This is a genomic window from Salinibius halmophilus (assembly GCF_003577475.1).
GTDB classification, from domain to species: Bacteria; Pseudomonadota; Gammaproteobacteria; order Pseudomonadales; family Natronospirillaceae; genus Salinibius; species Salinibius halmophilus.
Genome location: NZ_QPEP01000003.1, coordinates 288,357 through 346,027, shown reverse-complemented (window position 1 = coordinate 346,027; position 57,671 = coordinate 288,357). Strand labels below are relative to the sequence as shown.

Annotated in this window: 47 protein-coding genes (2 of these 47 cut by a window edge); 23 read left to right on the top strand and 24 right to left on the bottom strand. The window is 46.5% G+C overall.

The annotated features are described in order from the left end of the window. The 7 genes from DUW71_RS04965 to DUW71_RS04935 all read right to left on the bottom strand — a co-directional run. Positions 1-625 carry the start of a hypothetical protein gene (locus DUW71_RS04965; RefSeq protein ID WP_119394128.1) on the bottom strand. 965 nt of this gene lie to the left of the window's left edge, so 625 of the gene's 1,590 nt are visible here — the first part of the coding sequence; its start codon is at positions 623-625; its stop codon lies beyond the left edge, outside the window. After that, positions 612-4,778: a hypothetical protein gene (locus DUW71_RS04960; RefSeq protein WP_119394127.1), complete on the bottom strand. Its 4,167-nt coding sequence runs from the start codon at positions 4,776-4,778 to the stop codon at positions 612-614. Before DUW71_RS04960 ends, DUW71_RS04965 begins: the two co-directional genes overlap by 14 nt. Positions 4,779-4,807: 29 nt before the next feature. Then, on the bottom strand, positions 4,808-5,344 hold the full coding sequence (locus DUW71_RS04955; protein WP_119394126.1) for a DUF4150 domain-containing protein: 537 nt from the start codon (positions 5,342-5,344) through the stop codon (positions 4,808-4,810). A gap of 17 nt (positions 5,345-5,361) precedes the next feature. Then, on the bottom strand, positions 5,362-6,408 hold the full coding sequence (locus DUW71_RS04950) for a hypothetical protein (RefSeq protein ID WP_119394125.1): 1,047 nt from the start codon (positions 6,406-6,408) through the stop codon (positions 5,362-5,364). Then, positions 6,405-7,406 (bottom strand): DUF2169 family type VI secretion system accessory protein, encoded by a 1,002-nt coding sequence (locus DUW71_RS04945; protein WP_119394124.1) that lies wholly within the window; start codon positions 7,404-7,406, stop codon positions 6,405-6,407. The genes DUW71_RS04950 and DUW71_RS04945 overlap by 4 nt, the downstream gene beginning before the upstream one ends. Next, a complete protein-coding gene (locus tag DUW71_RS04940) occupies positions 7,406-8,410 on the bottom strand; it encodes a hypothetical protein (RefSeq protein ID WP_119394123.1) in 1,005 nt (334 codons plus the stop codon). The genes DUW71_RS04945 and DUW71_RS04940 overlap by 1 nt, the downstream gene beginning before the upstream one ends. Before the next feature lie 169 nt (positions 8,411-8,579). After that, positions 8,580-9,212: an acyltransferase gene (locus tag DUW71_RS04935; RefSeq protein WP_119394151.1), complete on the bottom strand. Its 633-nt coding sequence runs from the start codon at positions 9,210-9,212 to the stop codon at positions 8,580-8,582. A gap of 129 nt (positions 9,213-9,341) precedes the next feature. Here DUW71_RS04935 and DUW71_RS04930 point away from each other — a divergent pair, with 129 nt between their 5' ends. Then, the gene (locus DUW71_RS04930; protein WP_233546028.1) at positions 9,342-9,956 is read left to right on the top strand and encodes a GTP cyclohydrolase II; all 615 of its coding nucleotides are present in this window, start codon (positions 9,342-9,344) and stop codon (positions 9,954-9,956) included. Positions 9,957-10,516: 560 nt separating this feature from the next. Here the strand turns inward: DUW71_RS04930 and DUW71_RS04925 are convergent. Further along, on the bottom strand, positions 10,517-11,770 hold the full coding sequence (locus tag DUW71_RS04925; RefSeq protein WP_158583879.1) for an MFS transporter: 1,254 nt from the start codon (positions 11,768-11,770) through the stop codon (positions 10,517-10,519). A 126-nt stretch (positions 11,771-11,896) separates the two neighbouring features. Between DUW71_RS04925 and htpG the strand changes: the two genes are divergently transcribed. Both htpG and DUW71_RS04915 read left to right on the top strand, forming a co-directional pair. Then, positions 11,897-13,786 carry a molecular chaperone HtpG gene (gene htpG / locus DUW71_RS04920; protein WP_119394120.1) on the top strand — a complete coding sequence of 630 codons (1,890 nt, stop codon included), beginning with the start codon at positions 11,897-11,899 and terminating at the stop codon, positions 13,784-13,786. 135 nt (positions 13,787-13,921) lie between these two features. Further along, positions 13,922-14,473: a YfaZ family outer membrane protein gene (locus tag DUW71_RS04915; RefSeq protein ID WP_119394119.1), complete on the top strand. Its 552-nt coding sequence runs from the start codon at positions 13,922-13,924 to the stop codon at positions 14,471-14,473. 179 nt (positions 14,474-14,652) lie between these two features. On the opposite strand, the gene DUW71_RS04910 is transcribed toward DUW71_RS04915, so the two are convergent. From DUW71_RS04910 to DUW71_RS04895, 4 genes are all read right to left on the bottom strand, one after another. Further along, on the bottom strand, positions 14,653-15,171 hold the full coding sequence (locus DUW71_RS04910; RefSeq protein WP_119394118.1) for a lytic transglycosylase domain-containing protein: 519 nt from the start codon (positions 15,169-15,171) through the stop codon (positions 14,653-14,655). Then, positions 15,140-16,306: a cupin domain-containing protein gene (locus DUW71_RS04905; RefSeq protein WP_119394117.1), complete on the bottom strand. Its 1,167-nt coding sequence runs from the start codon at positions 16,304-16,306 to the stop codon at positions 15,140-15,142. Before DUW71_RS04905 ends, DUW71_RS04910 begins: the two co-directional genes overlap by 32 nt. A gap of 81 nt (positions 16,307-16,387) precedes the next feature. Continuing rightward, a complete protein-coding gene (locus DUW71_RS04900; RefSeq protein WP_119394116.1) occupies positions 16,388-18,112 on the bottom strand; it encodes a PAS domain-containing sensor histidine kinase in 1,725 nt (574 codons plus the stop codon). Then, on the bottom strand, positions 18,099-18,488 hold the full coding sequence (locus DUW71_RS04895; RefSeq protein WP_119394150.1) for a response regulator: 390 nt from the start codon (positions 18,486-18,488) through the stop codon (positions 18,099-18,101). Before DUW71_RS04895 ends, DUW71_RS04900 begins: the two co-directional genes overlap by 14 nt. A gap of 184 nt (positions 18,489-18,672) precedes the next feature. Between DUW71_RS04895 and DUW71_RS04890 the strand changes: the two genes are divergently transcribed. Beyond that, positions 18,673-20,439 carry an SLC13 family permease gene (locus DUW71_RS04890; protein ID WP_119394115.1) on the top strand — a complete coding sequence of 589 codons (1,767 nt, stop codon included), beginning with the start codon at positions 18,673-18,675 and terminating at the stop codon, positions 20,437-20,439. 209 nt (positions 20,440-20,648) lie between these two features. Here the strand turns inward: DUW71_RS04890 and xseA are convergent, their stop codons facing one another. After that, the gene (xseA, locus tag DUW71_RS04885) at positions 20,649-22,046 is read right to left on the bottom strand and encodes an exodeoxyribonuclease VII large subunit (protein ID WP_158583878.1); all 1,398 of its coding nucleotides are present in this window, start codon (positions 22,044-22,046) and stop codon (positions 20,649-20,651) included. 83 nt (positions 22,047-22,129) lie between these two features. Between xseA and guaB the strand changes: the two genes are divergently transcribed. The 4 genes from guaB to DUW71_RS04865 all read left to right on the top strand — a co-directional run bounded on the left by guaB (position 22,130) and on the right by DUW71_RS04865 (position 27,146). Next, positions 22,130-23,599, top strand: coding sequence for an IMP dehydrogenase (guaB, locus tag DUW71_RS04880; protein WP_119394113.1), 1,470 nt, complete (start codon positions 22,130-22,132; stop codon positions 23,597-23,599). Positions 23,600-23,694: 95 nt separating this feature from the next. Next, on the top strand, positions 23,695-25,266 hold the full coding sequence (gene guaA / locus DUW71_RS04875) for a glutamine-hydrolyzing GMP synthase (protein WP_119394112.1): 1,572 nt from the start codon (positions 23,695-23,697) through the stop codon (positions 25,264-25,266). Between the two features lie 513 nt (positions 25,267-25,779). Then, the gene (locus DUW71_RS04870; RefSeq protein ID WP_119394111.1) at positions 25,780-26,091 is read left to right on the top strand and encodes a hypothetical protein; all 312 of its coding nucleotides are present in this window, start codon (positions 25,780-25,782) and stop codon (positions 26,089-26,091) included. A 98-nt stretch (positions 26,092-26,189) separates the two neighbouring features. Next, positions 26,190-27,146 (top strand): transposase, encoded by a 957-nt coding sequence (locus DUW71_RS04865; protein ID WP_119394110.1) that lies wholly within the window; start codon positions 26,190-26,192, stop codon positions 27,144-27,146. A 20-nt stretch (positions 27,147-27,166) separates the two neighbouring features. Here DUW71_RS04865 and lipA read toward each other — a convergent pair whose 3' ends face one another. Continuing rightward, a complete protein-coding gene (gene lipA, locus DUW71_RS04860; protein WP_119394109.1) occupies positions 27,167-28,198 on the bottom strand; it encodes a lipoyl synthase in 1,032 nt (343 codons plus the stop codon). A gap of 320 nt (positions 28,199-28,518) precedes the next feature. Here lipA and DUW71_RS04850 point away from each other — a divergent pair, with 320 nt between their 5' ends. The 4 genes from DUW71_RS04850 (at position 28,519) to rhlB (ending at position 31,800) form a co-directional block, all read left to right on the top strand. After that, positions 28,519-29,058 carry a hypothetical protein gene (locus tag DUW71_RS04850; protein WP_119394107.1) on the top strand — a complete coding sequence of 180 codons (540 nt, stop codon included), beginning with the start codon at positions 28,519-28,521 and terminating at the stop codon, positions 29,056-29,058. A 267-nt stretch (positions 29,059-29,325) separates the two neighbouring features. Beyond that, positions 29,326-29,559 (top strand): sulfurtransferase TusA, encoded by a 234-nt coding sequence (gene tusA / locus DUW71_RS04845; RefSeq protein WP_119394106.1) that lies wholly within the window; start codon positions 29,326-29,328, stop codon positions 29,557-29,559. Beyond that, positions 29,556-30,092: an elongation factor P hydroxylase gene (locus tag DUW71_RS04840; RefSeq protein WP_119394105.1), complete on the top strand. Its 537-nt coding sequence runs from the start codon at positions 29,556-29,558 to the stop codon at positions 30,090-30,092. The genes tusA and DUW71_RS04840 overlap by 4 nt, the downstream gene beginning before the upstream one ends. 508 nt (positions 30,093-30,600) lie before the next feature. Then, positions 30,601-31,800: an ATP-dependent RNA helicase RhlB gene (gene rhlB / locus DUW71_RS04835; protein WP_407690489.1), complete on the top strand. Its 1,200-nt coding sequence runs from the start codon at positions 30,601-30,603 to the stop codon at positions 31,798-31,800. Between the two features lie 252 nt (positions 31,801-32,052). On the opposite strand, the gene DUW71_RS04830 is transcribed toward rhlB, so the two are convergent. The 3 genes from DUW71_RS04830 to DUW71_RS04820 form a co-directional block, all read right to left on the bottom strand. Next, on the bottom strand, positions 32,053-33,474 hold the full coding sequence (locus tag DUW71_RS04830; RefSeq protein WP_119394103.1) for a 1-acyl-sn-glycerol-3-phosphate acyltransferase: 1,422 nt from the start codon (positions 33,472-33,474) through the stop codon (positions 32,053-32,055). 126 nt (positions 33,475-33,600) lie between these two features. Then, positions 33,601-34,293 (bottom strand): NAD-dependent deacylase, encoded by a 693-nt coding sequence (locus DUW71_RS04825; RefSeq protein WP_119394102.1) that lies wholly within the window; start codon positions 34,291-34,293, stop codon positions 33,601-33,603. 146 nt (positions 34,294-34,439) lie between these two features. Then, positions 34,440-35,048 carry a 3'-5' exonuclease gene (locus DUW71_RS04820; protein ID WP_119394101.1) on the bottom strand — a complete coding sequence of 203 codons (609 nt, stop codon included), beginning with the start codon at positions 35,046-35,048 and terminating at the stop codon, positions 34,440-34,442. Positions 35,049-35,193: 145 nt separating this feature from the next. On the opposite strand from DUW71_RS04820, the gene DUW71_RS04815 reads away from it, so the two are divergent. The 4 genes from DUW71_RS04815 to DUW71_RS04800 all read left to right on the top strand — a co-directional run bounded on the left by DUW71_RS04815 (position 35,194) and on the right by DUW71_RS04800 (position 38,047). Further along, a complete protein-coding gene (locus DUW71_RS04815) occupies positions 35,194-36,090 on the top strand; it encodes a hypothetical protein (protein WP_119394100.1) in 897 nt (298 codons plus the stop codon). A 10-nt stretch (positions 36,091-36,100) separates the two neighbouring features. Continuing rightward, on the top strand, positions 36,101-37,033 hold the full coding sequence (locus tag DUW71_RS04810; protein ID WP_119394099.1) for a hypothetical protein: 933 nt from the start codon (positions 36,101-36,103) through the stop codon (positions 37,031-37,033). A gap of 15 nt (positions 37,034-37,048) precedes the next feature. Next, entirely contained in the window at positions 37,049-37,693 is a 645-nt protein-coding gene (locus DUW71_RS04805) for a thiol:disulfide interchange protein DsbA/DsbL (protein WP_119394098.1), read from the top strand. A 132-nt stretch (positions 37,694-37,825) separates the two neighbouring features. Then, entirely contained in the window at positions 37,826-38,047 is a 222-nt protein-coding gene (locus DUW71_RS04800) for a hypothetical protein (protein WP_119394097.1), read from the top strand. Between the two features lie 251 nt (positions 38,048-38,298). Here DUW71_RS04800 and DUW71_RS04795 read toward each other — a convergent pair whose 3' ends face one another. Both DUW71_RS04795 and DUW71_RS04790 read right to left on the bottom strand, forming a co-directional pair. Beyond that, positions 38,299-39,888, bottom strand: coding sequence for a methyl-accepting chemotaxis protein (locus DUW71_RS04795; protein WP_119394096.1), 1,590 nt, complete (start codon positions 39,886-39,888; stop codon positions 38,299-38,301). A gap of 122 nt (positions 39,889-40,010) precedes the next feature. Further along, positions 40,011-40,634 (bottom strand): hypothetical protein, encoded by a 624-nt coding sequence (locus DUW71_RS04790; RefSeq protein ID WP_119394095.1) that lies wholly within the window; start codon positions 40,632-40,634, stop codon positions 40,011-40,013. Positions 40,635-40,950: 316 nt separating this feature from the next. Here DUW71_RS04790 and DUW71_RS04785 point away from each other — a divergent pair, with 316 nt between their 5' ends. Then, positions 40,951-41,547 (top strand): hypothetical protein, encoded by a 597-nt coding sequence (locus DUW71_RS04785; RefSeq protein ID WP_119394094.1) that lies wholly within the window; start codon positions 40,951-40,953, stop codon positions 41,545-41,547. Between the two features lie 31 nt (positions 41,548-41,578). Here the strand turns inward: DUW71_RS04785 and DUW71_RS04780 are convergent, their stop codons facing one another. After that, on the bottom strand, positions 41,579-41,779 hold the full coding sequence (locus tag DUW71_RS04780) for a hypothetical protein (RefSeq protein WP_119394093.1): 201 nt from the start codon (positions 41,777-41,779) through the stop codon (positions 41,579-41,581). Between the two features lie 391 nt (positions 41,780-42,170). Between DUW71_RS04780 and dptF the strand changes: the two genes are divergently transcribed. From dptF to DUW71_RS04750, 6 genes are all read left to right on the top strand, one after another. Further along, the gene (gene dptF, locus DUW71_RS04775; RefSeq protein WP_119394092.1) at positions 42,171-43,796 is read left to right on the top strand and encodes a DNA phosphorothioation-dependent restriction protein DptF; all 1,626 of its coding nucleotides are present in this window, start codon (positions 42,171-42,173) and stop codon (positions 43,794-43,796) included. Beyond that, entirely contained in the window at positions 43,793-45,160 is a 1,368-nt protein-coding gene (dptG, locus tag DUW71_RS04770) for a DNA phosphorothioation-dependent restriction protein DptG (RefSeq protein ID WP_119394091.1), read from the top strand. Before dptF ends, dptG begins: the two co-directional genes overlap by 4 nt. Continuing rightward, positions 45,141-50,228, top strand: coding sequence for a DNA phosphorothioation-dependent restriction protein DptH (dptH, locus tag DUW71_RS04765; protein ID WP_119394090.1), 5,088 nt, complete (start codon positions 45,141-45,143; stop codon positions 50,226-50,228). The genes dptG and dptH overlap by 20 nt, the downstream gene beginning before the upstream one ends. Further along, complete coding sequence (locus tag DUW71_RS04760) at positions 50,218-50,895, top strand: phosphorothioated DNA-binding restriction endonuclease (protein WP_199671150.1); 678 nt, start codon at positions 50,218-50,220, stop codon at positions 50,893-50,895. The genes dptH and DUW71_RS04760 overlap by 11 nt, the downstream gene beginning before the upstream one ends. A 213-nt stretch (positions 50,896-51,108) precedes the next feature. Further along, complete coding sequence (locus DUW71_RS04755; RefSeq protein WP_119394089.1) at positions 51,109-52,206, top strand: hypothetical protein; 1,098 nt, start codon at positions 51,109-51,111, stop codon at positions 52,204-52,206. Further along, on the top strand, positions 52,199-53,152 hold the full coding sequence (locus tag DUW71_RS04750; RefSeq protein ID WP_119394088.1) for a hypothetical protein: 954 nt from the start codon (positions 52,199-52,201) through the stop codon (positions 53,150-53,152). Before DUW71_RS04755 ends, DUW71_RS04750 begins: the two co-directional genes overlap by 8 nt. Before the next feature lie 33 nt (positions 53,153-53,185). On the opposite strand, the gene DUW71_RS18045 is transcribed toward DUW71_RS04750, so the two are convergent. The 4 genes in view from DUW71_RS18045 to dndB are tightly spaced (at most 14 nt apart) and all read right to left on the bottom strand, a layout consistent with a single transcriptional unit that may run on beyond the window. After that, a complete protein-coding gene (locus DUW71_RS18045; RefSeq protein ID WP_407690488.1) occupies positions 53,186-53,491 on the bottom strand; it encodes a DndE family protein in 306 nt (101 codons plus the stop codon). Between the two features lie 14 nt (positions 53,492-53,505). Beyond that, positions 53,506-55,446, bottom strand: coding sequence for a DNA sulfur modification protein DndD (gene dndD / locus DUW71_RS04740; RefSeq protein ID WP_119394086.1), 1,941 nt, complete (start codon positions 55,444-55,446; stop codon positions 53,506-53,508). After that, the gene (dndC, locus tag DUW71_RS04735; RefSeq protein ID WP_119394085.1) at positions 55,443-57,017 is read right to left on the bottom strand and encodes a DNA phosphorothioation system sulfurtransferase DndC; all 1,575 of its coding nucleotides are present in this window, start codon (positions 57,015-57,017) and stop codon (positions 55,443-55,445) included. Before dndC ends, dndD begins: the two co-directional genes overlap by 4 nt. Then, on the bottom strand, positions 57,014-57,671 hold the 3' portion of the coding sequence (dndB, locus tag DUW71_RS04730; protein WP_119394084.1) for a DNA sulfur modification protein DndB. It continues 425 nt past the right edge of the window; the window shows 658 of its 1,083 coding nt (coding positions 426-1,083); its start codon lies off the right edge, out of view; its stop codon occupies positions 57,014-57,016. Before dndB ends, dndC begins: the two co-directional genes overlap by 4 nt.

Here is a 57,671-nt window from a genome sequence, read left to right as displayed (position 1 = left end):
CTCGCCGATGGAACATAATGCCAGTTTTGACTGGCAAGAAAGAAAATGAAAATAGCGAAGCGAATAATAAGGGTAGAGTTACTAGTGGGCTTAAAGGATGCATTAACAGCCCAAGAATAAAGTCCAGCGGCTCAAAAATAACTGGTATTAAAAGTGGAATGCTAAGGCCAATAATGAAAAAACCTGCTATAGGCCTATTCGCAGAATGGGCATTTTCAACCCACAAATGTTCACCATCACTAACGCCTATTTCTTGCGGGCCGCTATATAGCCGATTTGGTATTATGATATGTTTTGCTGGGTACTTATTATAAAAACTTGGATCAAAGGACAGTTCAGAGCTAATATTCCGTAGCTTAGGTGGAAGATAGCGAAAACCGGCTGCTACGATCGCAAAGCCCCAAACTCGAAGAAAGTCGTAAATTATGAATAAGGGCATCATCAACAACAAAAGGAGCCAGTTGTATTGCCCTGCTAGTGCTTGCTTTAGTCTGACAATAGAGTATAGCCTTTCACTCAATGAATCATCAATTTCCTTTGCCGGACCAACAAATACTTCCTGGTAGATAGACTTTAATCTTCCTGAGGGGGTGTCAGAAAACTTTGGTCGTTTACGTATAGTCATATTCTTCCTCGGATGCATACCACCAGACTTGATTAAACTTAGCGAACTTTTGTCCAGCATATTCAATTACATTAGACGTAGGACTATAGTTATTAGGCACTTTAGTTGGTGCTGTCGGTAGTTGGTTTGAGAGCCCTAACGCATTAAAGGATTGCTCGTCGTCACTTTCCAGAGATTCGCTACGGCAAACTAATCGAATTTCAAAAGTATCAAATGAGTCATTTAGCTGTAGTTTTGCACCCTCATTTAACTTTTTGAACAATAAGTTAGACAGGTATAATTTCGACTGTTGTCCCTGTTCTAGTGTAAATAGAGGGTTTAACTCTTCACTATTTATTCCAAAGCAACCACCGCTATTAATTACGCCATCGTCTATTAATGTTCGCCATTCTTCTTGTGCATCTTGCATATAAAAATCTTTGGCTCTAACCAATACTCGGTAACAATATGATGCTATAGTAGTGTTTGCTGAACTTGGTAGGTAGATGTAGAGACCCGATGCCGCCGACTTCATAGTTAACTGCGGAGCACTCGTGAAGCTCACAAAATTTTGTAGAGCGACTTCTGGCTCTTCATAGTGCTGGTATTCATCGTTTGGATTTACAGTTGTCGTTGTGACTGAACCTGTATAGTAACTGTAGGAAGTGTATGTTTGTGGTGCTAGCCTATGGTGGAGTACACCAAAGGGAGTATGGGCTAAAATCTTTTCTTCATCACTTAGGGCAAACAATGCTGCCACTGCTGAAGCAATTGCAAATCCGATGGCCAATATACCTAGAACCAATGCTAGTGGCCCAGTTGCTAGTATAGCTACTACTGAAAGAGCACCTGCAATCATGCATGTGAGGCCTGATACTAGCATTGCTGAATCGTTGCTTTTCGTAGCGTCAAAGTAGTCAAATGCACCCTGTACAAAAGTTGCGACACCACCAAGAATGCCTAAGCCTTTGCTAACACTTTTAATAGCAAGTTTGGTGTTAGGGGCGAGATTTTGAAACCTCGTTAAGAGAGGGGCCCCCGTCGCTTTCCACGATCGTAACCCGAGTTCAAATACTGCGATTGCGCTGTCAAATAAATCGGCAAGTGCTGCGATAAACTCTACAGTAGCCCTAACTGACCTTAGTTCAACAAGGCTTTTATACTTATCAATCGCAAAGGTTATATTGAAAATAAACATGCCAGTGTTTGCAGCAAAAGCAACTCGCCTGAAAGGTACTGACGGTTCAATGTCTTGAACTAATGCTGGGTAGCGAGTAGATTCAATTTGGTCTAGCTGTTTATTTATTAGCTCTTGTTGAGCTAATAGGCTGCTATCTACTGTTGCATCGAGCTGATCTTGAACTCTCTTTAGTTCAGTGTATTTCAGGTTTTGTTGCTGTCGTGCAATTTCTAAAGATTTGTGAGCACCTTTTACTTCTTGACGAAGAGCATTTAGTTTATTTCTTGCTTCGACAATTTGATCCAGCTGCTCTTGTGGAAGATCTACTTCTACCTTGTTGAAGTATAAAGACAGTTTTTTGCTTTGAAGCTCGCTCGTAATGTCTTGCTCGCCTAAGTCAGCAATGACTGCTCCATACTCGTTTAGCAATCGTTGCATGTTTGAGCGGTTACTCTTCCAGCTACTTAGTGGAACGGAAAGGGTAATTCCTGAACTCGTTTTAAATCTGAATTTTGGGCCTTCAGCGCTCAGTAACTCATTGAGGCTATTGATATCTGTCTGAAGTCGCTTATGAAAATTGCTTAGATTTGCTGGCGCGAGCGTTGCTGGAAAGTCACCATCTAGAATTTGTACAACTGAGACTTCTACCTGCATTGTCTGGCTGCCGTAGAGCATATTTTGAAAGCGAGCAAGTTTTTTATTGGCACCCACCAAATCATCACCAAGCGGTTCTACGCCTATATTTGTATTTGACGCAGCTTGTCTAGCGGCACGGGAGCGCATCTGTCTAGTTGCTGCCGCTTGCTCATGACCATAGAGCTCAACACGTGTTCTTTGATGTTTTAACTCAGACTCTTGGATGTTCAGGGTTGATAGCTCACGCTCAGCTTCAAGTTTATATGCACGAGTCTGTTTAATTTGAGCCTGAATCGTTGACTGTCTCGCTTCCTCGACCGCGTCTACCACGTCAAGGCGTGCTCTTCTTAACTCGTTGTTATGCTTCGAAATCCTATTTTCATAGTCGGATATTGTTTGTTGAACTTTTGCTTTTTCTACCTCAACTTTAGCAATTTCGTCATCTAACTTTATACGTTCATCGATTAGATCAGCTTCTTGCTGCTGTTGAGCCATTACCGCTTCATCAAAGTCATTTGGCGGGCGGTGTATATCCTCATTTTTGTCGTAGAAAAGGGGACTATCTTCCTGTAAGTAACGGTCAATACTGTTATCTTTTTTGTAATCGTGAAGCAGTACAAAAATGAGGGGGATCTTACACAGCTGTTTTGCTAAACCCCTATTGAAGCTATCTGAATCTTCTGAGGTAGTCTGGTCTTCTGAGTCTATTGGATTTTTAACAGCAGGCACCATTCTAATAAGCTCTGCAATTCCTTCTACTTCATCTAGTCCCATGGCCTCAGCGGCTTCAATTGTAAGTGGCTCTGCTAGCTTTTGGTTAAACTGCTGTACTAAATTAGGCGCAAGGTTTGCAATATCGAAGGTATATTTGTAAACAGGGTGTTTGAAAGGGGAGCTGCCTATTATCTTTTTGACTAAATCGGGTAACGGATTGGCGACTTGTAGGCTTCGAATTTTCGCATAGTCCATCGCACAGCCACTTGTGATATCGGCCACGTCATGCATGACGCCTTCGAACATATTTGCTAAATGTGCAACTCCCTGAAATCTCAAACTAGGGTCTTCATCTGAACCTAAGTGTGCAAAATCACTGAACCTTGCCACGAAGCTTGGATGGTCTACTACGTCAACGAATTTAGTTTGCAGGTTAGATATTTTTTCTGCTTCATTTTCAAAGAATGTTGCTCTCAATATGGAGCGAATTTGATGGTCATGAACTTGTTCACGGCATTTTTTGAGGTCTTCAAATCGGTCTTTGATTGCGCCATGCTTTTCTTCGAGCCGTTTATACTCTTCACGTAATTCATGCTGGATTCTAAGACCAGCACCAGCACCATACAGTTTTTCATACTCATCATAGTGCTCACGGTAATAAGCCTGAACTTCTTCCCTGCCTATGAAGCTGTCATTGCCACTATCCTGATCAAAGAACCTTTTAACTTGCATTGGTTGCTGATCAATAGAGTGGTCTAAGCCATAAAAGTAGCGTTGATTAATTTCGATCGCTAGCTTGGTTTTTGCAAAATGGTCAGCAGCACTTGCACCTTGAGAGCTTTGAATTTCCTGAAAATTAACTAAACGGTTTTTTTCATTTCGAACATGCGCTACTTTTAATGCCAATTTTTCGCTTATGTGATAACCATACCCCAACCAATCTGGCAGGGTATAAACGGCAACTTCGTCAGGTACTTCGGCATTAAAATACGGCTGCATCGCCGCCGTACTGATTTTTAGCGTTTCATCTTCATCAAGCGAGTCACAAACATCTAACTGACATAGCCGGTCTTCGACTAGCTGGGAATCTGTGATGCCAGAAACTTGCGGGTTTTCTAGGTTGCGCGGGTCGTCTGGGCACATGCCACCAAGTAGGTTGATATGTCGCCAGCTCCACTGCTCTTCACTAAACGCCGCTTTTATTTCAAATTCTTCGCCATCATTGGAGGCCGGTACAATAATGCAGTCGCGAGATAAACACGTTGCAGGGCGCTCATTATTACCTTTGTGCACCGCAAGGTTTACATCAACGTAGCGGCCATCTTCCACTCGCAGCTCGCGCCACAAATAGCCGCCTTTAAATAGGTACAGCCAGCCAGAACGTACAGGAAGACACATGGTTGAGCGTTGGCCTAGCTTTTCTTTGCCTGCAAGCAAATTGTCGAGATCATGCGTTAGCTGAATTTTTATTGGCCTAACTACCAAAGGCCACTCGTCTGGCGCATCGGTTACTAACACCGGCTCCATTTCTGCTAGAGGCACACGGTACTGCTCTCCGTTTGCCAGTGCTTGGTCGGTGATCGATAAATGCAGGTAGCGGCTGCCGTCGTCGGCGGTGCTGATGGTAAATTCGCGCTTGCTCATGGTGTCCTTGCCTCTGTTCTTCCGTTTTATTATTCGGTTTCTTCCGCTGTTACATCAAGGTTGGGTTTTACTTCTACATCACCCATCACCGAATAACCTGCTACGTATGGCCCTTCTTCGGCTTCTACTTCGTCTTCGCTCATGGCTGGCATGGCAATAGGTGGCATGCCTGGTGGTTGCATTAGTGGCATTGGCGGGGTGTTCATTTTGTTCGACACCATGGTATCGAAGGCGCGTGTTGCGGGTGTGCCTTCAATCATCACGTTGAAGCTTGCGCTAATAAAAGATGCCTCAGCGCCTTGCTGGCCCGATGCAACGCCTTTATGGCTGCCTGGCTCGTCGCCCACGCTTTTGCTGAATACCGACTTTTGGTGGCAAGCTGGATTGCCGTTAATTAACACACTGTCGGCGGTTTTATCGGCGTCGCGGCTTTGAGCAACGTTGGGGTAGGGAATTGGGATCGAGCCATAGGGAATAGGCGTCATGCATACGTCAATTGTGTTGAGTATGCCGTTCGAACCCGCATGAACAGCTGTTAGTGCATTGATTAAAACATTTCCAGACATGGTCTATTCCTTTAGATCTATGATTCTTTAATTGGCTCAATTAGTAAACGCGTCGCCTGCTGTTGGTATATAATGCCACTGAATTTTGGCAATGGTACAGCTAGGGTCGAGCTTTGATTCAACAAACATAATAGCAGTGGCAGGGCAGCGCTTCCAAGTTCCCCAAAAGTAGAGTGTAAACTGGTGAACTGGGTCGCAGATGTCGTTTCAGCTGCATTAATAGGTAATGTTCTATTGTCTACATTGGCCACATCGTTGGCGGTGTTTTCAGTGTTTTGCTGCTGTTGTTTAACTTGCATTTGTTGTTGGCGCTGTACAACTCGGTACTGCTCATTTTGTGCGCCACGGCTTTGATTAAAATTTGTTAACCAATGGCTGTTTGGCTGACTTTCTGAGTGAGCAGCTGTGTGCTCAACTAGATGCTCAGCCAGGGCTACTTTCTGCACTCGGCTGAGTGTTTGCCAGCTATTTTCGGTTAGCCTGGTGACCTTTCGCTGGGCTTGTTGTTGCCAGCTAAATTCGATGGCCACTAAGGCCTCGCCGCAAATCTTGCCTTCTTGGTTATTAAAGTGGAATAAGTCGGCGCGCAGGTTATGGCGCTCGCTATCTAAAAACTCACTGTGTAGTGTTATCCATAACTGGCGCTTGTCGTTAGGCTGGGCATCTGGCTGGTCGCTCAGTGGTTTTGCTTGTTGAAGAAAGTCGTCAACTGAGCTGGTTTGCAAGGCAATCGTATAGCCGTGCTGTTGCAGTTGTTCTGCCGCCAGCGGGTGGTCGGTTAACAGGTATACAACTGTGTTGTCTTGCGCGGCAAAGCGCTCAGTGCTTAGCCAGGCTCCTAGCATTATATCTAGGCGCTCAAGTTTATCGTGCATGCCTTGAACATAGGGCGCGGCGTAAACTGGTGTTGGCTCGGGCGTATTTTTTGCTGTTTTCCGTTCTGCCTGTTCGGTAATCGCAGTTTGTCCAGCCATCAAACTTGCCAGTAGCACGGCGGGGTCATCGCCCAATGCGCTTTCTATTCGGCAGCTTTCAATTTTGCTGTGGGTAACAATTAAACTCATGCTTGTTCTAGCCAAAACTGTACAGGTGGAGTGCGATCAAAATCCCACGGCACGCTAGCGCGCCAAAGTAGGTTAAGCGTTTTTTCTTCACTATCCAGCATCATGGTGTCACATTGCAGATTTAGTGGTTTGGGCTTAGCATCGGAAATAGATTGCACTGCCGCTGTTAACTGAAGCGAGGGAAACTCTATGTCCATCATCGGCTGGTCAGCACTCATATGCTGCAGGCGAACATAGCTAGCTGTTTTTGGTAATTCAGTAAAGCGTTGGTCGAGCGGCGCGCAGTTAAACATATCTTGCTCGATACCCGCAGGATAGGGGCATTCACCTGCTTGAGCGGCATCGCTATCTAGTTTTGCAAACGCTTCTTGTCGTGGTGCCCACATTGGTGCGATTGGGCCAAAGCCCGCTGGTGCGCGTTGATCGCGGCGGCTTTTAATCAGTGGCTTTTGCTCAATAGCTGGCAGTTGCTCATCGTCTGGATTAAAGCCAAGGCCGGCTGGGTTTTGCTCAAACTGAATGAGTCGCTTTTTACGGTCTTGGTATTGGCCACCGTATGCAAGGGCGTAGCTTAGTGGTACTGGGTCTTTTATGAGTTGGGGTTCACTTATGCTGCGCCCCATTAAGCCGGATACCCACTTACGCTCGCCAAATACGGCGAGTTTTTTTTGCCAGAGTTCAGTCTTTTCTTGGTCAAGTAATGCTGCTTGTACAATCAAACCCTTGGCTGGCCCTGGTGGGTGGGCTTTGCCACTGATTAGCAGCTCGAACCCTTGTTTACTAACGGCGATCTCCGACGCTTTGACTACTGGTTGGTTAGCGTCATCTTCTTGATACTCGTCGGCCAAAACAAGTTCAGGCTCGGGAACAACGCTTAATTTGCCTTCGTCATCCCATTTGTAGCTAGCTTTTACCACCAATGTCATCACTTGTTGGCCAGTCAGTGACCAACCTGGAAAAGCAGCAGCGGTAAAGTCGGTATGGTTATTAACTTGCATTAGCTAAGGTGCTCCAACCATTGTTGCTGCCAGAGTTGATTGGCATTTCCCAGTTTGTTCCCCGTGTGTGCAAATACATTCCATGCAGGTGCCAGGCTTGGGTGATGATAGTCAGTTAAATAAGCTTTTAGCGCGGTTTTTCGCCACTCCCTGTGGTTGTACTGCTGCGGGTTTAGCTTTGCTAGATATTGTTTTGCAGCGTTTTTACTTGGCATGCTGTCTTTACTTGTCACGTTATCGCCCTGTAGGCGTGGCACCTGGGGTAGTTTTTGTTGGGTCATAATGAGCCAGTTTTGGTAAAGAGGTGCTGCGACACGAGGGTGTTCAAAACCCTCAATCCACTGCTCAATAAACTCTGGCTGGAAAAGCAAAATATCATTTATTGCAATCAGCTCTGGTGGGTACTCGGCCAACAGGTTAAACATGGTTGGGCGCGCAGCAATATCGCCGTGTAAACATAAGTAAGTAAAGTGCTCAGGTGTGACTTGCTCAATGAGTTGCTCAGACAACTCGCCTGCAGTTAGGCAATATTGATACGCCGCAGGCATGTTTGCTATCTGGTTTTCTAGGCGCAGAGGCGCTTTTCCGCCTTGGAAGAGCTGTTCTAACTGCTCTGCTGGCCAGGTTACTTGGTCGAGTAGTATTGCAATAAACGGCTGGTTGTCTAGCTCGCCGAGCCAGTTCAATAGCGACTCGGGCGCTTGCTTGGGAAACGCTAACGCTATGGCTAACGCTACATCTTCAGGCGCTTCGTCAACTAGGTCATGCACGGTGTTCTGTGTGGCTTCAATATTTTGCACATCAATATATGCTTTGGTTCCAGCACACTGAGCGTCTATTTTTATTCGTGCATGAGCAAGCGCATATAATGCTGCGGCAAGCTGTTGCTCGAGTGCAAGCAAGCGCTGTCGGCGAACGGGTTGCCTTAGCAGCTTTTTCCGCCTAGCCCAAAGCTCGCTAGCCGTGATAGCGAAGGATTCGAGAGCTTCTGTTGTGGTGGTCATTTACCCTAAGTCCTATTTGCCCAATTCCATTTGCAAGTACTTGATTGTAACGAAAATATGCCTTGGGGCATATAGTGCCAAAAATAGGTTTCTTGGGTGCATGCGTAAGCATGCCGTAGCTTTGTTGTACAGAGCATACTGCTAGTGCCAGAGGGCTATTTGATTAGTGTTATTCCCCCCGGTAGTGCCCAGGTTTGTCGAGCCTATCGCCAATTACGCGCGCTGGCGAGCCAGCAACAATTTTGTACTCGCCAACCGAGCGGGTAACGGTTGCGTTCATGGCAGCCACACTGTGGTTGCCCATGTGAGTGCCATCGGTAATACCAACGCCCGCGCCTAGCCATACATCTTCGCCAATGTGGATTCCTTCGCTGGTGACCGGCTGTTCGTTGATTAGGCTATTTGCGGCTGTGCCATGATTAAATGCAAATAGCTTGCATTGTGCGGCAATGCGAGTGTTTTGCCCGATGTAAATGCCTTTTTTTCCACCATCCATATGGCAGTTAGGGTTGATGCCGACGTTTTTACCAATGTGAATAGGGCCGTGCAAAAAGCAATCGGCGCCAATGACAGCACCATCCTCAATGATAATGGTGCGCCCTGGTTCGGCGAACAAATTTGCCTTCGGAGAGATAAATACCTCGCCACGAATGTCGATGGTTTCTAGGTTGCAAAGCGTTTCTTGCCAGGCTTTTTGGTGTGCTTTTATGGCGTTTTTGATCTTGGGTTTGAGCAGATGGTAGCGCCATGGCATGTAATTAATACGCTCAAGATGTTGTTCAAAATAGGGCAAATCATGCATTTTTAAAAATCCAGCTAGAATTACATGGCGTAAATTGGATGAAGCCAACGCAAGAGAGCGAGCAGCATGGAACATATTCTGGTATCTTCCGCCAATTCTACAGAAAATTCTTCTCAAGAGAGTGCGGATTTGAATGCAAAGCAAACGACCGACTGTGCAGTACGAGCGCGTGTAAAACTGGGCGTTGGTCAAAACAGTAAATACCCAGCCGAAATGGTGAGCTTTAGCGGCCTCAAAGACGGTAAAGAGCATGTCGCCATTATCTTCAAAGGGGCAGACGCCAACGCCAAACCATTGGTACGTGTTCACTCAGAGTGCCTAACAGGCGACGTATTCCATTCGTCGCGATGCGACTGTGGCGAACAGCTTGAAGAAGCCATCGAAACCATGGCCGAGCAGGGCGGTATTATTTTGTATATGCGCCAAGAAGGCCGTGGTATTGGACTGTACAACAAGCTTGATGCCTATGTATTGCAGTCGGAAGGCATGGATACATTCGCCGCCAACAACCATTTAGGGTTCGACGACGATTTGCGCACCTACGGCGATGCGGCGCTGATGCTCGATGCTTTAAATGTTGAGCAGATTACCTTGCTAACCAACAATCCGAAAAAACCGGAATCGCTTCGTGAGCATGGTATCGACGTTGTGGGTACACAGCGCACCGGTGTTCACAAGAAAGAAGGCAACGTCGCGTATTTAGAAGCGAAACGCCGTATTGGAAAGCATCACATCGACATGTAACCAAGCAATGTTTTGAGAGCCCTGCCTAACGGTGGGGCTTTTTTATTTGTGCGTTGCCGTTAATAATGCTTTGGTTTTTAAAGTTATTACCAATATTTGATGAAATTTGGCGAAAAAGACGTGACAGCTGCAAATCTCTTTTGTATGGTTAAGTTAGCCGCAGTGGTAGGTGGAACGGGAAAGCAGCCGGAATCATCCAGCCTCTGGTGGGATGCGCCGGCAGTGTTACTAATGCTGCCTGCCACGCGGCTGATACCCTAAATGGGATGTTTATTAGAACGTTAGTTACCATCGTCTAAGTCGGTAAAGTCGCCAACGCGAGTTACCGACTTTTTTTGTGCCCGAGTTTTATCCAAGGTTTACAAGGACACCCACCGATGTTCGTTACCAAGGACACCCACCGATGTTCTGGGCACCCACGCCTAACTGGGACACCCACTAGTGCAGGCCGTAAATAAACTCAACTGGCGCTTGAGCGATGGCTGTCCCTATAGAAGTTCATGAACGATGGGTGTCCCGAATATCTATGGGTGTCCCAATAAAAGCTATTCAAGCAGTTTCTAAGCAGCTTTGTGATTTTCAAGAGCTTGGCTTTTTAGACGCCATAGTAGGAAACCACCGATCGCGAACAGTGCAATCACTACCCACAAGGCTTGGCGGCCACCTACAATATCGAAGGCAACGCCAAATCCAACCGCCAAAATAGAGGCAGCCCGAACAAAGAAACCCCACAAGCCAAAGCTAGAACCGGCTTCAGACTCTGGTGCAACCAGGCCAACTACGCCGCGGCTGGCGCTTTGAATAGAACCCATGCCAGAGCCTGCCATTAACGCTACAAAAATGAACATTGTATTCGGCGCCATGCCAAACAAAGCCGCCAAATTTTCTAAAAAGTACATGCTCAGCACACACACTAGCCACAATCCGATACTTAACAAGATAGTGCGCTTTGCGCCGAGCGCGCGCTCGATAAAACCAAAGGCCAATGCACCAAAAAATGCCGACAGCTGTGTGGCCAAGAACACACTAATTAAATCTTGCTGGCTCATGCCCAGCACCGAGCTAGTGTAAATGCCAATGAATTTGATGATGGCCTGCATGCCAGCCATGTAAAAAGTAAACGCAATAAAAAACTGGGTGAGAAGTTTGTGGTCTTGCACCATGGTGAAGAGCGTCATGCCCGGGTTTGGGTTTGGTGTACGACGATCTTTAACCAGTAAAAATGTTGGCAATGAGAACACCATGAAGAACACGGCCATCACAATCATCGCGCTTTGGTTTTGCGCAACATACTCTGGTGTGCCCGCAGCAGCCGATACCCAAAGCAGTACAACAATTACCATGCTCAGTAATCCGCCTAGGTAACCTACGCCCCAAGCAATACCAGATACTAACCCCATGTTCTTTTTGCTGGCTAAGTCCGACAGAAATGAAGCATTGATCGACTCACCCAGCATCCAGGTTGCATTACTAACGAAAATAATCGCGATACCAAGCCAAATTTGCCCCGGCGAAACCAGTGCTAACAGTGCCGTGAATAGTGAGCAAATGGCGGTAGAAGTGAAGAGCAGTTTCTTTTTAGAAAAGCCACGGTCAATTAAGCGGCCAATGTAAGGAGACAACACCATAGACAATACAGTGGAGCCCAGAATGGCAATGGACCAGTATGTCCCCTGTGCTTGGCTAGCACCAGGAACAATGTAGTCCACGAAAAACGCCGAGTAGACAAAAGAAATAACAACTGTGGTATAGGCCGAGTTGGCGACGTCATACATCGACCAGCCAAAAATCTCGCGCTTGCTTCCCGGATTCATAAACAACTCCCTCAAAATCTGGCTCAATAATGCCATCGGATGAAAAACAAACAAAGGAATACTTGAAAACTTGTGTGGGTGTCCGCATATCTGTAGCCGATGTAACTAAGCTGAGATGACAAAACCATGACAACCACAGCAAAAGAAACGCATAGTTTTCAAACCGAAGTTAAACAACTGCTCAATTTGATGATTCACTCTTTGTACTCGAACAAAGAGATTTTCCTTCGTGAGTTGATCTCTAACGCCTCGGACGCGGCGGATAAACTGCGCTTTTTAGCATTAGAGAATGATGCGCTGTATGAAGGAGATGGTGACCTAAAGGTTGAGCTCAGTATCAACAAAGATCAGCGCAAGATCATCATTGAAGACAACGGCATTGGTATGACGCGCGACGACGTGGTGGCAAACCTAGGCACCATTGCAAAGTCGGGCACGGCGGAATTTATCAAGCAGCTTGGCGATAGCCAAGACAATAGCCAACTTATTGGTCAGTTTGGTGTTGGCTTCTATTCTTCGTTTATTGTTGCGGAGCAAGTAGACGTATTTACCCGCAAAGCAGGCGACGAACAAGGCACGCACTGGTCTTCAAAAGGTGAGGGTGAGTACGACCTAGAAGAGATTGAAAAAGCAAAACGTGGCACGCGCATTGAGCTAACGTTGCGCGAAGGTGAGGACGAGTTTTTAAGCGAATGGCGTTTACGCGAGCTGGTTCGCAAATACTCAGACCATGTTGGCATCCCGGTTATGCTAGAAACCGAAAAGCCAGGTGAGAGTGAAGACGACGCCACCGTTATTGAATGGGAAAAAGTTAACGACGGCCAAGCGCTTTGGACAAAGTCGAAGAACGAAATTTCTGATGACGAGTATAAGTCGTTCTACCACAGCCTAGGCCACGATTTTGCCGACCCGCTAACCTGGGTACACAACCGAGTTGAAGGTCGCCAAGACTATACTTCGCTACTTTACGTGCCAGGCAGCGCACCAATGGATTTATACCAGCGCGAAGGTGCGCGCGGTTTAAAACTGTACGTGCAGCGTGTGTTTATTATGGATCGCGCCGAAGAGTTTTTGCCAATGTACCTACGCTTTATTAAAGGTGTGGTAGATAGCAAAGACTTGTCACTAAACGTATCGCGCGAAATCTTGCAGCAAGACCAGCAAGTAACAGCCATGAAAAAAGCGCTAACCAAACGCGCGCTTGGCATGATCAGCACCTTGTCTAAAGACGAGGAACAATACAAAACCTTCTGGAAAGAATTTGGTGAAGTATTGAAGGAAGGTATTGGCGAAGACATGAGCAACCAAGAGAAAATTGCTGGTTTGCTTCGCTTTGCTACGTCGAAGAACAGCCACTTCGACTACACCGAAACATTAGACGGCTACATTGAGCGTATGCCAGAAGGGCAAGAGCATATTTATTACGTTATTGCCGACAGTGTGAAAGCCGCTTCAGCAAGCCCGCATATTGAAGTGCTGAAGAAAAAAGGCTACGAAGTTATCTTGCTTGGTGACCGCATCGATGAGTGGATGATGTCTTACTTGTCTGAATATAAAGACAAGAAGTTCAAAAACGCTGGCAAAGGCGACTTGAATCTAGACGAGCCACAAACTGACGAAGAGAAAAAAGCCGAGGAAGAAGCTGATAAAGCAGCCGAGCCTTTGCTAGAAAAACTTAAGAAAATTCTTGAGTCAGACGTTAGCGCTGTTAAACGTTCGCATCGCTTAACCGACTCACCAGCTTGTTTGGTTCGTGGTGAACACGAGCTTGGTGAGCAAATGCGTAAGATCATGGAAGCGGCAGGGCAGGCCATGCCAGACACCAAGCCAACTTTGGAAGTAAATGTGGACCACCCACTGCTGAAGAAAATTGGTGAAGCGTCGTCGGATGAGCGAGCTGAAGCCCTAACCCGATTGATCTATGACCAAGCGCGTATTGCCGAAGGTATTGAGTTGTCGGACCCAGCTGGCTATGTTAAAACGCTGAACAGCTTGCTTGCCGAGCTGCCTGCCTAAATAAAGGTTCTACGTTGGCGAATATGCCAAGACCTGAACCATTGCCAAAGCCTCACAAGTGTGGGGCTTTGTTATATCCAACAATGCTATACAATGTGACCAAGTTCATTAAATGGTGTTTGGGAGAACCCAAAAATGCGTAAATTTATGATTGCCGGCTGCTTGAGCCTAGCTTCAATGGCGAACGCTGGTGGCGCTGTCGACTTCTCTATCTCGCTTGAGTCAGTGCGAATTGAGCATGAAGCCGCTCGTGTTGGTACTGGAGCGTTAATCTCATTAGGTGGCGCTTACAACCAAAACCAAGGCTGGTTGTTGAACGCTGGGTTCCATGCTGTTGATAGCAAAGCAGCAGCAAACCCTCTGATTGCTGGCTTAGGTGGTAAAGCTTACTGGTTCGACGCCAAAGATGGCGGCTCAGGTGGTGCACTTGCGCCAGGTTTCTTTGTTCGCTACCAGCCCAACTTCGCCAGAGGATTTGGCGTTGAGGCCATTGTGCATTACGCCCCACCAATTTTAACCTTTTCACAATACGACCACTTTGGTGATTTTCACTTGCGCGCAAACTATCGCGTACTGCCACAAGCACGTGCATTCATTGGCGCCAATTACACAGCGGGATTAGAAGCAGAGCAAGACCCGGTATCAATTAATGACGGTGTGTATCTTGGTTTTAGAGTGAACTACTAGGGTCGACTTTATCGGGACACCCATCGATGTTGTTCAATACTGCCATAAGCAGGACGCCCATCGATGATGTTATGGCTACACAACCGGGACACCCATCATTATTATCCGGGGCATCCATACCAATGCAGTTCGGATAAAGCTGTATTGGTGGGTGTCCCAGTAGCCGTTTCAGGCACTAGTTATGGCTGGTAAAGCGCTAGCACTTTTTCGATGTAATTACGGGTTTCGGGGAAGTTAGGTACGCTGGCGCTGGCGTCAACGGCGGGTTCGCCTGCGTTATATGCGGCCAAGGCCAGGCGAAGGTCGCCATACTTGCGCATCAGTTCAGAAAAAAAACGGCTGCCTGCATACACGTTTTGTTCAATGTCGAAGGGGTCGTCCACGGCAAATGCATTTGCTGTAGCGGGCATTAATTGCATTAAACCCATTGCGCCTTTAGACGATACCGCCTGCGGGTTAAATGCCGATTCCACTTCAATAATTGCTCGTATTAAGCTTGGATCGAGCTCATAGCGATGGGCGGCTCGTCGAATGGTTAAATCAACTAGGTCAAGGGCTGGCGTTTGATCTTGTGCCTGAGCCAGTGCGTGAGTAAGCACCACTGGCCCGCGGTCAGTTTGATAAACGAATAATTCAGTCGCGAATGTACTCGTTGCTAACAGTAAGCTAATCGTAATCGCCGTCTTGCCAATCATCATCCACAAACACCAATGCCCCAGTGCTAAACATATCGGCAAGCAATTGTTGGGCTTTAGGGGTTTGTGCCAAGGTTAACAGCTGCTCACTTTGTAGATCTTGATGGCTGTCAGCAATGTAGTTAGCTAGTGTTTTGGTATCTGTATCGAGTAGGTACTCTTTACTATCAACAAACAAATAGCTTTGATAAGTTGCAAAACGCGAAGCAGGGTGGCGTTCAGGATGGCTGTCCTGCAACATTTCGGCAATCTCAGACCAGGCAATTTCGGCACCCAGTTCACCATGATCAGCGTACTTGGGTTCTGTCATATAACGGCCTAGCCAGCGAGCCATTAACGTTGGGTCGTCGATGTGGCGTTGCATGATACCTTTGACAATTTGAACTGATTTTTCGTCAATCATGCCCGCGTGCTCCGGCACCTCGCGCTCTGGGTCGCCATACCTATGGTGGTCGGGTAATAGTTCGGTGAGCATTGCGCCAAACTCGCAGGCAATGTCGGCGTCGCTTGGTGCTCGAAAGCCAACAGAAAGTGTCATGCATTCATCATCGAGCGCTACACCATTGTGTGCCACGCCTGGCGGTAAATACAGCATGTCACCTGGGTTGAGTACCCATTCTTCCTGAGCGGTAAACTCTTTTAAAATTTTAACTGGGGTGTTGGGTAAAATTTCGTCCGTTTCATCGCAAACTCGATCGATTTGCCAACGCCTTTGACCGGCACCTTGAATAAGAAACACATCATAGTAGTCTGAATGTGGCCCCACTGAACCGCCAGTTGTGGCGTAACTAATCATAATGTCGTCTAGTCGCCAGCGCGGGATAAAGTCGAAGTCCTTTAATAGCTCTTTTACCTCTGGCACCCAATGGTCTACCGCCTGTACCAATAGCGTCCATTTGTTCTTTGGTAGCTCGGCAAAGTCATTGTCACCAAAGGGGCCATGCTTGAGTTCCCATTGCTCGCTACCTCGTTCAATAACGATTCTGCTTTCAACGTCAGGCTCAACGGATAGCCCCGCAAGTTCTTCTTTGTCGACAGGGTTCTGAAAATTAGGGTAGGCATTGCGAATAAGTACTGGCTTTTTGTGCCAATATTCTTTTAAAAAAACTTCAACGGATAAATCGCCCAAAACCGACATGGGGCACCTCTTGGTTAAATAATTGACCTGTATTGTAGTGCTTATTAAGCTATTAACCCAAGCAAGGAAATACTGAGCTATTCAGGATAGCGGGTTTAGCGGCAACTCAATGGTAAACACCGTCGGCTGTTGCGCGTTAGTCAAACTTAGCGACCCGTTGTGAGCTTCACTGATTGCTTTAGCAATGCTTAGGCCCAAGCCAGTGCCTTCAAAATTGCGTTTAGCATCGCTTTCGGCTTGGGTAAAGTGGTCGAAAAGGTAGGGAACAAACGCTTCCGGTACACCTACCCCGGAGTCTGTTACTATTAACTGCCACTGGCGATTTGCCAATAATTGTGCGCGTATTTCTATTTCGCTGTGTGGAGCTGAAAACTTAATAGCATTGCTAATTAGTTGCCCGAGCGCTTTTTGTAAGTTGGTAGCGTCGAACCATGCTGTAAAGCCGGTAGGTAAATCGCAAAAAGTTTTAATGCTCAAGTTTTGCCGCTCGGCTTGTGGCAGCCAGGTTTCAATGCATTGGAGCAAAAACGGTTCAACCTGATGCTCGGTTACAACAAGCTCCGACGGCTTAAAAAGGAGCTTTTCCATATCAAGTAGATCGCTAACAATAGACTGCAGTTTGTGTACATTAGCTAGCGCAATGTTGCACAGCTGATCAACATCTTGTTTGCCTTTAATCATGGTCGGCAGTAACCCTACCGCGCCTTGTATGCCAGTTAGCGGTGTTTTTAGCTCGTGGCTTACCGAAGCAATAAAGTCACTCTTTAACTGCGCAATGCGCTCTTGCTCACTTAAGTCGTATATCAATACCCATACTTCGTTTTGTTTGATGTTTGCACTTGTAGTAATTTGAGCGGGCTTTTCGTCATCGGCAATTTTGAGTACTTGCTTGAAAGATTCATGTGTGCCAGTCCACAAATGATCTGGCAACTGCTTGAGTAGCTGTGGTTCCGGGTTCAAATAACCATTTTGCATTTGGCTGTTGACCTCTAGCCACACCATACTCTTGGTATCCACCAGCCCAATTGCAAAAGGCGCCTCGCTGAAAAAATGGCGGAGTCGCTCTTCGCTTTGTTTAATTTGAGCACGTTGCAAGTAGGATTGCGTAATATCTTGAAAGGTGCCAAATACCCCAATAACTTTGCCATCGTGCATTTCGGCTCGGCCTACTGCCCGCACCCAGATGGGCTTCTTGTCGATTGTTAGAAACGGCAGCTCTAAGTCGTATGGCGTGCCTGACTCCATTAATTTTGCTACGGCTGGGTCTATGATTGGCCTTGCTTCAGGGGCGTAGAAGTTCAGCGCGGTAGCAATGCTTGGGGTAAATGTTTTTGGGTCTGTGCCGTGAATTTTGTGGGTAATGTCTGACCATTTGATGGTATTGTTATTGAGGTTCACTTCCCAGTACCCAATACCATGCGATTGCTCTATTTCATATTGTAAATCGGCTTGGCGCTTGCTATCGGTTACGTCTCTAACGCATGCATAAATAAGTTGTTCTTCAATAACGGCTACCGAGTTCCATTCTAGCCAGCGGTAGCTGCCGTCTTGGTGCTGATAGCGGTTAGTGAACTTGATGACCTTGTCGCCCTCGGCGAGCCCGGCAGCAGCCTTTAAAGTTGGCTCAATATCATCGGGGTGAAGGAACTCAATATAAGGTCGGCTTTTTAGCGTATCGACCGGCCAGCCCAGGTGCTCACTCCACGCTTGGTTGAGTGAGATAAGGAAACCATCAAAGTTAGCCACACATAACATATCGATGGAAAGCTCGAATAAGCGGCTATGTAGCTGGCTAGTGACTGGCATAGCGGTTAAACACTTCTTGCAACTGAGCGGCGAGCTTTAAGGGATCAAAGGGTTTTTCGATTACTTCTACCGCGCCAACTTGGCGGTAATGTGCTAGTGCATCGGGTTGGGTTTTGGCAGTAACAAATACCGCTGGCTGAGTAGAAAAGTTGGGCAACTCTCGCAATGCCAGAAGCGTTTCTGGACCACTCATGTTAGGCATCATTACATCTAATACCAGTAACTGAGGTTTAAATGCGGGGGCCTGCGCAAGGGCCGCGGCACCAGAAGAGCACATGAGCACTTCGTAGCCACCAATAGACTCAAGCGCGAGCTTGGCGATCACCTGAATGTCGGGGGCGTCTTCTACATAGAGTATTCGAGTTAGCGCAGTCATCATGAACTCAACATGCTATTTAACAAAAGAATAGTTCAAAGCTGGCGCCATACAAGTGACACCTAAAAATGCGATGCTTTATCTTTGCTTATTTCCGTTTATCATAAAGCTCTAAGAAATAGTGCTTTTACGTGTATAAGAACTTAGGTTAAGGTTCACACACTTCGTCGTTTAGGAAAGTTTTATGTCTTGGCACGCGTGGTTTGCGATTGCCGTTGTGGCAGTGACTTTGAGCACTCTCATTTTTACCCGATTCGCCACTCATTTGGTTATGCTAGCCGCAATGACAGCATTGTTGTTGGCAGGGGTTATTGATGCTCAAAGCGCGTTAGCAGGGTTTGCTAATCCAGGTTTAGTGACCGTTGCCGCCATGTTTGTGGTGGCTGCAGGGGTGCACGGCTCTGGTGGTATCGACATTTTGGTTAATCATGTTTTAGGTAAGCCTCGAAGCCTAGCTTCGGCGATTTTGCGTATTGCTGTGCCAGTTTCATTGTTAAGTGGTTTTTTGAATAACACGCCGGTTGTGGCAACGATGATTCCAGCCGTTAAACGATGGGGCGCGCGCATTCAGCAACCTGTGTCAAAACTTTATATACCCCTCAGTTATGCGGCAATTTTGGGTGGTACGCTCACCATGATTGGTACGAGCACTAACCTGGTAGTGAATGGTCAGGTTCAGCAGATTACCGGTGGTGAAGGGTTTGGGTTGTTCGACATTACCGCTATTGGCATTCCAGTGCTGATTGCTGGTATTGGGTTAATGTGGTGGTTTTTCCCTAAGTGGTTACCGCGTAACGATGTTGAGCACGTGTTTGCCAACAAGCGTGAGTTTACGCTTGAGGTTAGTGTTACCCCTAACGGGCCACTAGAAGGCAAAAGCATCAAAGCAGCGGGTTTGCGCGCTTTGGAACGCGTGTTTCTGGTCGAGATTGGCCGCGGTAATAATATTATTTCGGCGGTGCCTCCTACCATGGAACTGCGTGGCGGTGACCGCTTAGTATTTGCTGGTGAAACGGATGCTGTATCAGACTTATTGCACATAAACGGCTTGGAGCCTTCGGTCACCGATAGCACACCGATTATCGATCGCAACGACCCAGACCGACGCTTAGTGGAAGTAGTGGTTTCGCAACATTGCTCGGCTATTGGCGAGGCCATCCGTGACTCAAAATTCCGTGAGCGCTATGGTGCCGTAGTGCTAGCTGTAGCGCGAAATGGCCAGCGCGTGCAGGGTAATTTGTCGAATATTACCTTAACGGCTGGTGATACCCTGTTGCTCGAAGCTCGCTCGGCGTTCGTGTCTCGCCAGCGCTATAACCGCGATTTTTTGTTGGTAAACGATCTAGAGGCTGAGCCGCCAAGGTATGGTAGAGCATACTTGGCCTGGGGGTTGTTACTTGCGGTAGTGGTTGCCGCCGCAACCGGGGCGTTGAGTATGCTACAAGCGAGTCTGGTTGGCGCCATTGGTATGGTTGTAACCGGATGCTGCTCGGTATCGCAAGCCGAAAAGAGTCTAGATTTACCAGTATTACTTACTATTGCTGCTTCATTCGCTCTCGGTGCCGCGCTGAAAGAAACTGGCGTTGCCGAAGTATTAGCAGAAGTGTTAGTTGGCTGGGGTAGGGGAGACGCTTGGCTTCTGCTCATTCTTACCTACTTAATGGTGGTGCTACTCACAGAAGTTATCACTAACAATGCCGCGGCTTTGCTGGCGTTACCAATAGTCATGCACACAACGCAGCTACTTGGTGTGCCATTCGAGCCCTATGTTATGGCAATCATGATCGCCGCCTCGGCAAGCTTTATCACCCCGTTGGGCTATCAAACTAACTTAATGGTGTACGGCCCCGGCGGCTACCGCTTCGCCGATTTTATAAAAGTAGGCATTCCAATGTCGCTGTTAGTAGGGTGTGTCGCCATCGTCACAATTGGCTTGGTGTACTCGCTGTAGTCGGGACACCCATGGTTAATCAGGACACCCATGGTTAATCAGGACACCCATGGTTAATCCAATTATAAAACATGACTCTGTGATCCTAGATAGTGTCTAGTGGGTGTCCTACGTATCCTCCCGATTGGTTTCAATACTATGGGTTTCTCAATTATATATCGATGGGTGTCCTGGTTAAGTTAACGATGGGTGTCCCAGTAAATCGCAAATCAGTCAGCCGTCGTTTGCACTTGCCCATCTTTGAATCGCACAATTAGCTTGTCGCCTGTTTTGACCTTGGTTGCACTTTCGATGGCTTTGTTTTGGGCGTCGGTAGTAATGGTGTATCCGCGCTCCAAAGTGGCTAGCGGGCTGAGGGCATTTAGCGCTCTCACTTGTTCTACAAATAAACTCTGTTTGCCTTTTAATTGCTGATTTACGGCGTAGTCCAATGCCTCACAGCTGTGGGATAGTTCCTTCTGTAGGTTTGCATGGAGGTTGGCGATGATTTGTGGGTTAAGCCTGCTTTGTAAACTAGCAAGGGCTTGGCTCTCGGACTTTACCGCTACATTGATAGCCTTGCTCATCCTTGTGGTTAAATTATCCAAGCGCTCCTCGGCGTTTTTTACTCGGTCTTTCGGGTGTCGAAGCCGATTGCTTAAGCCTAATAGCCCTTGCTCGGCTTGTTTGATCTGCCAGCCCATAGATCTATCCAAGGCAAGGCTTGCTACATCTAACTGTTGCTGTTTTTGTTGGAACTGTCGGTCGTATTGGCTTTTTAAGCGCTTAGCCAAGTCTACTAGGTTTCTGCGCCATACTGTTTGGTCGGTGCTCACTAGCTCGGCTGCCGCTGTTGGCGTAGGGGCGCGCATATCAGCTACGAAGTCAGCAATGGTTACATCTGTTTCATGTCCAACCGCACTCACCAAAGGGTGCTGGCAGTCAAACATTGCTCGTGCAACAGGTTCGGTATTGAACGCCCAAAGGTCTTCTAGGCTGCCGCCACCACGGCCAATAATAATGGCTTCAACTTCTGTATCGCTGCTGGCTGCTTTTAAAGCATTTACTATTTCAGCAACAGCAGCTTCACCCTGAACGGCAACTGGCCAAACTTTTACCTTAATTAGTGGGTTGCGCCGCTCAAGCGTTGTGCAAATATCGTGAATTACTGCACCAGTGGCCGAGGTGATCACGCCAATGCAATGCTTGGCTTTCGGTATGGGGGCTTTGTGTGCGCTATCGAATAAGCCCTCAGTTAGTAACTTGGCTTTTAACTCATCAAATGCGCGCTGTAGAGCGCCCAAACCAGCATTTTCAATGTGCTGCACAACAAGCTGATATTCACCGCGGGCCTCGTATAGGCTAGCTTGCGCGGTTGCCACAACTTTATCGCCATCTTTTAGCTCTGCTGGGCTGCGTAACCTATACTGGCGAAACATAGCACAACGAACTTGGGCGTTATCGTCTTTCAAACTGAAATAGGCATGGCCGGAGCGTGGGATGGAAAGGTTGGAAATTTCACCTTCAACGCGTACCGTACCCACCACATCATCCAGCAGAATACGCACTTGCTGATTCAGCTGGCTAACACTTAGGACGGTTTGATTGACATCTTTATTTTCATTCATGCGCCATTGGCCGTTCATTTGTTGCGATTGTAGCGGTATAATGCCGCGCTAAATTTTATCTCACCAACCGGTAGGACTCACATATGCTGCGAATTCGTGAAGAAGCACTTACGTTTGATGACGTATTATTGGTCCCGGGTTACTCTGAGGTACTTCCTAATGAAGTGTCGCTGAAAACCCGCCTAACACGCAACATCGAACTTAACATCCCGCTGGTTTCTGCTGCAATGGATACGGTAACCGAAGCACGCTTAGCCATCGCGATGGCGCAGGAAGGTGGTTTGGGTATTATCCACAAGAGCATGACCATTGAAGATCAAGCTCGTGAAGTTCGCACCGTTAAAAAGTATGAAAGCGGCGTTGTACGCGACCCTATTACTATTGATAAGACAGCCACCATCCGCGAGTTAATCAAGCTAACGCGCGAGAATAACATTTCAGGTGTGCCTGTAATGGATGGTGGCAACCTTGTGGGTATTGTTACCTCTCGTGATATTCGCTTTGAAACACAGCTAGACCAGCCTGTTTCGGCAATTATGACTGGCAAAGACAAGCTAGTAACAGTGAAAGAAGGCGAGAGCCCAGCGCGTATTCAAGCATTAATGCACGACCACCGTATTGAGAAAGTGCTTGTGGTTGACGATGAGTTTACCTTAACAGGTCTAATTACCGTTAAGGACATCCACAAAGCCGAAGCGTTCCCGAATGCATGTAAAGACAGTCAAGGCCGTCTGCGCGTGGGCGCTGCAATTGGTACTGGCCCAGATGGTGAGCCACGTGCCAAAGCACTTGTTGAAGCTGGTGTAGACGTAATCATTGTTGACACCGCGCACGGCCACTCTCGTGGGGTAATTGATCGCGTTCGTTGGGTGAAGGAAAACTTCCCACAAGTAGACGTGATTGGTGGCAACATTGCTACCGCTGAAGCTGCCATTGCACTGGCAGATGCTGGCGCCGACGGCGTTAAAGTGGGCATTGGTCCTGGCTCTATCTGTACAACGCGTATTGTTGCGGGCGTGGGTGTCCCGCAAATTTCAGCTGTTGCCGACGTTGCCAATGCAATGAACCAGCGCGGCGTACCAGTTGTTGCTGATGGTGGCATTCGCTTCTCTGGAGATATCGCTAAGGCTCTCGTTGCTGGCGCATCAGTTATCATGGCAGGTGGTTTGTTTGCTGGTACAGATGAGTCGCCAGGTGAAGTTGAGTTGTTCCAAGGTCGCGCATACAAGAGCTACCGTGGTATGGGCTCTTTAGGCGCGATGGGTCATTCGCAAGGTTCAAGTGACCGTTACTTCCAAAGCGCCGACGCCGGTGTTGAGAAGCTAGTACCCGAGGGTATTGAAGGCCGCACAGCTGTAAAAGGCCCACTTTCAACCGTTGTGCACCAGCTAATGGGCGGTGTGCGAGCGGCAATGGGTTATACTGGCAGCGCCGACATTGAAACCATGCGCACCAAGCCGGAGTTTGTTCGCATTACCAACGCTGGTATGACGGAGTCGCATGTTCACGACGTGCAAATTACTCGTGAAGCGCCAAACTATCGTCGCGGCTAAGTAATAGATTTATAAATTTTGAAGCCAGCATCTTGCTGGCTTTTGTTCTTTCTAAAATAGGGGCATCACTGCCTTCTAGTTATGGGAAAAACCATATGCAAGACATTCATGCGCATCGCATTCTGATTTTGGACTTTGGCTCACAGTACACGCAGCTCATCGCTCGCCGTATTCGTGAGATTGGCGTGTATTCGGAAATTCACGCGTTCGATATGAGCGAAGAAGATATTCGCGCCTACAACCCAAACGGCATCATTCTTGCCGGTGGTCCGGAATCAGTACCAGAGCCAGGCTCTCCACGAGCGCCTGAATGCGTATTTGAAATGGGCATTCCAGTGCTGGGTATTTGTTACGGCATGCAAACCATGGCTGAACAGCTTGGTGGTAAGGTGCAAGGCTCAGACGTGCGCGAGTTTGGCTATGCACAAATTGAGCGTGCCGAAGATTGTACCCTACTGCACGACATTGCTGACCATGTTACAGACGGCAAAATGCTGCTGGATGTATGGATGAGCCATGGTGATAAAGTATCGGTTATGCCAGAAGGCTTTAAAGTAACTGCTACCACACCAAGCTGCCCAATTGCAGCCATGGGTAACGATGTAAAACGCTTTTATGGCGTGCAGTTCCACCCAGAAGTGACTCATACACTACAAGGCATGCGCCTGTTAGAGCGTTTCGTTCTCAACATTTGTGAGTGCGACGCCCTGTGGACACCTGCAAAAATCATTGAAGACCAAATTGCTCGTGTGCGCAGTCAGGTTGGTAACAAGAAAGTGCTACTGGGCTTATCTGGTGGGGTAGACTCTTCAGTTGTTGCCGCACTATTACATAAAGCCATTGGTGATCAGCTAACTTGCGTATTCGTAGATAACGGCCTGCTGCGCAAAAATGAAGGCGATCAGGTCATGGAAATGTTCGCCAACAACATGGGCGTTAAGGTAATCCGCGCAGACGCTGAAGACTTATTCCTTGGCAAGCTCGTAGGTGAAGCCGATCCAGAGAAAAAGCGCAAAATAATTGGCAATACCTTTATTGAAGTGTTCGATGCCGAAGCGGCGAAAATAAAGGATGTTGATTTCCTTGCTCAGGGCACTATTTACCCTGATGTTATTGAATCGGCAGCGTCAAAAACTGGCAAAGCACATGTGATTAAGTCTCACCACAATGTTGGTGGTTTGCCAGAAGATATGAAGATGGAGCTAGTTGAGCCACTTCGTGAGCTATTTAAAGACGAAGTTCGCAAGATTGGTTTAGAGCTTGGTTTGCCATATGACATGGTATACCGCCATCCATTCCCTGGCCCTGGCTTAGGTGTTCGTATTCTTGGTGAAGTTAAGAAAGAATACGCCGATATCTTGCGCGAAGCTGATGCCATATTCATTGAAGAATTACACAAAGCCGACTGGTACCACAAAACCAGCCAAGCTTTTGCTGTATTCCTGCCGGTGAAATCTGTGGGCGTAGTAGGTGACGGCCGCCGTTATGAATGGGTTATTGCACTACGTGCGGTTGAAACCATCGACTTCATGACAGCGCGCTGGGCGCACCTGCCATATGACTTGCTGGAGAAAGTAAGCAGCCGAATCATCAACGAAATCACCCAGGTATCACGCGTTACCTACGATGTATCGAGCAAACCCCCTGCAACCATTGAGTGGGAATAACCCGATAACGATAAAAACCGCGCTTAGGCGCGGTTTTTTTTGGTTCGCGTTTAATCAGGACACCCACGGTTAAACGTTTAATCGGCGTTTTATTGGGACACCCATGGGTAGATTTAACTGGGACACCCACGGTTAAATAGAGCACCTATTGTTAGCCTGAACACCTATCTATTGATCAGCAAAAAAACCTTTGAGTTCATCGTGTGCCACTAAAGGGCAAGGGTAGTTCTATTCGTCATTCAAATTAAAGGTGGGTGTCCCGCTTAACGCACAATTTAACGATGGGTGTCCCTGTTATTTCGCCAAGATTTATTGGGGTGAAAATAGCGCTTAAAATGTTGTTTTAAGTTCTAAAGTGTTTTCATTATGTAACTGAATGGCGTTCAGGTGGCAGATATTTAACCAGATAAGCCAGTTTTAGTCTTTACACGGTTTTGCAGAATGCGAATCCTGCTGCTAGTTTGTTTCACTGATGTTACAAATAAATGAACCCAAAAAAGCAGGGAGAGCACAATGGACGAAAGAGAACTTTTCGCGCGTAGGCTTGGTATTAGTTTGCCATGGCATGTTGAAGAAGTTGAGATGGTAGACGGTGTATACATCGTGTTTGTCATTTACGTAGGAACGCTAGTTTACTGCCCCACTTGCGACAAAAAAGCAGATATTCACAAAGTCGAAAAATGCAGCTGGCGTCACATAAATGAGTCTGAAGAGCCAACAATCATCCACTGTGACGTGCCCATTGCAAGATGTAAAAAGCATGGAATGATGCAAATAGAAGTGCCTTGGGCATTGTTCCACAAAGGCTTTACTGAGATTAAATAATACCTGGGGCGCTGTTTCACCCTTTACGAACTATTACAAAAAAACCGTCATAGCTGTTCAAATATACACTAATATGTAGTTGTGGATATGGAGGGCATATGACGGTTTCCCGCGAATCTCAAATCTCTTTACCGGACACTAGTGCATATCACATTTTCATGCGAAGTGTTCGCCAAACAAGCATCTGTGGCGTTGATCCTTTCACTCACCGATCCTACGAGCATAGAAAAGAATGGATAATAAGCCGCATAGAGCAGCTTGTTCGCAGCTTCTGTATAGGTGTAGCGGCCTACGCTATTATGCCGAATCACTATCACCTGGTAGTAATTGTTGATAAGAATACTGCCGAGCAGCTGACTGATAATGAGGTGGTCGCCCGATGGGGAGCCATCTACAAAGTCCCGCACGCAGTCAAAGCCTATATTGAAGGTGATGCTGCTTTCCAACACGTTGCACAACCCATTATTGCCACTTGGCGTGAGCGCCTTTTTGATATTTCTTGGTTTATGAGAAGCTTGAACGAGTACATTGCTCGCAAATGTAATGCAGAGGATGGGTGTGTTGGTCGGTTCTGGGAAGGCCGCTTTAAGTGCCAAGCTGTACTGGATGAGCGTGCTTTGCTAGCTGTTATGGCTTATGTAGACCTTAACCCTATACGAGCCAAACTTGCCACGCACATTTACGATTCTTCATACACAAGTGCGTACGAACGTTTGCACGGTGGAAGCATACCCAATCAGAATCGAGAATGTTCACCCTGGCTACTGCCCTTTGACAGTGAACACTTGCCGTTTAAGGAAGTAGCGTACATGGAGCTACTAGAGTGGACAGGCCGGCAAATTCGAACAGATAAACCTGGCTTTATCGACCCTAAGCTGCCTTGGCTTACTCAGTTATATCAGTTTACCCAAGGTGGCTGGGTGGATGTATGTCAGTCTCTTGAGCAGCGTATTCATGGTGCAATAGGTGCTGTTGCCAAGGTAGTTCAGTACAGAAAGCACTGTGGATATGTGCGAAGGCGGCCGTCGAAAGTCGCCATCGCACTATTTCCTTAACTATTGCAAACCTGGGTGCGCTATACAGCTTTAACAGGAATGAGGTTCTCGTTCACAGGAACTGATGGTAACTCAATACCAAGGTTGTTTTTCTCGAATACCTTATCGGCTCGGTAGCTAGAGCGGACCATAGGGCCAGAAGCAACCTCCATGAAGCCCATTTCTAAACCAACATCTCGGTAGTTTTGGAACTGCTCTGGCGTTACGTATCGATCAACCGGTAAATGGTTTTTTGTTGGGCGCAAATACTGACCCAGCGTCAAAATATCTACACCAATTTTGCGAAGATCGCGCATGGTTTCGAAAATTTCCTCGTCTGTTTCACCAAGCCCAACCATAATACTTGTTTTGGTTAGCACCTCAGGGTTGTGCTGTTTGGCAAAGGCGAGCACATCAAGTGTTTGCTGATAGCCCGCTCGGTTGTCGCGCACAGGGTGGGTCAAGCGCTCTACCGTTTCTACATTCTGGGCAAACACGTCTAACCCGGAGTCTACTACTAGGGCGACATGGTCCATATTGCCGGCAAAGTCAGGCGTTAACGCTTCTACTTTGACCAGTGGCGTACGCTGCTTAATGGCCGCCACACAGTTGGCATAGTGTTGTGCGCCACCATCTTCCAAGTCATCTCGGTCTACCGAGGTGATGACAATATAGCGCAGCCCCATCAATTCGACCGATTCAGCCGTGTTGGCAGGTTCATCTTGATCGAGCCAGCCTTTGGGGTTGCCCGTATCTACGGCGCAAAACTGACAGGCGCGGGTACAGACCGAGCCCATAATCATAATGGTGGCTGTCCCGTTACTCCAACACTCGCCCATGTTTGGGCAGTGTGATTCTTCACAAACAGTGCTTAGGCGATGTTCGCGAACATTCGCCTTTACCTCTTGAAAGCGCTCTCCACCCGGAATTCTAGCTCTGAGCCACTTCGGCTTTGGCCCTGATTGACCCTCTTCTACAGGTTTGTTTGCGCGCTTGCGAACGCCATTCTTAATTGCATTAAACCCGTGTTCGCTGCGGTACTTAGCGCCGCTTTCAATTTTGTTGTCAGTCATTAAAAGACCTCGAAGGCTGTAGCAGGTGCACTGCTGAAAAACATAATTGAGCCTATTATATCAGGATAATTGGCGCACAGCAGTTACGCTGCTTTCATATTGATGCGATTTCAAGACAATACGCAGGCACCATCACTAAAGTTTGCAAGCGCAAGCACACTGGTGCTTGACCGGGACACCCATCAAAGCATAAAACATCAAGGACACCCACCAATCGCCATATTTGCTGTCCAGTACTCGGTAAAGATTAAATACTTGGCATTGCTTTTGAATGCTGACGGTTATCAACTGAATTTGCGTCAAAAATAAGGCAGGTAGTCATGGTGACGTTAGATATGATCGATGCAGCGGTGAAAGTGTCGCTTGGCATATTAGTTTCGGCAATCTGTTTCTACTGGTACTGGAATGCACAGCGCAAGCGCGGCGTACATTTGGACGTTGCCAGCAGGCGGCGCTTAGAGCTATTGGAGCAGGTGTCTAGTGAGGTTGCTGAGGTTCATCACAATTATCAGCAGTTCCTCACCTTAACACTGGAGTTTGCTCGCCATGGTCGCCGTTGGCCAGCAAGCCGTAGACAGGAATTGCGTCGAAAATCTGACGAACTAGTCGCCGCGTTCAAATATTTGTCGTCTGCGGAGTCAACTTTACTGTTGCTGGGTGAGAAGAACCTTGAGCGAGCATTGCGTGGTTATGGTGCGAAAATTGTACAGCTTCGCCGCCTTGTCTCGGCAGATAAATATGAATTTGCGGCCGAGGAACTGGCGCTGATTGAAGACCTAAAGAAAGACATCGGCAAATTAAGAGATGCATTTTACGATACGCTTTCTAGCCGCTTTGGCACCTCTTTTCGGCTAGCGTAAGGGTCAATAATGAGAGATGAAACTGACACAAAGTCTTGGTACCGGAAAAAGCGAAAGCCCTGTGCAGCATGCATGGCAAGAGCTCTGCTGCTTGGGTTTGTGCTAGTGGTGGGTGTCCTGCTTTACTACATGTACTACCAATAACCGTACACTCAAGACAATTGTTCAAAAAATGCGCGTGAGTTTATTCTCATGGGTGTTACAATGGCGCCGCGCTAATGTGTTGGCGCCTTCTGTGTTTTCAGTGAGCAATATTTAGAGTCGTGAATGTCTGAAATCAGTAACGTGTTAGATACTCAAGGGCTGCGTTGCCCTGAGCCAGTGATGATGTTGCACAAAGCCGTGCGCAATGCCGAGCCAGAAAGTTTGATAAAGGTTGTAGCAACAGATCCTTCAACACAGCGAGACATCCCTAAATTCTGTCAGTTTTTGGGGCACACACTGAAAAGCCAGGAACAAAACGGTGAGTTATTTGAGTTTGTGGTGCAAGTGAAAGCATGACCACGGCAGCACAAATTATCGAAATATTTAATTCACTTTTCATTGAAAGTGAGCGCACCAAGCTAATTGGTGGTGCCAACGAACCAATATACCTTCCATACAGTCAGCAGCGTCCGGTTGCTGAGCTATACTTTCGAGCTGATTACGAGCGAAGCGCCCTGCACGAGATTGCACATTGGTGTGTTGCAGGCCCTAAACGGCGAGAGTTGGAAGATTTTGGTTATTGGTATCAGCCAGATGGGCGAGATGCGCAACAACAGCAAGCTTTTTTTCAGGTAGAAGTTGAGCCGCAAGCATTAGAGTGGTTGTTTGCCATTGCGGCTGGTATCCCTTTTAGCGTAAGCGTTGATAATTTGACTGGTGAACCACTGGATACAACACCATTTCGTTTAAACGTTCAACGTGCCGCTAACCGTCGTTTAGCGGAGGGGCTGCCACCAAGGCCTGCAAAACTAATTGCTGCATTTCATAAGCAGTGCCCGCAAAGCCAATGGGACAAAGCGAAAGATCTCGTGGCGCAGGGCTGTTTCTAAAGTTTGGAGAACATGAATGTCTGAGCAGACAAAAACGAATAACCCTGTTGAACAAGTAGAAGACGTTCAGCAAACCGAGGCAGGTAAAACCAGCCAGGACACGCAAAGTAATAGTCAGGACACCCACCAAAATTCGCCAAAAGACGGCGACACCTCACCAGCTGCCGACACCGAAAGCAGCTCTGAAGCAAACAAATCGACGCCGAGCATTGAAGAAGAACAGCCTGTCACTCAAGAAATAGAAGAAAAGACGAGCGACGAGCCTAAAAGCCAGAGCGAAACAGTAGCTGAAAAAAATGGCAACCAAGGGCAGCAGGCTGAAGCGCATCAACCTGGAGCTGAAGAGCAAAAGCTTGAAGAGGCTGCGGGTGCAGAAACAAATGCTAATAAAGAAGAAGCTGTTGAAACCAAGCCTAAATCAACTAAGCAGCGATCGCGTCGCAAGCCAAGAGCCAAGAAAGACACCAAAGCAGAAACAAAGCCAGAAACCAAAGCAGAAGAGCCTGTAGTGGTGGCTGAAAAGGATGCAGCACCAGAACCTGCCAGTAAGGTTGCATTCGCTAGCTTTAACTTACCAAAACCAATTATGAAAGCCATTGATGCAGCTGGTTTTGAGCATTGCACCGACATTCAAGCACAAACTCTACCGCATACGCTGTTAGGCAAAGACTGCATTGGTAAGGCACAAACCGGTACGGGTAAAACTGCTGCGTTTCTATTGTCGGTGCTGACCGACCTGTTAGAAAACCCGCTACCAAAACAATATAACGGTGAGCCGCGAGCCTTGGTGCTTGCACCGACTCGTGAGTTAGCACAGCAAATTGCAGCCGATGCCAACCAGCTCACTAAGTTTGCCAAGTTAAACGTAGTTACTGTAGTGGGCGGGATGGATTTTGAAAAACAAAAGCAACAGCTGATTGGCAACAAAGTTGACCTGCTGGTTGCCACTCCTGGCCGTTTAATCGACTTTGTTCAGCGCCGAAACGTCTACCTCGACCAAGTAGAAGTTTTGGTGATTGATGAAGCAGACCGTATGCTCGATATGGGCTTCATCCCAGACCTCCGTCAAATTGTTCGAGCGACGCCTCGCAAAGAAGTGCGCCAAACGCTGATGTTTTCTGCCACATTTACCGAGCAAGTCATGCGCTTAGCACGAAGCTGGACGCAAGAGCCTGTCACTGTTGAAATTGAGCCGACAATGAAAACATCGGACCGAGTTGAGCAACATGTTTATCTCACGTCGAACGATGACAAGTTCCAAATTCTAAAAAACCTACTAGAAAGTGAAGAAATTGAGCGGGCGATGGTGTTTGCCAACCGCCGTGATCTGGTGCGCCAGCTTACCGAAGACCTAAAGCGTGCGGGTATCGACTGCGCCATGCTCTCAGGTGAAGTGTCGCAAGACAAGCGTGTGAAAGTGCTCAATCGCTTTAAGTCTGGCCAAGTAAAAGTAATGGTTGCTACCGACGTAGCCGGCCGTGGCATTCACGTGGATGGCGTAAGCCACGTTGTGAACTACACACTGCCAGAAGATGCAGAAGACTACGTACACCGTATTGGCCGCACCGGCCGTGCTGGCGCCAAAGGATTGTCGGTTAGCTTTGCCTGTGAAGACGACTCGTTTTTAATTCCAGATTTGGAAAAGTACCTCGGCAAGAAAATCGAACTAGAGCGCCCTCCTGAAGAGTTACTCGCCCGAAAATCATAATAACTGAGCCCGCTGCAGCGGGCTTTTTTTTGCTTTGGGAAATTATCGGGACACCCATGAATAACCGGGACACCCGTGAATAACCAGGACACCCATCGATAACCAGGACACCCATCGATAACCAGGACACCCATCGATACCTAGGACACCAGTGTATAACTGCACCGGTGGGTGTCCCTGTAAGCACCTGTAAGCATCCAATTATCGATGGGTGTCCCGATTAATAGGTGTCCCGATTAATAACGCTCACGTTTATATCGTGTCGGCATCGCCATAGCGCTCGTGGAGCCTCGCGAGTCGGTTGACAATGGCTTGGCGCTCAGAAGCGAGTTGGCGCACTAGGGTATCATGGCGCTTGAAGAAAGTTCGAACCAGAATTTTGTCACGATAATTAGTGATTTTGCCGCGATAGTGTAGGGCAATTAATCCTGTTGGTAGAAACGTCGCCACATAAATGAAACTGTTGGTAAGGTTTCTATCGGTAAACTGCCATAACCACAAGCCGAACAGAACATAGCTTATAATGAAGGTGATCACGCCAAAGCCGAAGTAGGCGAACGTGCGAATTGCCTCGTCTTTGAATCTACGTGCCAAAAAGCGAGTAGTGAACCATGGCAGAAAATTATGCAAAGCGCCGTAGGCTGCAAACGGGGCCATAGCAAGTGTATATACAGTCATTTTTAAAAGAAGTAAGCGTTCACGAACTGGCTGCTTAAATGACTGCTGGAAGTCTACCTTTAAGTTAACCTGACGCAAATGGGCCGTATATCGTTCTACTCTATTACGCAGCAACTCAACAGCCATGGGTTCAGCAATGCTTGCGCGTGACAATGTTTGATTCAGTCGAGCCTTGCCCTCAAACACATCAGACAGCTCATCTACTGACACAGGCGTTGGCCGGAACCAAGTGGTAAACTTGCGCAAAAGCCGCTGCCAGCGAGTAGCGGGCGGGCCTGGTAACTTAGACGCCTTTGCCTCAATTGCCTCATAGTATAAAGAGCCCAGATCATTAATCAGGTGGCTAAGGCGCAAGTCTTCAATATGGTTCGCTTGCCTTCTGAGCTCCTTCTCAATGGTGCCAGTAAGTGCTGCTATCGCTTGGTCTGGCGCTTTTTTATATTCATCCTTAAACGCAGCAACTCGAACTGAGCGGCCAAATCTGAGCAATGCTGACGACATGAAGAGCTCACGGCTTTCAAAGTTAATGCCCACCGGCACAATAACAAGCCCTAAAGAAAAATCGTTTTTTGCTTCCGCTTCCAAAGCAAGGCGAGCAGTTCCAGACCTTAAATTAGCAATTTGCAGGCTTGGCGAGTTGCGCCCCTCGGGGAAAATGCCAACACATTTGCCTGCTTCTAGCCGCTCAATCACCTTGGCAAACGCTTGCGCAATGGCCGCCTCACCACGCCCGCGTTCAATAGCAATAGCGCCAAGTTGTTGATAGACCCTAGACAGTATCCGTGACCGGAAGAGTTCACTTTTTGCTAAATAGTTTACTGGGCGATCCAGCTGAGTAGATAGTAGCACCGAGTCGAGAATAGAGCTGGGGTGGTTGGCAGCAAGAATGACTGGGCCAGTAGTAGGTACTCGGTCAGCAAACTTGGCATCGATATGCAAAAAATACAGCCGAGTAATTGCCCGAAGGAGTAGGCGAATAAACCGATAAAGGCGCATGGTGCTCCAAATGGCGCGATATACAAATTAAAGTATACGCTTAGACAATGAATGGGGCCTAAATACTGGGGATAAATGATCATTGAATGCTGGGTGTCCAGCTGGTTGCTAAGACAAAAACTATATCTACTGTGCTATCCAGCGCTGTACCAAACTTGGAACAACCTTGGCGGCTTTGCCTTGCAAATATTCATAATTCGCTGGTGGTGCTTCAAGGTCTAGAGCGTTAATTACCTTTTCTGCATTCGGGTGGGCATAGCGAACTAACCCTGCCACTGGGAACACGTTTAAAGAAGTACCTACAACAAGTACTTTGCCTGCGTCACTAATGTGATCAAGCGCCGTATCAATGTGCTCAACGGCTTCGCCAAACCAAACAATGTGGGGCCGAAGCTGTCCGCCTAGCTCACAGGTGTCGCCGAGGTTGATATCCTCATAGCCAATGTTAAACACTGTCACGTCATCATAAACACTGCGAGCTTTAGTGATCTCGCCATGTACATGCAAAACATTGCTCGAGCCACCACGTTCATGTAAATCGTCGATGTTTTGAGTGATGACAACTACCTCAAAATGCGACTCGAGGCTCGCAATGGCCATATGCGCAGCATTTGGTTTGGCCTGCTGAATTTGCCGCCTGCGCTCATTGTAAAAGCGCAAAACCAGCTCATGATTTGCCGCAAACCCCTCCGGGCTCGCAACATCCTCCACTCGGTGCGACTCCCACAAACCATCCGCCGCCCGAAACGTATTAATACCACTGTCGGCACTTACCCCCGCACCAGACAAAACCACAATCTTGTTTGGATTCATCGCCATCTTCGCTCCTAGTTTTGTTGATGGTTCTATTGGGACACCCACCGATGAGTTTACTTCTAACCGGGACACCCATCATTATTAAGCAGGGCACCCATCAACATCAGCTACTGCGAATCACGCAAAAATATCGATGGGTGTCCCGCTAATTAATCAGCAACAAACGCAGCAACTGCGCGCCACACCATTAGTGCTGAGTGCGCGTCGCGGCCGGCATATAAAATTTGCTTCTCGTTTAATGGCCAGCGGCTCCAATCCGACATTTGAGCACTTTTACTTAGCTGCTTGCCAAGCAACATCGCCACGGCTGGGCGCGCACCAATAGGTTTCTCATCTTCCATAAACCTAGCCAGTTGCCGGCTAACATCCGCTTTATTCAAAACCTTCACCCCATGTTGGTTCTGAAGTTGGCGGTTGTCGTCTTTTAAACCGAAGCCCACCTTTACTACCTGCTGACTTGCTACAATAGTTAGCCCTATTTCAAATACATCAGCCAATGCAGCCGGGAAAAGGTAAGCGCGCTCGACCGTAGCAAACTGAAGTAGATGCGGGCCAACCTCAGGTTCGCCCTTCTTAAAACGCGGCTTGCTCTCGGTATCAAAGCCTACCTCATATTGCGCAATCAGCAGTGCCGCCACCTCTTTTGCCTTAGTACTACAGGTAACCACCTCTATTTGCTCAAGGCCAATATCATCGTAATCGGGAAGCTGAGCAATACTGTGTTTGAGTGGCCGGGTGAACTGGGGCTTCGCGATCATTGATGGGTGTCCTGGTTATTATTGATGGGTGTCCTGATTATTAACTGATAAAAGGTGGGTGTGGTGCAACGGCTAATATCGATGGGTGTCCTCAAAGTGCTGCCAGTCGTGGTATCTTATCACTTCCATGCAAAAGGATATCGCCATGAAGAAGTTAACCTGGTTTTTTACGCTGGCCGTTTTGCTGCAAGGTTGTGCCCAAGACCAATCCCCTACCAACGCTAGTGGTTCTGGCACCCCGCCACAAACTGAGTGCACATCACAAGCAAACTACAGCAATACACAAACTAGCAAGTTCGGCCATTACGTAGTTACCAGTGATTACCAATGCAACAACGCGAATACTATTGTTGTTCGCGAGCTGCCAGCAACCCTTGCAAAAGACTCTCAGGGAATTGACTACAACTCAGACCTGCGCATCGACCGCTTTTACACTGTGGCAAAAGCTCCCGACTTTCAATATGCAGAAGTATTTGTAGAAACAACCAATACCTCAAAAGCGCCAATCTGCCCACGCTTCGATATTGAACTATTCGGCCCCGCGGGCAAGCTTGTGGCAGATGGCTTTGCTATTGAGCCAGTGCTGGCGTCGTTCGATTACTGGTATTACGGTTGGGTTTGTGTAGGGCCAGGTGAAAGTGCGCTATTCCATGGTGGGATGGTGATAAGCGAAGAGACTGTTGAACGGGCGACGCTAACACCAAGTTTTTGGCAGGCGCCAACGCACAAGCCTGCCAACTACAAACTCACAAGCATTGCCCTTGCCGACAACACGTTAAGAGTCGACTTCAGCCTTAACCATACAACCTTTGCCCAATCCAATCACCCAAGAGTTCTGATACAAAATGCCGATGGGTACTTTGTCGCGTCGTCAATCTCGGCAAATCACGAACGAACACGGGTATATTTAAAAAGCGAAGCGCATTACTACGCAAGCTCTTCCGCGTTATCCAAATTATCGCAAGGTGATCGTATATATATTAGCCCGGACCTTATACCCATTGAGCTGCGCGGCGCGCAACCTAGCTTTGTTCAGCAATAAGGATTTCGCCATGAAAAAGTTATCATTTTCACTGCTTGCAGCCTTGCTACTTAGCGCTTGCGCCGAAACTATAAACGAGCAAACTACCAGCACAGCAAACACACAACGAAGCACTAACCAGCAGTTTGGAAGGCTAGGGCAGGTGCAAATATTGCCCAACACCACTAATGGTGCTTGCTCGCTTACGCCCCTTACGCAAACAGGCGAAAACCAATACGGCAGCTATGTGGAAGCCGGTAATGAACACTGCAGTTCAACCTCGTATACTCGCCAAGTACTAGAGTATCCCGTAACGGTGATCAACAATAATAATCGCATACAGGTTCACAAAGCCTATATCAGCTGGTTAGATGATCGTGTTTCTAGCACGTTTATCGAGTTCGAAAACATCAGCGGCGAAGTGCTTTGCCCAAATCTAAACATGCAAGCCATAGGAAATGACAGCACGGTACTGCACGATACTTATTGGTATCAAGCGGGCTTTTTAGTTGCCAGTAACGCTTATTTAGCGTTGCATAACAGCTGCCTAATGCCACAAGAAAGCGCTGTTTTGTTCGACTACAACTCTGGGTTGGATAACGATGCAACTATTAGCTACCTACAACTTGAGCTGGCCGAGAATGATGGCTATCAATTTGCCCCATCGGCATTCACATTAACATCCGTTACCGCAACTGAAAAACAAACCACAGTAGGGGTAAGCCTAAACCCAGACATGGTTGGCATTGGCATGTATTCGCAAATGCTAGTGCAAGATGCGTCAGGTTATTTTATCGACTTCGACTACATGCATCGAGATGTTGAAACGATATTTAAGGTTAACGAGGCGAGCATGCCATATAACCGCACATTAACTACATTACAGCCAGGGGATAAACTGTACATGGTGCCAGACTTGTTCCCACTAGAAAAAATAGGCCCGCTACCAAGCATAAACGAATAGACTTTAGGACACTTGATGAAACACATACTACTAACCATTGCTGCGCTATTTTTATTAGCCGCCTGCCAGCCAGTTGAAAGTGACGTGGCAGACACCAGCACAGCAGCACAAGCACAATTCGTAGAAGGCACGCACTACCAAAAAGTGAGCGACACGCGAACGGCGGAAAACGAAGTTCGTTTGTTCTTCAGTTACAACTGCGGCTTTTGCAACGCCTTCGACCCAGTGTATGAGCAAATGAGTGCCGAACTGCGAAACGAACAGGCACCCATCAACATAGAACACACACACGTTGATTTTGTCGGCAGCAACGGCGCCGACATGACCTGGGCTCGTTCAATGGGCAAAATTCTAAAAGTAGAATCGCAAACCGCACCGCTAATATTTAGTGCCATTCACAATGACAAGCGCCGCTTAACACGCGACGACGTTCGCCAAATATTTCTAAGCATTGGCGTAGATGAACAAGCGTTCGACGCCGCAGCTAACAGCTTTGTAGTACAAGGACTGCAAGCACAACAACGGCAGCAAGCGCAAGATGCGCAAATACGTGGCGTTCCCGCAGTGCGAGTGAATGGTAAATACCAAGTGATACACAGCTCAGTAGCAAGCCCACAGCAACTGGCCGAGCTAGTGCAGCACGTAGCTAACTTGGACTAATTAAGTGGGACACCCATCGATAAACCAACGTAGTGTAACCGGGACACCCATAGTTATCTGGCGTACAGACCGCATAATAGCTACCGGGACACCCATAATTAGCCGCCAGCCCATAACCCAAAAGGCCAAAGCATGAGCGAAAACTTCATTCCAACCACTTACGACGCTTGGAAGCATTGCATCACCAAAGAGTGCGAAATAGAGCTAACGCTACCCTATGTAGAAGCAAGATTGGAAGCCCTGCAAAACGACCATGACGAACACACCCGCCAGTTTGTGCAACTATACGGCGAAGGCTACCACCAAACGGTAATTGCCTGGTTTAAACAAGCCCGCCGCGAACTGAGCAATTAGAAGGCCAGGAATTCTGCGGAACATCCAGTGCGTTGCGGGACACCCATGTAATGGACTAATTAGCGATGGGTGTCCCAGCTAATTACATGAACAAAGCACCAGTGGGTGTCCCAACAACTGGGTTAATGAGCAAAGCACCGTTGAATGAACCGACTAATCCACCGACTAATCCCGCCGGTGGTTAGCACGAGCTCATCGGTCATTCCCGCGCAGGCGGGAATCTAGCGGCCAAAGGGGGGAGTGGGCTCCCCCTAGGTTGGCACACTAAACTTGTCAATCATGGCGTCTAGATCGCGAACGCGAGCCTGCAGCGCTTTGCCTGTGTCGTCGGCTAGTTTTGACGATTGCAGCGCTTGGTTGGCAATGTTGGCAACCGAAGTGATTTCGGTGTTAATTTCCTGCATAGCAGCCGACTGCTGCTCAGCGGCGGTAGCAACCGACTCCACAACGTTGCTCACCTGCTGAGTTTGCTCAACAATACTTTTTAGCGCGTCGATTGCATCGCCACTAATGGTAGTGCCTTGCTCTACAATTTGAGTGCTTTGCTGCATTCTTACAACCGCTTGCTCGGTGTCGTTTTGAATGGCACTAATAGACTCGTCTACCTCGTTTGTAGCTTGCGCGGTACGCTCCGCTAACCCTCGCACCTCATCGGCGACAACAGCAAAGCCTCGCCCTTGCTCGCCTGCGCGAGCGGCTTCAATGGCAGCGTTTAATGCCAATAAATTCGTTTGCTCGGCAATTTCAGTAATTACCTTGATCACCTCGCCAATTTTCTCACTGCGTGTGCCAAGACTGCCAATGGTTGCCGAAAGTTCACCAATAGTAGTAGATGCCTGATGAATATTGCTAACAACCTGGTTGACTGTTTCGCCCCCCTTTTTGGCCACGTTGCCTGCTTGCGAAGTGATTTGAGAGGCGTTGCTGCTTTGTTGCGCAACTTCGCTAATGGTAAGGCTCATTTGATTGGCCGCGGTGGCAATTTGCTCTGAACGCAGCGCCTGCTCTTGGGCGCCGTTGAAAACATCTTTATGAATGTTGGCGAGCTGCTCGGTGCTAATTTTTACCTCGGCACCAACTTGTTTAATTTGGCTTAGGAGCGTGACCAGTGCTTGCTGCATATGATTAATGGCTTGCGCCACAGCTTGGATTTCATCATGGTTTTTGCGCACTAACGGCGGCAGCTTAAGGTTGCCACTGGCAATTTCCGAGGCCTGCAAAGACAGCGCGGCAAGCCCAGATTTAATTGATTTCACTACCAACCAAAGCACGGTAATGGCCAAAATAACAGACACGCCAGCCAGCACTAAGGTGACCAAACTGAGCAAGCTTAACTGAGCCTTCACTTGCAACATAGCGCTTTCAGTATCGGCCCGTTCATCCAGCGAGCCGGCCTCTAACAGCGACTCAAGAGGTTCGATAAACTGGCTGTCTACCTCTTTTACCGAGTTATAATTTAGCCAAGCTGGACTTGTTGAGAAAATAACTTCGACCGATTCGATAAGCTGCTCAATCAGTGCTTCTATTTCATCGGTTTGCTCTGGCTGCTCATAGGTTTTTAAGACTGCAAGCTGTTCATAAGTGGCAGTTTTGGCGAGTTCATACTCCTCAGTAGCACTGCTAGAGGAGGTAATATGAGCCAGCAGAGCAATTTTGATTTTTTTTACCTCATCCATTAACAACAAGTAGCTAATGGTGCTTGGCACATCGTCGTCGGCAACATTGTCGGTAATGGCAGTAATTTGCCGCTCTTGCCAAACAACGTAAAGGGCCGTTGCGGCAAACATTGTGAGTAGCAAGGTAACCATCGCGATGAGGCGTTGCGAAATAGAGAGGTTCATTGGTACTCCATAATTGGTGAGCTCTACACAAGCATAGACAGCCCCAACGATGTTGTACCAATGCACGGGTGGTAGTTTTGTAAACCACCAACCCGCCAACTAAAACGTTTTACACCGCCTGCTTAGTTAACAAACTTAAACGAGATGCCCGTTTGAATGTTGTCTTGCAGGCCCGACTCGGTTAAGAACTTCTGGTAGCCAACCTGCAAAGACAAGTAAGCACTTGGGTCTGGGTGGTTATGGCCATTTAACAAGTTAATACTCAACGTAGGGCGCACAAAATAGCCACCGGTTAGGTCGAACTCCTCGTTGCTTGGGCAGTTAGAGCAGTAACCACCATCGGGCATACTGTACGAGCGCTGGCCCGACAAAAACATACGGCCAACACCCACACCCGCGTGTACCCAGCGCATATGGTTGTACTCGGCCACCGCCTCTAAAGTAAACGAATAAAAGCCTGCTTCGTTATCGATGGTGTAGGTATCCGAACCATTGCTAACCACAATAGACGACACATTAAAATCTTCTGGCGAGTAAAACCCCGCACTAGCGCGGCCGCGCAAATAGCGAGTGCCATACGAGCCGCCAAACTCCCAGCCATTACCAACTTCTTCCGCCACCTGATTCGCCGCCGCAACCTGAGGGTTGATGTTAGCAGGCGCATAGCTTGCCTCCATCGTCCAACTGCCAGCCGCAGCAAGCGTGCTCAATGCACATCCAAATGTGAACGCAACCATGCGCTTCATAGCTCCACTCCAAAACATCCATTAAAAGAGCGCGCATTGTAATGAAATGTATTCAAAAAGGAACTGAGATAACGCAACAGCCAATACAAAAAAGAGCAAGCGCACGGTAAACAACCTAGCCTGTAGTGCCTAAAAGAGTACCGAATTTATATTCAAAAAAGGTATTAAAATACGAACTATTACATATAAAAATGATAAAAATACGAATTATTATAAAGATACTAAAAAATAGATAAAAACTACCCTTGCGGTGAGTTCAAAAAGTAGTCGCCAATGGGTAATATCCGCCGGTCACAAACAAACAACAAGGACCGTAATGAAAGCATCTGCGATTACAATCACAGCCATAACACTTGCCATGGCAAGCCCTGCGCAAGCATTAGAGCACTTCGATAAATACCACAATTACGCAGCCATTGAAGTAGGGCCAATGTTTGGTGTTACCGAAGAAGGCACCTCAAGGCCGCTAGCTGTTCGTGCCTCTGGCCAAACACAGTTAAACACCAAATTCTACGGTGGTGCCTCGTTCGAGCTAGCAAGCTCCAACGACTACAGCCGAACCATTGGCCTTGGCTACGTTGGCGCGCGATTTAACCATCCGTTCGCCGAAACGAGTGACCAAGAGTTCTACCTTCGCGCGGGTGCGCAGTACGACGGCATTACACTAAACCTAGTAGACACACCAATAGACGCGAATGGCATGAGCCTATACCTCGCATTTGGTAGTAAAGATGAGTACTTCTCGTGGTTATATGCCGACCTTGGTTTTTTTATCAATTATGGCTTCATTGATGCAGCTGGTATTAGCTACAAAATGGGCGTTAACTTCACCGACAACCTTGCTGCTGAAGTGCACTTGGAAGGCACGCGCTACAAGCAAACTCTCACCCTTGGTGGAAAGTGGCATTTCTAGGTTAGCCTTAGACGCGCCACAAACGGCTGGGCTAAGCGCCCAGCTCCGCTTTCCGGCGCAGTTTGGTAAACACCTCAGGCCAAAGAATATAGTCACCATAGCGGCCGGTTTTATTCTGGCAGCCTTTACTAATTCCTTTTTCTGTGGCGTAAGCCACTTCATTGGCAAAGTACACCAGCCCAGCTTTTTCAGCTTGTAGTAAGTAGTCTTTGGTGGAAAGGCCAAGCCCCACTATTGGTTGCGCTTAGTTCTACATTGATTCCCGTATTCAAGAGCAAACTATGTTGGCTGTCCTTATGTATAGTTTTGTAAATTTTGTAATTGCAAAGTATGTCGCAAAATAGATACCATCAAGGATGATAAGAGCCTTAGTAAAAATAAGGATAAACTGTGCGCCTCCTGCAAGTTTTGAGTGTTCTCTCCAAATCTATACGTTATGCAATTCCTAGTAGAATAAGAATCAATGTGTATCGCAATAAATTCCGACCATTTTTAACGAGAATATTTGAGGCCCTGCCAGAGCGTTTTCCAAACCTGCTTAACAACAAGAACCGACGACAAGCACTAGAAAGGGAAGCAGCAGCTTCCATAGTTACAACTGCTACTAAATCAGGAATAACACTATGCGCCTAAGAGAAGTGCTTAGCGTACTTTCAAAGTCTTCAGCATTAGCGGTAACAACCCAGAACGCTGTTGCAGATGAAGAGTTTCTTCAAATCAAAAGATATCTGCATGTTAAAACAGAAATTGAAGAAGCCTTTGAAAGCACGTTGAAAGAATTGCGAGCAGATCAAGTTCTGTTTCTATGTGGTAGTAGTGGAGATGGGAAATCAGAAATCTTAACGCGTTACAGCAAAAAATATGGTGAACGGATCGATTTCCACCTAGATGCAACGCACAGCTTCGATCCAGACGAAACGGCAATTGAAGCACTAAATCGATTGTTCGATGAAAACGCTCGTAGCCAGAAGCCCCTCGTTGTCGGTATTAATATCGGTATGTTAGCCAACTTCGCCCGAGAAGGATCTGAGCATTTAAATTCAGTTAAAAGTGCGATTAATACTTTTCTTACAGGAAAGCCTCAACCGACTGACAAAATTCAGTTTTTAGATTTTGAAGCTTTTCCAAAATTTAGGTTCGATCGTGAAGAAGTATCGGCCCCATTTTTCAGCAAGCTGATTAATCAAGTTGTTGTTGAAGATAAGGGAAACCGATTCAACGACTATTTAATTGGCGAGATACAGCTCGCGAACCAAGGGGATAGGTTGCTCGTTAGCAATTTCTTGTTGCTTCGCGACGCTACTGTGCAAAAGTGTATTGTCGAGCTGTTATTAAACGCTCGCATCAAACGAGACCAATTCATCACAGCTCGAATGCTGCTGGACTTTATTTATTGCTTGCTAACCGGGCCTAACCCATTATTTGATAATTTATTTCTGGGTGGCGAAAACGAGCTGCTGCAATCTATCGCTGAGTTTGACCCTTCGGTAATACGCACGCAGGAACTCGACCAGTTTATCTTGCACCGCCAGTTAGAAATCGAAAATCACGCATTCTCGGAGTACGTTGAAGAGTGCGCTGAAAAATACAGTCTTGTATTACCAAGCAAGCTTTCTCCTGCATCGTTGTGCCGATTAATGTTCATAACGTATCGTGCGGAGCTAAACAGCCAATATCCAAAGCAATTCGAACCTGCATTTAGCCAATCGCGGGTAAGCCTATATCGCACGATTTGGAATGCGCATTGGGCTTACGATGGTGAAGCCGAGAAAAAAGCCTCCCTTAGAAGGTTTTACAGCGACCTTGTGTTTAAGGCGGTTACTAATTTTGCAAATAGAAATGCTGAGTATTTAGGTAAAGACGTATTTTTTACCTCTCAGCATGGTGATATCACGTTAGCAGCAGAGGCTGAACTCAGCGTTGACTACAAAAAAATCGCTGCCGACGCCACGGCAAAAAATCCTAGTGTTCACTCATTTAATTTACACCTGAAAGTTAACGATACTCCACTGCTACCAATTCCAATGAATGCCAATTTACTTGACCTAATGTTAAGGGTTGTTGATGGCTTCAGACCAAACAAATATGAGCAGAATAGTGTTGTGCTGCTAGACGAGTTAGTGAACGAAATCGTCGAGAAAGTTAGCAACGGCGACACTCTGAAGTTCTTTAAGAGTGGTGAAGAAATCGCAAAGCTCAAGAATGTTGATGAAGGTGAAGAGTTTAGAGTAGGCGGGTATCGCGCATGAGTGTATTGAAAGAAAACCTGACGGTTGGCAACAACACCATTAATGGCTACTTTCCTGCGAGGACCACGTTAGCGAAGGAAGGTGAGTTTGACTGGGAAATCGCAGCAGCGGGCGTTATTCGAGCACTTTATCGAAAAACGACCAGCGCACTACTAACAAAAGATTATGATGGTAAAAAAGGCTGTAAGCTAGCTTACGCCGTTGAACAATATAAACTGCTTTGCAAAAGTCAGTTTGATGCAACTCTAGATGAAGCAGAGTTTTGGCAAGTACTCGAAGGTATGTACTTCAAAAATGACGAGTACCTTAAGTTAACACCAGCTGCTTCTCTTCTAAAGCTAGTGCCGCTTGCAAAGGGCGCACCCCAGCTCCGATTATCAGACTTATTTGTGAGCATGATGGGCGGCTATTACCTGCAAGATGCCAAAGCGCCGGCTAATAACTTCATTGAACAAAAATTAGTCGATGTTTTAACGAGCACAAAGGTATTAGAAGACATTAGTGCAAAAGAAGCTATGTCGAAAGGTATCTTAGAAAAGCCTTTCTTGCCATACCTCAGCCAAGCTTTCAAAGCAGACATTGCCTTTTTGTCACTGCATCCAAACTATTTACTGGAGCAGCTCCCAAACATGCTGCGCTTGTATGCCTTTTTATATACAACGCAATTGGCACTTAATATTAGAGGCTGGGCGGCAGCGCCAAGCCCAAAGCCGTTTTATTTCATTCTAGAAAACGAGCGAGCAAGTCGCGAGCGAAAGGTATTGGTAAACGACGGTTACCAAAACGCTAAGCGCTTTTTTGAATACATCTTCCCGTACTTAGCTATCTCCGAAATGCTGCAAGATCATACGAATGCTAGTTCCGGCAGACGTATACCCCTTTGGGAGCTTGCGCAGTCACTCACCGAAGCAGACAAAGGGAGATTAAAACTGTTCGCTAAAGACTTTGAAAAAAACCGATTTGGCGAACAAGAAAGTGAACTGGAAGTGGATTCGGAAAGTGCACTTGCCACCATCTTAGAGCTCGCTCACAAACAGTTTGCAAAAGGTGAGTCGCGTCAAGCTGCAGGTGAGAAATTCCTGCGCACGACCGAAGCCGAAATCTGTTCATCGTTCGCCAAAGCGCGGGGCAACATAGGCAAAATTGCTTGCCTCAACCAAGACTACATTGCGCTAATGACTAACTTAATAATCGGAGAAAAAGACAAGCTCAGTCTTTTCGAGTTGCTGGATGGTTTCAAGGAGCGTGGTATTTGCTTCGACAAGCAAAGTGTTAAAGGTTTGATTAAGTACTACGAGCGAGTAGGTAACGTTGAAAAAATGAGTGACAGTGGAGACGCGATCAATGTCCGTAAAACCATTTGAAGAATTTGTAGTCGACCACTTTTTTGCTCACGCCAATGGAGTCATAAAACCAGGTTTCAAGTATCAGTTTAAGTCACCAGATATCACTAATAGCGTGAAGCTTCAGTTTGCGTTTATTGATCGCCATACCTGCTTTTTAGATGCAAAAGGAAAGAAGCTATTTTGCATTGAAATAAACGGCGTAAAACTGTTACCCGTATTGCATAAAGACGGTGGCAGCTCTGGCTATACCGAGAACTTTATTTCATACCTGCGTGATGAGGTTTCGGCTCAGTCTGGAGAGTTCTCGGGTACCAGCTTGCTGATAATTCACAACAGTATGCTCGATACCATTATTAACAGCGCTGAAGATCTAACCAAGCCACATAGTATTTTTGCCCCAGAGAAAATAAAAGACTCGCTAGCTCAGTTTATTGACGAAAAAGATAGCTTCGAAGGGCAGGAAGTTTCCAAAATACTGCTCGACTACCAATACGAAATGATCATGGAAGATCGCAGCAGCATGTTTGGCTTCGAGACCCTACACCAAGCGATTGCCGACGGCGATATACGCTTTCATGAAATTGGATTGTTAGAAGACCCAAGTATTCTGCAGATGAAAGACAATCCAAAGCAAGTCAAAAAACGCTTGGATGAAAACAAAGCGCTTTACGATGAAATCACAAGCACACTAGAGCACTACCCAGATAACAAAGCAGATCACTTGCCAGACATGGGGCAGAAGTTTGTCGACAAGCACTTCGATGGTGAAGACCCTGAAGCATGGAAACAGCTTACGTTTGACCAAATCACCGAAGAACAAGACAAAAATAGGCAGCAAAACCTAACCCTAGTTGCCGAAAGCTCCGCGAGTGCGCAGCTTTTTGTTAGAACAAAAAGCGAAAAAAAGGCTGCGCAAAAAGAGCGCCACATGCTCATTGTCGTCGATGAAGACCGAGAAGATTTTGACATCGATATTGAGTTTACCGGCGACACCATTGGCAAGGCAGAAGTCGATTTATGGGATAAAACAACTGCCATTGACCCCGCTTCAATAGCCCCGCGTGGTGGCGCTAAAGAAACTCATATCACCTTGCTAGGTAAAATTGCTAGTCAGCCGTTGTTCTTCCAAGTCAGGCTCAAACGTGCCAAAAGCTCCGAAAAGTTTTCCTTTAAATGCCTGGTAGTGAAATCATGCTGGTTCAATACCAGTGCAATTTCAAATAGCCTCTTAGTTGACCCGAAAAAGGGCCGTGTCGTACTTCAAACCCAGGATTCAGATTTAGAAACCGGCGTTGGTGAAGCACTAATAACTGGCGACACAGTGAGCCTTGCTACACCGAACCAGGTTATTGATACAAGCTTGGTTAAATCAATTGATTTTGAAGACCTAGCAAACGAAGAAGACCAGGTTAGCTTTGAGTTACACAACGAAGATAAGGCTCTGCCAATATTTATCGAAGGTGCAGCCGCGACGGAAGACCTAGCGCTGCCCCTGCTATTGGATACGCGCCGTGGCAAAAAGCTATTTAAGTCTGGGTTCAACGGTACTTACAACACCTCGAAAGAACGTGTGTATGTTGATAACAAAGAGCTAAAAACTAGCACAGAGCAAAAAGAGTTTTTGAAGCGAGAGCAAGCTTGGCTCGATGACTTTTGCATTGCCAAACAATATGAATTCGAGACCAAAACTGACGATATTCGAGGGTTTGCACCTGATATCGCCGAAGCGTACGACAACTGGTTTAGCTACTTAATCGATCACAACACATTGCCATCTTTGGCCGGTTGGAATGATGTATACCTAGCGTTGGTGCAGGGTATTACATCGAGTTATCAGAGCTATATAGATAATATCGAGGAAAACTCGTACCTAGATGATCGGCACAAGAAAATCGTAGAACTTGGTATATGGCGCGATAGTGGTGAACAGTGGATTACGCCTGCAAGCCCGCTAGTACTCAACTACTATTTGCATCTAGTGAGCGAAGTAAAAGCTGATGCCGATGCAAGCTTTTTAACACTGCCACAGGTGACATTGAAGCGCCTTAATCCGCAAGGTCTTTTGCCATACCTGTATGATGAACATCACGAGTTCTCTTACGTTCAAGCTGTTGATAGCAACTGCTTCTGGCTACACTGTGTACCGCAGCAAGACACCGATTACAGCTATGTAACCAAACTTGTAAAAGAGAAAATTCGTGAGTTTAGTGAATCGTTCTCTGTACTCTTTCAAGATTCAGCAGGTGAAGTAAAGCCAACTCTTACGATTAACTCGATCAACAACTACGACAACCACGGGTTGTTCATAGGTATAGTTGAACACCTAATCCGAGTTAAAAATCGCAGTGTAAATATTCACGTGAATATTTACGACGACGAGTTTAATCGCACCGAGTTCGACAAGTTTGCCGATATGGCCAGCTTCGAAACCATTAAACAAACTTATGGCCTCAACAAGGGCGCAACGAAGGACCACGCCGACACGATTGCCGATCTAATGCGCAATCGCATTAGTTACAGCAAGTTCCGCCATCGTGATGTCGTAAAACATGAGTACGCGCATTTAAGCTTCTTCCGCAACAACGAAAAGGTTGAAGTGGTTGATGTAAACCCAGCCGAAAAACTATCGGGCATTAGTGCCGGTGGTTTAATAGCCGGTGAAGCTTCAGCAAGCGAGTCAGGCAACTACATCACTGGCTTTGGCTTGGCGCATGTTGATACCGGTGATAACCCATTACTCAAGTTTATTGCGACCTACAGCCGATTAATCAAACCAGCACGCAAAGCGGCATTTGAATACCGAGAGAACAGCGCCATTGCACTGGCTGTGAACGAACGTTTCAAAGCGCAGCTTGAAAAGAGCTACGACAGCTCAGTTTGGACGGCAATTATCGATCCAAAAGTCACGCTCGACTTTTTTGAAACCGACACAGATGCCTTGTTGATTCACTACTCCGACCAGTACACCAGCTCGGCAGGTTATGATGCAATCACTGTAACCAAACAGACTGACCTATACGACAACGTATTGGCTAAAGAAGATGGTGGCTTGGTTTCGGAGTTTAATGCCTTCAATGGCGAGTGGCTGTTAAAGCTGATCACCGACAACCCAAAGGTGCGTAAAGAACGCCGTGGCATTATTGCTGCCTATAAGCTTGTTAGTGTGCTGCTTGCCAAGTCAGACATCACTTGGGTGCCAATGTCTGCAGCCGAAATTGTTCGTGTATCGGGTAACATCGGCCTGAAGATGGATGAACAGGAGTTCTCGCGACATTTACAGGGCTACAAAACAGGTGCTATTTCCGACGACGTGCTCTTTGTTGGTTTTAAAGGCCAGCAAATGTACCTACTGCCACTCGAAGTTAAAACAGGTGTTAAATACGACGCAACTAAGGCTGTTAAGCAGGCAAAGGAACTAAGCCGATATTTGACTGAAGTATTAGAAGGTGGCGGCCTTGCCAGCCAGCTTTACCGTAGCTTGTTTGTGCGCCAAGCACTGATGCAAATCGACAAGTACAAGCTTTATTCAGTATTCCCGCAAGACTACTTCGAAGGTTTGTTAGCCAGTAAAGAGCTTTGGCTAAGGGGGGCTTACAAGCTCGCTCAATTAGCCAACTATTGCCAAGGCTTTGTTGTCGCCAATCTCGAAGATGAAAAGTGCTTCAGTACCTCGTCAGAAGTGGTCGATGACATTCTCAAAATCGAAGTGCCAGCGAGCTTTATTCGCACGACTATTTCAACGCCATTAACGGAGCTATGGCAAGATGCCAGCGCGACGGCTGCAGCCAAGTTAGGTGAAGGCTGTTACCTATTGCAGAGTGCCAGCGTAGTGAATGAACAACTGGCTGTTGCGCAGCCAGCAGTTCATGAAGACCTAGGTCAATTTGAAACAGCTGATTCAATAGAAGAGCCTGTTAAGCCAGAGCTGGGCGAAGTTGAACAAAAGACTTCCAATGAGCCGCTAAAGGTGTTGGTTGGGCACGAGGTGAACCACCAAGAACCTGTATATTGGGAGCCAACCAATACTGCTAAGTTTATGAATACCAACTCGGGCATTATTGGCACAATGGGTACTGGTAAAACCCAGTCTACAAAGTCTGTAGTGACCCAGCTCTATCGCAACCAGCACCAAAATGTTGATGGCAAACCAATTGGCATACTGATTTTTGACTACAAATCGGACTACGTTGATGACAAATTTATCAACGCGACTGCAGGTAAAAAATTCAATCTGCACAAGCTGCCATACAACCCGCTTAGTTTGTTTGGTGATACTCCTATGTTGCCAGTGCATACCGCACGCGGTTTTTCAGAAACTATGGGCAAAGCATTTAACCTAGGCACCAAGCAGCAGCTAAAACTGCGTAAGCTCATAGCTGAAGCCTACGAACTAGCAGGCATCGTAAAGTCCGACCCTAGTACTTGGTCGAAACCAGCACCAACAATGGCCGATATTTGGGCGTTGTTTGAAGAAAGTGAACCTGCTGAAGACTCTCTCTATGCCGCGTTAGAAAGCCTGTATGAGCTAGAGATCTTTGAGGACGACCATCAAAAGTGCACCAGTCTATATGAGTTAGTAGATGGTATTACCGTTGTAGAACTTGCTGGTTACCCATCAGAAATCCAAAACCTAGTTGTCGCGCTAACGCTAGACCTTTTCTACTCACAAATGCAAAAGCAGGGTAAGCCAGAAGTACGAGGCGATTTACGCCAAGTGACCAAACTGATTTTGGTGGATGAGGCAGATAACTTTATGTCTCAAAACTTCCCTAGCTTGCGCAAAATCCTAAAAGAAGGCCGCGAGTACGGGGTAGGGGTTATCCTTTCAACGCAAGATATCACCCACTTTAAAACAGGTGAGAACGATTACTCTGCTTACATCCTAAGCTGGGTGATTCACCGTGTTGCTCAGATAAAAAATCAAGATATTAAAGCCCTATTTAATATTGATGATAAGAACGAGCAAGAAAGGCTAATGAGCGAAATTCGCCAGTTAGAAAAGCACTATAGCTTGTATGTGAATGGTAATAAGCGGATTAAGAAGATTAAAGACAAAGCATTTTGGGAGTTGCTCAATGACGCCTGAAGAGCTCAAGGAAAAAGTACTCAATGTTAAGCGCTGGTCAAAAGGTGACCAGCGTGCTCCGAATAAACCCTTGATGATGGTTTATGTGCTTTCGAAGTACCTACAAGGCCATGGTCAGTTTTTAACTTACGACGAAACGCTCGATCGTGAAATGAAAGACTTGCTAATGCGTTATGGCCCGAGCCGAAAAACGTATCACCCGGAGTACCCTTTCTGGCGTTTGAAGAACGATGGTTTTTGGCAAGTTAATGGAGACGAAAAATGTCGTTCACGAAAGAGTAATACAGACCCAACAAAAAGCGAGTTAATACGGTATGGGGTTAGTGCCGGGTTTAGTGATGAAGCATATGCTGCACTACAGTCTGACCATCGCCTGTGCTTCGATCTTATTGAAACCATACTTTCAGAAAGCTTTCCTGAGACACTTATACCTGAAATTGAGAATGACTTATGTGTGAGATTGGAAACTAGGAGGGTAGCAAACCGTGATCCCGATTTTCGAGATAAGGTTTTAGCAGCTTACAATTATCGCTGCGCAATTTGTGGGTATCAGTTAAAACTAAACGGAATATACGTAGGACTTGACGCTGCACATATTAAGTGGAAGAAATTCAACGGACCATGCTGTGTTAAAAATGGCTTAGCTCTATGTGCACTGCATCATTGAGCATTTGATAATGGTGCTTTTACGGTTGATAGTAATTATAGATTAAAGGTTTCTGAGAAGTTAATAGGTGATATGCAGTCAAAAAAACTATTAGACAACTTCAATGGAAGAATTATTGGTAATGGTTTTGATGTTGAAAGTCTTCCCAGTATGGAATATTTTTTCTGGCATCAAGTAGAAGTTTTTAAGTGATTTAATTGTAGGTGAGATTTTATGTCTAATATTGAGTTTATATCTTTATCGAAACTAAATCTGGATAAGTCAAATCCTCGATTGCCGTCGAAGTTTAGAAGCGGGGATATTGATAAAAAGGCGATAGTGAATTGGATGCTAGAAGATGCCAGTATTATTGAGCTTATGCTTGCGATAGGTAATGCTGGGTTCTTTATTGGCGAATCACTCTTAGTGATAGAAGAGAGTGATGGGCGATTTACAGTTGTTGAAGGGAACAGAAGGCTGACATCAACCATACTTCTTAAAGAACCTGATTTAGCGGAGATACATCGTAAAAAGGTCGACCAAGTTATTAAAGAAACTACTGAAAGGCCAGAAGAAATTCCATGTATTGTCTTTCCGTCTAGAGAGAAAATTAACAAGTACTTAGGTTATCGGCATGTAACGGGTGTTAAGTCGTGGGGTATCCTTCAGAAAGCAAGATATTTGTCTGAGTTGAAAAATGACTACCAAGATCTTGAATTTTCTAAAATGTGTAGGGAGCTTGCAAAGTCTATTGGTTCGAGAAGCGATCATGTAAGGAAATTATTGGTTGCATACGAAATATATGAACAAATCGAAGATGAAGCATTTTATAAAATTAAAGATTTAGATGAGACCTCAATATTTTTTAACTATTACGCAGATTCTTTGAGTCGAGAAAATATTAGAGACTTTATTGGGGTAGATATAAAGTCAGAGAACCCGTTGGATAATGTAAATGGTAATCATCTTGAAGAGTTGACTCGATGGTTTTTTGAAAAAAATGATCAAAATAAGGCCAGGCTCAAAGGTGATAGTAAGCATTTGGGGATGCTTGATAAAGTTTTAGGCAACACCGAAGCTAAGGACTACTTCCAATCGGGAACGGGCTCTATTCTGGAAGCATATCAACTTGTTTCAGTATCAAGCGAGTCATTTGATCATGAAATTGAGATGGCGCTTTCGGGTCTGAAACGAGCTCAAAATATCATTCATAATGTTGAAAGACATACGAACCCAGATACTATTAAAACTAAACTCAAGGAAATATTTACTTTAGCTAAGAACATGAAAGCAATTGTTGAATCATCAGAGGAAGATTCTTGGGATGATTGAGTTTAAGAACTTAGACAAGCCTCCGAGATGTAGTAGGGAAAATACTCACTATTATTGTGACTATGTAGAGCTTATGGCATTGTTAGATGGGGGGGATGGCGTTGGTGTTTCTGAAGTATATGATAGGTTTTATGAAGATGAACAGATCGGAGAAATTGGTTCAGAAGGTGGGGCAGCTTCCAACGAATACTGGGTTTCTTTGATTGAAGACTGGTTTGTTGAAATAAACTCTCGAGTTGAGGCATATGCCACATTTTACCCTTTTGAAAGGAAAAATAATCGGCTTGTATTAAAGGCAGAATTAATAGAGGAAAACTATTTATATATTAGCTTTTTGTTGTGCTCATTGCTTAGGTATATTGATGGTACTAGCAGATTGGCAGGTGCCTTTGAATATGCATCTTATTTTGCTATGAAAGGGTACTTGCCTGGTTTTGCAGAGTCATACCCATTTGGAGTGTCAAATGGAAACTCTAATAGGTACACTGGTAACTTAGAGAATAAGATTCGAAGGCTAGGTGATGATCTTGGGTATTCAGTTAGTCAGAAAGCTAACGTATTTAGAAGAAGAGATAATGGTGATGGTGGGATAGACATCGTTGCTTGGATCCCTTTTTTGAATGATGTAAATAAAGATAAGAAAATAGTATTTGTAGGTCAAAGTGCGGCAACCCTAGACTGGCCAAATAAACAAGGCAGTGTGTCTAGAATTAACTCATTTTTACATATAGATAATAATGTAGTTAATACGCTTTTTGTTCCCTTTGATATGAGAGATTCAGATAGAAATATTTGTGAATGGAATCAAGTTACCACTGATTTACTTTTTGATAGGGTTAGGATGCTCTCTTTAATACCCGTCAATGAGTTTTTTGAAACAGAAGTTGGTCGGGAAATGAAGGAGTTTGCCCTTTCTGCAGCCTCATTTGAAGAAGACCTTGTATAACTGTTTGAAGAGGGCCTACTCAAGGCCCTTAATTTACCTAGCTATAGATCCAAAGCCATTCTTAACATGTGCAGCCCAAGCAGATGCGAGTAGTTCACCTGGCAAATTCGGGTATTTTTGAACTAGGATTAGTTCTATGGTTTGGAGGCAACTACCAAACCAAGTAACCTTATCCAACACCATTTGGCCATCCGAGGAAACTGTTGTATCCCCTGGTTCGTAGGTAAACCCAGATTCGATGCTTTGAAAAAAAGCCAATCGCGAAGCAGCATTTGGCGAAATGCCAGTCGTTTGTTTATAACGCTTTAATTTTTCTTCTGTGCCGCGGTCTAAGCACATTCTATTCGGTAACATTATTGTGCCTCCTGAGCTTGCTGCCAAAAGTAGCCTTCATTCAAGGTTGAAGCTTTGGCGGTGGCATTAAACTGAATTTCGTAACTGTGTGACAAGTGCGGCTCTAGCCATTGGTAGTATTGCTCGTCGACTTCGGTATCGGTCGAGAGTACGACGACTTGGTGGCTGGCATTTGGTAAATAATGCTTAATCAGCTTGTCGCGGTGAGCTGAATCTAAGCGGCCAAGAGGCGTGTCGATAATCACTGGTAGCTTATGGCCAGAAACCTTGCCTAGTGCCTCTAGAATCGCAATGGCGTAGATTTGTTTTTCGCCTGCCGACAGTTGTTTGCGATTAATCACTTTGCCGTTTTCGTCGATTAGCTCAACGTCGAAGCTTTCTGGGTTAATACGTGCGCTAATGTCTAGGTCTTCTTTACGAGCTAGTTGCTGATAGCTAGTGATAAACTCTTGCTCAAGCTGTTTTACACGTAGAGCCGACAGTTCATGAGCAAAGTCGGCTAATACTAGCTGTGCATTTTGCGCGTTCTCGATGCTCTCGCTGTATTCAAGCTGGGCTGCAAGTTCGTTGTGTAAACGCTGTTCTTTGCGGGCAATGTCTTGCGCCTGCATGTAGTCTTGTTTTAGCTCTTCTAGTAGCTTCACGCGCGTGATAGCTGCTTTGGTTTTGTTATCTTCTGCAGTGCGTAGCTTGTTTAGTAGCTTCTCTAACTGCTCTTGCTGTGGAGCGCGCTGCACGTTGTCGCGAGCTTGCTCTAACTGATTGTCGAGCTGTTTGATTTGCTTGCGAATCTTTTTAACATCGCGCTCTGCTTTAACCGCTAGGTCATTGATTTGGTACTGCAGCTGGTGGTATTCGCGGTCAGAGAGGTCTAGTAGAACCTCGCTGTCGTCGAATTGAACCGAGGACTTAAGATGCGCGATGGTGCTTTGGTCTAACCCAACTTGGTTGCCTGCAAGTTGGTCGAGCTTATTTACGAAGGCGCGATTCTCTTTAATTTCTGCTTCTTTGCTTAGCTGCTCTAGCAAAGCTTTCGTCGCATTCTTCGCCAGCGAGATGGGGTAGAAACCGTCGATATGGTTGCGTAATTGTTTCTCTAAAGCGGCCTTTTCTTTAACGATGTCTTCTACTTTTTTTAGCTCGTCTTCGCGAGATTGCGCCCAAGCACCACCTTGCTCGCTCATTTGCTGTTCAATTAGGCTGATCTCTTTTTTGGCGAACTCGACTTGGTTATTTACTTTTGTCAGTTCGTTTTCTTTGACCTCGGCTTCGCTGTCGAGCTGTTTACGCTGTTTGGCATATTCGGCTAGTTGCTCGCGCGTTTTTGCATCGGCTTTGGTTACACCTTCTTTTTTTAGGTGAATGGCTAGGTCGCTTTGCAGTTTTTCAACTGTATTGAGGCCAAGTAAACGTTTAACCGCGGTACGCAGAATAGTGCCACTCTCATCTTCAGCCAGTTCGGCAATTTTTTCACCATCAAAAAAGAATAGCTCTGCCACACCTGCGGGAATAATGCCATCTAGGTAGCTTTGGCACTGGTCGTATGACAGCTCTTGGCGCAGGGTTTTATTTACAAAAATATGTAAGTCGTCTTTGCTATCGCGCTGCCAGCTACGAATCACTTTAATCGTCGACGTTTGCCCTTCTTGGCTGTACTGAAACGCCAGTTCTATGCGTGCATCGTTTGGGTGTAAGGTCTCGTTACCCAAGTGAATTAGCTGGCTAAGCTTTTCGATGTATTGCTTTTGAGTTAGGTTGCTACCCAAAGCACGCTGGCCATACAGGGCAAGCTTGATGGCAGACAAAATACTAGTCTTGCCCGCACCATTTAAGCCGCCAAATAGAACTAGGTTTCTACCTACGCCGTCTGGCGTTAGGTCGATATTGTGTGTGCCTGCAAATACTCGGTAGTTATGAAGCGTAAGAGATTGAATAATCATAGACCTACCTCGTCTGACTTGAGCTGCTTGCGAAGGTAGACAATGGATTCTTCATAGTCTTTGATCACTTTTTCTTGCAGGTCAAACTCTGCTTTGGATTGTAGTGCTTGTTTTTTTTCTTCAATTTGCTCTAGCGTGCCCCAGTCTTTACTCAAAATGCTGCTGATGCTTTTGAAAATGCCAGAGCGTTTGTTTAAACCTTCAGACTTCATTTCTAGGTCTAATAGCTTCATGATCATTTCGGCTTCAACGCCATACGTGGCGCATACTTTGCGAAGCACATCGACATCTTTTTTGTCGAAGTGATTGTTATCGTCGTGTACCCAATTCAGGTGCTCGCCGTACACATCGAAGTAGATGTCCGGTAGTTCGTCAGCCCAATCTGGCTCGTTAGGGTCGATTAGCCACTCTTGGCGAATAGCGTGCAGCTCTGGCTCAGTAATCAAAGTAATTTCGCGACCAGAGTCGTTAAAGTCTTTTTGCATTTGCAATAGTTGCTTTAACCACTCTTTACGATACTTAAGAAAATACGGGCCAGGGATATGCTTGCGCACTGTTTCTAGGTCTTCACCTTCTTTAGCACGTTGGTACATGATGGTACCAGTACGGCGCTTGTGATTACGGTAGATAGTCTTTTTATCGACATCTCCAGTCATCGACAAGAAATCGCGAAACTCTAATAGTGGCTTCATCCACTCTTCGCCATTACGCACTAGGCTTTCCATTGCGCGGTCGTTAGTTACAACGGTACAAGTCCAGCAACCAAAGCGCGAGTTACCACACGAAGGCGTGCTTTCATCGATTACCAGTGGGCATTCGCCTTGGTCGGCCGATGCAGCGTAGAGCATCCATAAACCAAAGGTGCTAGCGCCCCAAGGTGCTTGGTGGTCGTCGAGATCTCGGATGACTTTCCATACGTCTTCGGTCGACCAAGTTTCAATTGGTGTATAGATGAAGGCATTCGACAGGGTTTTATGACGACCAAGGTTGGTGCCATCAATTTTATGCTTTTTAATGACTTGTGCACGCGAGGCACTCTCATCGGTACGTGCACCTAGCAAGATAACGACTTCTTCGTACTTGCTAACTTTGTCTTTAATGAACTCAGACACAGGGTCGATTTTCATACGTTCGGTACACCACCGGAATTGGCGTGTTGGGGCCGGGTAGCCTTTACCTAATAAACACGTCCAAAATGTGTCGGTTGGTGGTGGCACAACTTGGTGCGTGGTAATTGGTAAGCCATCACGCTGAGCACCAGAAAAAATGTCGTTGAGTGAAGTAGAAATATGATCAACAACGACTGGAGTCTCTACCAAGGTATCTGAAGAGATTACAAACACTGGTTTAGTTAGCTTTTCTCTCGGCAGGCCATAAAGTGCTAGGTACACCAAGATAGCAACTGCGGTTGAGTCTTTACCGCCACTATATGCTAGTACCCATGGGCGATTGTCTGCCAAGTAGGTTAGCTGAATCTCTTGCAGTTTGTCGGTTAATGGCATTCCACCTAAGATTTCTGATTCAATAAAATCAGCACAGCGGTCTAGTGGTGAATCGCTAAAAAGGCTCATTGTTCAATCTTCTTTTCTAATTCGATATCACTCTCGGAAAGTTCTAGACCAAGAGTCTGTTTTAATATATTGGCAGTCAGCTGAATATTGGTTGAGGCCTTGCTCAACTTATTATGCTGCATGCTGCGATTACGCCAGATAGGATTTGATTTGCGCCAATCAACTTCTTTTAGCTTCGGAATGAGTTCTTGCCAGCTATCTGGGTAGGCTTCAATTAGAGCGTTACCCGCAAAACCAAGTGCGTGTAAGCCAATGCCATGGGCATGAATGTACTCTTGCCTAAATGCAGCAGGCGATAGCTCTTTTTTGTGAATTTGTTGCCACTCAGGGGTGGCATTGTACACGGATTGCCAGAACTCGATAGCCAAATTTGTTTGCTCGGTTGTGGCGGCTGCTTTCGTAGATAAACCAAGCAATGAACGCGTAGCTTGTTTAATGCTGCTAAGTGTAAATAGCTTAGGGCTTTTAGCACTAATGCTCGACTTTTCCATTTCGGTAAAGCCCACAAATGGCATTGCTTCTGCGGCTAATATGCGAGCGGCTTCGCTCGATTGGTCGCGCTTGTCATAAAGTGTAGAAAGCGACGGGCTAGGCTTCACAGCATACTTGTTCAGGTCAGCAAACATCTGCTGGCTTTTCTTGAGACCTTCATCG

Bases quoted from the DNA above. Each gene is read 5' to 3' on its own strand.
- DUW71_RS04960 (WP_119394127.1), bottom strand. From the start codon at position 4,778: ATGAGCAAGCGCGAATTTACCATCAGCACCGCCGACGACGGCAGCCGC.
- DUW71_RS04955 (WP_119394126.1), bottom strand. From the start codon at position 5,344: ATGTCTGGAAATGTTTTAATCAATGCACTAACAGCTGTTCATGCGGGT.
- DUW71_RS04950 (WP_119394125.1), bottom strand. From the start codon at position 6,408: ATGAGTTTAATTGTTACCCACAGCAAAATTGAAAGCTGCCGAATAGAA.
- DUW71_RS04945 (WP_119394124.1), bottom strand. From the start codon at position 7,406: ATGCAAGTTAATAACCATACCGACTTTACCGCTGCTGCTTTTCCAGGT.
- DUW71_RS04940 (WP_119394123.1), bottom strand. From the start codon at position 8,410: ATGACCACCACAACAGAAGCTCTCGAATCCTTCGCTATCACGGCTAGC.
- DUW71_RS04935 (WP_119394151.1), bottom strand. From the start codon at position 9,212: ATGCATGATTTGCCCTATTTTGAACAACATCTTGAGCGTATTAATTAC.
- DUW71_RS04925 (WP_158583879.1), bottom strand. From the start codon at position 11,770: ATGAATCCGGGAAGCAAGCGCGAGATTTTTGGCTGGTCGATGTATGAC.
- htpG (WP_119394120.1), top strand. From the start codon at position 11,897: ATGACAACCACAGCAAAAGAAACGCATAGTTTTCAAACCGAAGTTAAA.
- DUW71_RS04915 (WP_119394119.1), top strand. From the start codon at position 13,922: ATGCGTAAATTTATGATTGCCGGCTGCTTGAGCCTAGCTTCAATGGCG.
- DUW71_RS04910 (WP_119394118.1), bottom strand. From the start codon at position 15,171: ATGATGATTGGCAAGACGGCGATTACGATTAGCTTACTGTTAGCAACG.
- DUW71_RS04905 (WP_119394117.1), bottom strand. From the start codon at position 16,306: ATGTCGGTTTTGGGCGATTTATCCGTTGAAGTTTTTTTAAAAGAATAT.
- DUW71_RS04900 (WP_119394116.1), bottom strand. From the start codon at position 18,112: ATGCCAGTCACTAGCCAGCTACATAGCCGCTTATTCGAGCTTTCCATC.
- DUW71_RS04895 (WP_119394150.1), bottom strand. From the start codon at position 18,488: ATGACTGCGCTAACTCGAATACTCTATGTAGAAGACGCCCCCGACATT.
- DUW71_RS04890 (WP_119394115.1), top strand. From the start codon at position 18,673: ATGTCTTGGCACGCGTGGTTTGCGATTGCCGTTGTGGCAGTGACTTTG.
- xseA (WP_158583878.1), bottom strand. From the start codon at position 22,046: ATGAATGAAAATAAAGATGTCAATCAAACCGTCCTAAGTGTTAGCCAG.
- guaB (WP_119394113.1), top strand. From the start codon at position 22,130: ATGCTGCGAATTCGTGAAGAAGCACTTACGTTTGATGACGTATTATTG.
- guaA (WP_119394112.1), top strand. From the start codon at position 23,695: ATGCAAGACATTCATGCGCATCGCATTCTGATTTTGGACTTTGGCTCA.
- DUW71_RS04870 (WP_119394111.1), top strand. From the start codon at position 25,780: ATGGACGAAAGAGAACTTTTCGCGCGTAGGCTTGGTATTAGTTTGCCA.
- DUW71_RS04865 (WP_119394110.1), top strand. From the start codon at position 26,190: ATGACGGTTTCCCGCGAATCTCAAATCTCTTTACCGGACACTAGTGCA.
- lipA (WP_119394109.1), bottom strand. From the start codon at position 28,198: ATGACTGACAACAAAATTGAAAGCGGCGCTAAGTACCGCAGCGAACAC.
- DUW71_RS04850 (WP_119394107.1), top strand. From the start codon at position 28,519: ATGGTGACGTTAGATATGATCGATGCAGCGGTGAAAGTGTCGCTTGGC.
- tusA (WP_119394106.1), top strand. From the start codon at position 29,326: ATGTCTGAAATCAGTAACGTGTTAGATACTCAAGGGCTGCGTTGCCCT.
- DUW71_RS04840 (WP_119394105.1), top strand. From the start codon at position 29,556: ATGACCACGGCAGCACAAATTATCGAAATATTTAATTCACTTTTCATT.
- DUW71_RS04830 (WP_119394103.1), bottom strand. From the start codon at position 33,474: ATGCGCCTTTATCGGTTTATTCGCCTACTCCTTCGGGCAATTACTCGG.
- DUW71_RS04825 (WP_119394102.1), bottom strand. From the start codon at position 34,293: ATGGCGATGAATCCAAACAAGATTGTGGTTTTGTCTGGTGCGGGGGTA.
- DUW71_RS04820 (WP_119394101.1), bottom strand. From the start codon at position 35,048: ATGATCGCGAAGCCCCAGTTCACCCGGCCACTCAAACACAGTATTGCT.
- DUW71_RS04815 (WP_119394100.1), top strand. From the start codon at position 35,194: ATGAAGAAGTTAACCTGGTTTTTTACGCTGGCCGTTTTGCTGCAAGGT.
- DUW71_RS04810 (WP_119394099.1), top strand. From the start codon at position 36,101: ATGAAAAAGTTATCATTTTCACTGCTTGCAGCCTTGCTACTTAGCGCT.
- DUW71_RS04805 (WP_119394098.1), top strand. From the start codon at position 37,049: ATGAAACACATACTACTAACCATTGCTGCGCTATTTTTATTAGCCGCC.
- DUW71_RS04800 (WP_119394097.1), top strand. From the start codon at position 37,826: ATGAGCGAAAACTTCATTCCAACCACTTACGACGCTTGGAAGCATTGC.
- DUW71_RS04795 (WP_119394096.1), bottom strand. From the start codon at position 39,888: ATGAACCTCTCTATTTCGCAACGCCTCATCGCGATGGTTACCTTGCTA.
- DUW71_RS04790 (WP_119394095.1), bottom strand. From the start codon at position 40,634: ATGAAGCGCATGGTTGCGTTCACATTTGGATGTGCATTGAGCACGCTT.
- DUW71_RS04785 (WP_119394094.1), top strand. From the start codon at position 40,951: ATGAAAGCATCTGCGATTACAATCACAGCCATAACACTTGCCATGGCA.
- dptF (WP_119394092.1), top strand. From the start codon at position 42,171: ATGCGCCTAAGAGAAGTGCTTAGCGTACTTTCAAAGTCTTCAGCATTA.
- dptG (WP_119394091.1), top strand. From the start codon at position 43,793: ATGAGTGTATTGAAAGAAAACCTGACGGTTGGCAACAACACCATTAAT.
- dptH (WP_119394090.1), top strand. From the start codon at position 45,141: ATGTCCGTAAAACCATTTGAAGAATTTGTAGTCGACCACTTTTTTGCT.
- DUW71_RS04760 (WP_199671150.1), top strand. From the start codon at position 50,218: ATGACGCCTGAAGAGCTCAAGGAAAAAGTACTCAATGTTAAGCGCTGG.
- DUW71_RS04755 (WP_119394089.1), top strand. From the start codon at position 51,109: ATGTCTAATATTGAGTTTATATCTTTATCGAAACTAAATCTGGATAAG.
- DUW71_RS04750 (WP_119394088.1), top strand. From the start codon at position 52,199: ATGATTGAGTTTAAGAACTTAGACAAGCCTCCGAGATGTAGTAGGGAA.
- DUW71_RS18045 (WP_407690488.1), bottom strand. From the start codon at position 53,491: ATGTGCTTAGACCGCGGCACAGAAGAAAAATTAAAGCGTTATAAACAA.
- dndD (WP_119394086.1), bottom strand. From the start codon at position 55,446: ATGATTATTCAATCTCTTACGCTTCATAACTACCGAGTATTTGCAGGC.
- dndC (WP_119394085.1), bottom strand. From the start codon at position 57,017: ATGAGCCTTTTTAGCGATTCACCACTAGACCGCTGTGCTGATTTTATT.